The sequence below is a fragment of the Streptomyces sp. Inha503 genome (genome assembly GCF_047215865.1).
GTDB classification, from domain to species: Bacteria; Actinomycetota; Actinomycetes; order Streptomycetales; family Streptomycetaceae; genus Streptomyces; species Streptomyces lycopersici.
Map to the genome: position 1 here is coordinate 6848764 of NZ_CP178360.1, position 57671 is coordinate 6906434.

Consider the following 57671-nt stretch of genomic DNA (forward strand, 5'->3'; position numbering starts at 1 on the left):
CCGGAGCCGACCGTGCGCGAGCATCTGTCCGTCGGACAGGCTCTGCGCCGGTCGATGGCCGTGCGCGGTTGGCCGGACGCTGATCGGTGGGCCGCCCAGGCGCTCTGCGTGGCCCCGACCTTGGTGGGCGGGTCGGACCGGCGGGGAGGACCGGATCTGGGACCGACGGGGTCGAAGAAGGCATGGGCCCGGATCGGGGTCGACGGCGGCACCGTGGCCGACGACGTGCCCGGCCCGGACTTCGTCTGGGCCCCCGGGACGGGGCGAGACGGGATGGTGAGGATCACGACCGAGCAGGCCGCGCTCCTCCAGGGCTTCCCGCCTGATTGGAGATTCGCCGGAAAGAAGACGGCCCGCTATCGCCAGACAGGGCATGCCTCCCCACCGCCGGTGGGCGAGGCGCTCGGCTTGGCGATCACGGCCGCACTGGGGGCATCCTCGGCCCCTGGCGCCGGCTACACTTCAACCCCATGAACACCCCGGGAACACACGCTCATCATCTCGACGGTGTCCGCATCCTGGACCTCTTCGCGGGACCCGGTGGGCTCGATGTGGCAGCGCACTTCCTGGGCTTCAAGAGCATCGGGATCGAGTGGGACCGAAACGCGTGCGAGACGCGCTACGCGGCGGGACTGCCGACGATTCACGCCGATGTGAGCGTCATGCGCGAGAAGCGGTTCCACGAGATCCCGACATCGGTCGACGTGCTCGCCGGCGGGCCGCCCTGTCAGTCCTTCTCCGTCGCGGGCAGCGGTGTGGGGCGGCGAGCGTTGGACACCGTGGAGGAATTCATCCACCGCCTGGTGGACGGGGAGGACGAGGCGAAGATTGACGAGGAGTTGCACGCCCTCGGCGACCCGCGCACCGCCTTGGTCCTGGAGCCCCTTCGTTGGCTTCTCAAGGCCATCGAGACGGAGGGCCGCGACCCTTACAAGACGATCGTCCTGGAGCAGGTCCCAGCGGTCCTGCCCCTCTGGGAGGTCTACGCCAGGCTGCTGCGGGGCGGAGAGGGCCGGCTGAGGGGCGTCAAGTACGAGGCGGAGTGCTGGGAGCTGAAGACCGAGGAGTTCGGAGTACCCCAAACGCGCACGCGTGCCGTGCTCGTCGCCCGGCGCCCCGGGGACGGGGCCATCAAGCCGCTCGAACCGACTCATCTCCCCTTCGATCTGCATCGGGGGAAACGCAATGCCGTGCAGACGGACATGCTCCCCACCGAATCCGAGATTCCCGAGCGCGCGCAATGGCTCTCCATGGCGGAGGCCCTCGACGCGGCGAGCCGGCTGAAGGACTCATCCGTGGACGTGTCCCGGCTCCGGACACGAGGTGAGCTGACGTTCTTCGTCGTCTCGAACTACGGCTCCGGGGGCGACCCGAAGAACCGGGGGCGGCGCCTGTCGTCCGAACCTGCCTTCACGGTGACCGGAAAAATCTCCCGGAACAAGGTCTACACGGACGACGCGGCCTACAAGGCCGACCGATACGACCGTTTCACCATCCCGGAGGCCGGCGTTCTTCAGACCTTCCCGCACAACTTCCCGTGGTCCGGGAACGACCAGGCCCAGCAGGTCGGCAACGCGGTGCCGCCGCGGCTGGGCATGTACGTGCTCAGCAGGGCCCTGCGCGGGGACGTCCCTTCGGGGGAGGAGTCGGCGGCCGCAAGGGTCTGGCCGAGTGTGCCCCGCGCCACCACGGACGAACTGCGTCGCATCGGGTGCGGGGATCAGAGCCAATGTCCCCCGGATTCACACAAGGTCACTCGCTCCCGCCCGACGTCCGCCCCCTGACCTGCGCGTCCGCGAACAGTTCCGCGAAATGGTCGACCAGTTTCTCCACCGCCTGGCGGGAAGCCCGTTCCTCCTCCGGGCCCTCGGGCAGGTGGTTCCGAGGTGACGGGAGGGCCGACCCGGCTCCCGCGATCCAGTCGCGCAGCGCCTCCCCGTCCCGTTCCACGTCCGGAGCGACGACGTCGTACATCAGCGTCGCGGCAGCGGCGTTGACCGCGGAGGTGAGGGCGTTCACTTCCCGGCCGGTGCGCACGGTTCCTCGCTCCAACAGCTTGACAAGGGCCAGAGCGGTAGGGCGGTGATCGATGACGTCCAGCCGCAGAGCCGAGTTCAGCATGTCCTGATTGCCGCAGGCCACGACGGCGGGTCGGTAGTCCGGGCCGTCGCGGAAGAGTTCGGCGGCCCACCAGAGCCGGGCGAACGTCTGCTTGGAGTGCGGGCCGACGAACCTGTCGCGCGCCACACGGCCGTGCGCATCGTGCGCCTTCGGTTCTGACAGGTGACGCCAGACGACGTAGTCCGGAGCCACTCCAAGGGCCATGAACGTCCAAAAGCCCTTCTCGGCCGCTTCCCGGCGAGTCAACCGAAGAGTCTCGTGCAGCCGCGGCGCCAGCCACGCATCCGCCGCCGTGGGGCGCTCGTCCCGGAACGTGGCCATGGCGTCGTCGATCAGGTCGCGCACCCGGTCCAGTCGTAGCCGCCCATCGTCGTCGGGCAACGCCTCGGCAGCCTTGTTCAGTGCGATGGAAGGAACGTCTTCGCGCCCTTCCAGCAGTCCTGCGGAGATGTACTCGGCGGCCTGGATGTCGGAGATCAGAGCAAGCCGTTCCGGCAGGTACTCGGGACGCAAAGTCACGCGTTGGTCTCCTGGTCGAGTCGTTCGATGTCGCGGAAGGCGTCGGCCAACGCCTGGGGGGCCTCGGCGCGACGAGCGGCCGCATATTGAATACGCGGTTGCAGGTCCGCCCAGCCCCCCTCGCCGGTACGACGGGTGTGCACTTCGCGGAGGGCGTCGTCCTCCGGCCGGCCGGGGACGATGTCCGGGAGCATCTCGCGGAGCACCGCACCTCGCCAGTCGGGCGGGAAGAGCGGAGTACCGTCGTCCTCGACCTCCAGGTCACCGATGGCGGTATGGAAGACCGCGGCCCACACGTCGGAGCGCATCTGGGCCAGCAGCACCTCGCGCAGGATGCTCTTCATCGTCGAGCCCTGGCTTTCCACCAGGGCTACCAGGCCCTCGAAATCCGAGTTCAGACGGACGGCGGGCATCCGCCCCGCGGTGTCCAGGACCCAGGGTGCGCCCTGGAAACTCCGCAGCCGATCGCCGCCTCGGGCGAAACTGACCTTGCTGACGTCGAGTTCTCGGTCCCTGAGCGGCGCGTCGGCCGTCAGGTCGATCTTCCACTCCTGGTCCTGGTCGGTCGAGCCGATGATCCGCCCCTCGACCCCTCCGACTGTGGCCACCATGTGCACGGCGAGGGATGCGCGGTCCAGATGGTCCTCCCGGTCGAGTTCGATCTCCCCGGTCCAATCCTTGCCCCCTTGCGAATCGGGGAACAACCGGGCAACCGTCCGTGCGTTGGTGGCCCCCTCCGTCAGAACGGCGACAACGGCGACATCGGACCATTCGCCTTTGGCCTCGATCTCACGAGCCGGCACGGTCGCTGTCAGGACGAGTCGCGCGCTCTGCCAGTCGTGGCGCTCGGCCATGCCGAGTGCCACGACCCGCTCGACCACCGAGCATCCTTTGGCGTCCAACTGTTCCCGGGCGTCGCCCGGGCCGCGCAGCCGTACAGCCGTGACGCGTGCAGTCACCGCACCATTCGGTCGGGGGTAGGGGTAAACCCTCACGCTCCACCTCCCTTGCTCTCCTGTAGCACGACCTCGAGACCGGTCAGTGCGGCCCGCACCGGATGCGTGGAGACATCAGTGACGCCTCGAAAGACGGCACGGCGGACTCCTGGCGGGAAGTGCAGGACACCATCGGACAGTTCACAGTCCTTGACGGCTACGAGCTCGGCCCACTTGACCACCGGGCGAGGACCTGACCGGACGTCCAGTTTGGCGACGGGGCTCATCCGCCAGGGCTGGACTCCGCCGGGCGACACCTTGACCTCGGCAGTGATCTGCCACGCGCCCGACGGCGCGACCACGGCCTCCAGATCGTGCAGCTTTGGAGGCGTCACCGTTCCCCGGACCTTGCCACCGGGCTTGCCCGTGATCTTGAGCCCCTTGCCGATCTTGCTCGTGCCGCTCGACTTCTTGTCCTTGGGGATCGCCACGAGATCGTGGACGGCCCTGTTCGTCGCCGTCGTCAACGCCGCGATCCGACGGTGGGCCGACGGCGAGTAGCGCATGCGCAACTCCTCGGTCTGACCCCACTTGTTGTGCTCCGGCGGCTCGGAGGATCGAAGGAACTCCTCGGCCTCGGCCGCGAACGGCGCGTCTTCCCCCGCCGCACGACCTACGAGCAGAACTGCCTGGAACGGGTTGGTCGACGGGGGGAGGCCGGGCACCCAGCTGGTCCTGACCGTCATACGATTTCCGCGCATGGCGGTCACCCGGTTGATCTTTCCGTCCGCGTCAGTGGCATCGGTGATCAGCAGCACTGCCCGATGCTCGCCCGCCGTATCGGTGACGCCGTCCCTTGCCGGAACGTTCAAGGGCACGGTGATGCGAGCCACCTGCCCCGCCTCGGTGAGACGATCCACGGTGGTTCCGCTCAGAAACGCCTGAAGAGCCCGCGAGCGCGCGGGTTGGTGCTCATGCGGCTCTACCCGCTCCTCCGCCAGGAGCTCCACGCCATTGCGCAGTGTCCGCACCGACGCCTCCAGCAGCGGCCGGTGCTCGCCCCCCGCTGTCATCGCGGCCCAGAAGTTGCGGCCCAGGGCGCTGAGCAACCTCTGGTGCATGCGCTCCAGGCTGTCCTCGTCGTCGACATCGTCCTCCTCACCCTGCCCGGTTCCGGCGGCGAGGCTGGCCACGTCATGCGCGCCGACGATCAGGAAGGACGTGCCCGGTTCATCCCCCTCTCGGGTGAGGTACAGGTTCTCGACGGTCTCCTCGTCGGCCCACCAGGAACGGACGACCTCCGTGTTGTCCGCCTCGGGGTCCGGTCGACCCAGCCAAGCGGGACCGGCGAACCGCTTGCCCTCCACCTCCCGCCAGGGCAGATCGAGTCGGCCGATCACCCGCCGCGCGGTGCGTCCTTCGTGCGGCTCGGAGAGCGTGGAGTTCATGAGGACGAGCCCCAGCCGGCTGGTCGCCCAGAGCGTGGCCTTCCCCAAGCCGTACGAACCGCCTGCCGACACATCCGATTTGAGGCTGTCGAGCTGACGCCGCACCACGGCGGCGAATCGGCCGTCCTCGTAATCGTCACCGGTGAGGCCATTGGCGTTGTAGTCGTCGACCCGGAGAAGGACCAGACGATCCCACTCGGTCACCTCCCGCAGGCCGGCGTTGATCACGCGTCCGACCTTCTGGTCCTGTGCGGCGGCCGCCTCGTAGTGCGAGCGGAGGCCGTCCCAGCGGATGGCCGCGAGGAACCGGGCGAGGGTGTCGCCGGTCAGTTCGTGCAGGGTGTACCGGACCCTGACCGGGCGGTTGTTTCTCCTGTCACGCTCGTCCAGGCTGTTCTGCGTCGCCTCACGGGCCAGAACCTCCAAGTCGGCCTCGAAGGCGAAGGCCGCCGCATTTCCGAATTCCCGGCCGCCGTCGTCGTGTCCGGGGCGGTGGTACCACACGGCCGGCGTTTCCACGGGATCGTGTCGCCGCTCCGACCCCACCTCGACGCCCCGTACTGAGTCGTCCTCGGCTCCCAGGATCTCGCGCACCGTGGTCATGAGCTCCGGGTGAGGACCGGAGCGGTCGTCGAGCCACGCGTCGACGGCCGCTCGCGTCACCCCCAACCGGTCGGCCAACTGACTTGAGTCCATCCCCTTGTCCCGCATTCGCCCGGCCAGCCACCGATCGAACCCCGTTCCCTGCGAGCTCACCGTTCCCTCTCTCCTGTCGGAACCGTTCTCCGTCCTCGGTGTGCCGACGCTCTTGTTCGACAGCGGCTCACCGACCCCCGTGTTCTTCCGCCTTTCCGGGCTTCTGCGACGCGCGTTCGCTGCGGCGGCCTCCCGAGCGGCCCGTCGAGCAGCCTTGGCGCGCCGGCGTTCCGCTCCGGCGTTGTCGGGCTCCAGGCCCAGGAGGATCCTCAGATCCTTCAGCGCCTTGTTCTCGAGCTGTCGAATGCGTTCGCGCGTGACTTCGAAGTGCTCGCCGATCTGCTCCAGCGTCCAGGGCGTGCCGTCGACGAAGCCGAATCGCAGCAGGAGAATGTGCCGGAGTCTGTCCGTGAGGGAGCATGCGTCGAAGAACTGGAACAACTCCTGGCGCTCGAATGCGGACCACAGCGCCTGCTCCGGTCCCGGTACAGGTCGCAACGTGTCGACGGCCAACTCTCCGAGGGTCAGGTTCTCACCCACGGGTTGATCGAGCGACAGAATCGCCCGATGCCCCAACCGCAGGTACTCCTCCACCTTTGCGGGGTCGAGTCCGCATGCCAGGGCAAGGTCGTCCACGTTGGGTTTTGTGCCCTGGTCGAGGAATTCCCGTTCCTTCCTCCGAACCTTGTCCACGTCGGTCCAGACATGCACCGGGAGGCGAATGGCCGACCCTTCGTTCATCACGGCGCGACTCATGCGCTGCCGAATCCACCAGGTGGCATAGGTCGATAACTTGCATCCCATGGAGACGTCGAACTTCTCCACAGCGTGCATGAGCCCGATCATGCCGTGCTGTACGAGATCATCGTGCATGGGGCCGCCTGCCCACCCCAGGCCCTGAAGGATCTTGTGAACGAGACGCTGATTATGAAGGACCATCGCGGTGAAGGCCCGGTACGCCTCGCCGTCTCGTGGAAGCGTCGTCACGTAGCCGTCGGGCAACGGATCCGACGGGCCTGCCGTCCCCCGGAACAAGAGACAGAGCCCCACTTCCTCCTCGGCGCTCAGCAGCAGTCGGTGCGGGTTCACCCGCTTCCGGTCGGCCTGGAGCAGCTTCCGAGCGGTCCGCCGAGCCGCTTCCAGGTCGTTTACACGCACCGTCCCGCGAAGCGACTCGAGATCCGGATTTTCCTCTTCCGTCTCCGTCGCTTCCGAGTTGTCGGGTACCTCGTCGGGACCGGTATCGCCATCGAAGTTCGTGCTCTGGGGGAAGTCCGCTTCCTCTTCGCTGTCCTCCTCGGTCACCTCCGCCGCTATCACGGCCTCGTACAGGGCCTGGGTCTCCTGCACGTCGAGGCGCGCAGCCCTCATCACCTGCCGCAGAGCCGTACGGCGCTCGAGTCCTTCGGCCGTGAATCGCCGCACGAGGCGGATCAGCAGCGCCCGACCAGCGTCACTCGTCCCCCCGCCGGACACACCGCCCCCACTCCATCGCCATCACGCCCCCGCGATCTGTCTCCGTGCCTCCATAGTCCATCACTCATCGGGGCGCCGTTGCCAGCACTTCCTGGCAGGACACGCCCCCGGGAGAATCCACCGCTCGGTACTTTGAGAACGTATTGGCTTGACCATGGGGAGAGTTGATGCGGATCATTCCGAGCGAGATCTCGAACAGCACCAGGAGCCAGGCTGAGCGCAGCGTGTTCGCGGCGCTCAAGGCGATTCCCGACGACGAGAGCGTCGCGCTTCACACGGTTCATCTTCCGCGACACCACAAGAAGCGTGTCGGCGAGATCGACTTTGTTGTGATCACGCCTGACATCCTGCTCTTCATCGAGGTCAAGGGCGGTCGGGTCCATCAGCGCGACGGGAGGTGGTACTACGGCCCGCCCGGCCACGAGGACGGCCCCAAGGAGAGCCCTTTTGCGCAGGCCAGCGGAAGTATGCACGAGTTCGAGCGGGAGATCGGCGCCCGGGTCGGAAACCTGAGAGACCATGGTGTCCCCAGCGGATACCTGGTGGTCACCACAGACGTCGACATCCCGCGCATGACCGAGTTCGAGCCACAACAGTATCTCGGCGCCACCGCCTACGACGGCGGACGCGGTCTGGCACAGGGCATCGAACGAGCCACTCGCTTCTGGTTGGTGCAGAACAGGTGGGCCCGCACCCCCGTCTCTGTCTCCCTGCGCAAGAAGATGCTCGAAGCCATCCGGCCGGATTTCGACCGCGTCCCCAATTTGCAGTCGAGACTGACGCATCTCGACGTTACATTCGAACGTCTGACCAATGAACAGCTCGACAGGCTCGACGATCTGGAATCCAACGCACGCCTCATCTGGACCGGCGGAGCGGGCACCGGCAAGACGTTCCTGGCCGCCGAGGCGGCCCGTCGCAAGTCTGCCCACGGCAGCGTTCTGTTCACCTGTGCGAGTACCACACTGGCGACCTACATGAGCCGCGTTCTCACCGATGACGCGATCACGGTCCTGCCATTCGACCGCCTCGACGAGGTTCAGGGACGCGTCTTCGACCAACTGATCGTGGACGAGGCGCAGGATCTGATGACCTTGGAGAGCCTGGATATCCTGGAGGCTCTGGTCTCGGGTGGCCTCGCCGAGGGCCGGTGGATCCTCATGTTGGATCAGAACAACCAGGTTCTGAGTCCGGACACCTACGATCCCGACGCCTGGGCGTACGTGCGCACGCTGGGCCTCGAGTACGGGCCCATGAAGCGCAACTGCCGTAACACAGTGCAGATCGTCGAAGAGGTGCGCTCCTACACGGGCGCCAATCTGGGGGTCGCCTCCGCCGGTGAGGGCGAACCGGTCCGCTTCGCCGACGTGCACGACAGGCAAGGGGAAGCTCGTCTCCTCGACGACTATGTGAACGAACTCGTGCGGGAGGGCGTCTCACCGCGGGACATCACCCTGCTGTCCGCTTCCGGGGACTGGGAAACGAGTTCGGCCCGTCTGTCACAGCGAGCCTCCAAGATCGAGCGATTCACCGATGTAGTCGGGACCGACCGCACGAAGCACCGCCTCACCTGGTCGTCCGTCCCCGATTTCAAGGGACACGAGAACCATGTCGTCTGTCTGATCGATCTTGAACCCGAACACCTCGAGGGTCGCCTCGACGCGCTCTACGTGGCCTGGACCAGGGCTCGTGCCCAGCTCTGGGTCGCTCTCCGCCCCGGTACCCGCCCGGTACTGGCCGATCTGGGCGTTGCGGTACTGACGCGGAAGGGACACCGCAAGTGAAGGACGCGCAAGCACAGCTCTCCGACCACCGCGACGACTTCGTGCAGTACCTCCGTCGGCAATTGGTCGGGCCCGCAGTCGCCGAGGACGAAATCCTCGCCGATCCTCCGGACCGCCGCTATCTGATGGGGACGTTGTATCCGCGTGGAGCCTCCCTGCTGGAGCACTCACAGGACGACGGCGAGCAGGCATTCGACGAGCAAGCAGCCGGCAGCGGAGAGGAGGACGGTTTCGCCGACGACCCCGTGGCCGAGGCGAACGCATGGCTTCCGTCGTCACTGGGCTTCTCGTTCTTCACCAACGCACTCCGTTTGGAGGTGGTGTGTGAGGCCTCTCGCTACGCGACGCACCGCGAGGGCGGACGTCGTAGTTGGCGACGGCAACCGCGGCTTTCCACGAAAGAGACCGTCACCGCGGATCAGCGGGACCCGATCCCCGTTCTGGATGGGCACGGCCGTCTCCACACGAGGTGGCGTCGCTTCGGCACCGGGCACCTGGTCACCTGTGTTCTGGCCAACGCGCATGACGAAGAAGAGAGTACATACAAGGACCGGGACCTGATGCTCTTCCAAGCGGAGCTTCGGGCGACGACACTCGGCGGAAAAGTGCTCGAGTATCCCAGCACCCGCCTCAACAGCCGCGACGAGGAGGAGCAGGAGCTTCGTGTCCAGTACCGGCACATCGTGACCCGAGCCGTGGGGCACGGATGCGCGGCCGAGTGGGACACCGATGCCGACCCGGTCACCACCGTCCGAGCGGAGGTCATGCCCCAGCAGGTGGTAGAACACATCAAACCCGACGGCCCCAAAAACCTGCCGGTGCTCAACCTGGCGCATCTGGCCCGGACCGATATCGCGGTGGAAGACCTCCGGGCGGAACTGATGGCCTTCGTCCTGGGCTATCGCACGTGGTTCGAGACCCAGCGATCCCAGGCGGACGACTTGCAGCCATGGGCTGCCGTTCCCGCCGTACGAATCCTCGGGCGCATCGAGACCGCAGTCGAGCGCATGGAGGCGGGGGTGAACGCCCTCACCGCTTCGACCACCGGGGGTGACAAGGCACGAGAGGCCTTCCGCCTGGCCAATCGGGCCATGGCGCTCCAGATGCTCCACAGCCGCCCGGAACTGGCGGGCAGCCGTCGCCGCAGGAACAGCGACGTACTCGAACTGTCCGAGCCCGATGGCGACTATGCGTGGCACCCGTTCCAGCTCGCGTACTTCCTGCTCGTGGTCGAGGGTCTGATGAACCCGGAGCACGAGGATCGGAAGACGGTCGACCTCATCTGGTTCCCCACGGGGGGCGGCAAGACGGAGGCATACCTGCTCACGGCCTGCTTCGAGATCCTTTGGCGCCGGTTGCGGTTCGGCGCGATCGGGGGCGGCACCGCCGTTTTGAGCCGATATACGCTGAGCCTGCTGACCACACAGCAGTTCCAGCGCACGGCGACGGCCATCTGTGCCCTCGAGTACATCAGGAGGGGGCACGACGGGCCGCTGTCCCACGATCTCGGGCAGGAGCCCATCTCCATCGGTCTCTGGGTGGGCAAGGAGACAACGCCGAACAAGATCTCCGCCGCGCAGGAAGAACTCGGGATCCTGAAGCAGATGAATGAGCCCGACGATCGCTTCCTGCTGGAACGTTGTCCCTGGTGCGGTACCGAGATGGTCCCGGAACGACAGGGCCAGGACCGGGACTTCGGTATTCGGGCGGACGGGGTAACCACCTCGTTCTTCTGCCCGCGCGACACCTGCGTCTTCCACGAGCAACTTCCGGTGTCCGTCGTGGACGAACAGATCTACAAGGAACCTCCGACGTTCGTTCTCGGCACCGTTGACAAGTTCGCACGGCTGGCGTGGGAGCGGGAAGCCGGGAACCTCTTCGGCAGGGGCGGCAAACGCGCCCCCTCGCTGGTGATCCAGGATGAGCTGCACCTGCTGGCCGGCCCACTGGGCACGACGGTAGGTCTGTACGAATCGGCCATCCTCGAGCTGTGCTCCTGGGACGGCACCGTGCCGAAGGTCATCGCGTCGACGGCGACGATTCGACGCTCCCAGGACCAGGTCCGCAGCCTCTACGGTCGCCCCACTCAGCTCTTCCCCCCGGCGGGGATCGACGCTGGCAGCTCTTACTTCGCCTCACCCGACAAGGACAAGCCGGGGCGTTTGTACGTGGGCGTCATGGCACAGGGGCATACCGCCTCGACCTCGACCGTTCATGTGGGTGCCGCCGTGTTGCAGGCCCCGAAGGAGATCTGTGACGACGACACGCTCCGCGATGCGTACTGGACAGCGGTCGCCTATCACAACAGCCTGCGAGAACTCGGTCGAACGGTCACGATCGCGCGAGACGACATTCCCGCGCGTCTCGAGCACCTGACGAAGGACGACACACGACGGCGCAGGTTGAACGACGACGCGGTGGTCGAACTGACCAGCAACATCCCGCGTGCCGCTCAGCCACGTCTCCTCGAGCGCCTGGGCAAGAGCTTCAAGGATCGTGGCAGTGTCTCCTTCCTCGCCACGACCAACATGCTCTCCGTGGGCGTCGACGTTCCACGGCTCGGCCTCATGCTCATGAACGGGCAGCCCAAGACGACATCGGAATACATCCAGGCCACCAGCCGCGTCGGCCGTCGTCATGTACCGGGACTGATCGTCACGCTCTTCCGCTCGACCAAACCACGCGACCGGTCCCACTACGAGTCTTTCGGTGTCTACCACCGCTCGCTCTATCGGCATGTGGAACCGACCAGCGTCACACCATGGTCCTTGCCATCGCGCAAACGAGCCCTGCATGCCGTGCTCATCATCCTGGTGCGCCATGGAATCGGCCTCGACGCGGAGGACAAGGCCGGGGACATCCTCGGGCGCACAGTCGAAGTCGATCGGATCCGCGACCTCGTGGTGAGCCACGTGCGGCGGGCTGACCCGGGCGAGGCCGACGCCGCGACCGCGCAGCTGGACTTGCTGATCGGAGAATGGCGGCAGGAGGCCGAGATCGCGCGTAACCAGGGCAGCCGTCTCTACTACCAACCCCAGGGACGGACGCACGGATCACTCCTCACCGACTTCGGCAAGCAGGACGGCCTGTGGGAGACGGCTCAGTCGATGCGCAACGTCGACCGTGAGTGCCTCGTGGCCGTGAAAGGGGCGTGAGAGCGGTGAAGGATATTCGGCGAAAGGTCCGCAGGTCACAGACCATCGTCCCCTTCGGCGTGGGCGGGATTCTCGACCTCCGGGGCGAATCATTCGTAGCCGCCGATGTTCGAGGCTGGGCACGTAACGCCGAGCGGGTGGAATCACCACGCCTCGCGAAGAAATTGCGGGTTGCTGAATTCCGTTCAGCCCCTGTCATCCCCTCGGGAAAGGCAGCCTACACAACCCGTAACGGACCATTGTACGTACGGTTCCCCAAGTGGCTCTTCTGCCCTCAGTGCAGGGAAATGCAGTTCTGGCGTCTGGAACGCGAGCGTGAGCTACGGAACAAGCAACCGACCTGTGGACGTTGCCCGGGGAAGCCTCAGCTGGCTCCGATGCGCTTCATCCAGGTATGCCGGGCAGGCCATATGGCCGACATCGACTGGCGTCGATGGGCTCACTCCAGGGGCGAAGGGCCTGCTCAACGTCAATGCCAGGTTCGCCGGCTTCGGTTCGTCGCCACTCCCCGGTCCTCCGGGCTGGAAGCCCTGCGCGTGGTCTGTGACGCGTGCCGGGCCGGACGCAGCCTGGCGGGAATCAGCCAGAAGAACATCCTCAAGCAAACGGGCCTACAGTGCCTCGGAAGCCACCCCTGGCAATTCGAAACCGATGAGGCCGACCCTTGCGAGGAAACACCGCAAGCAGTGCAGCGCGGGGCCTCCAACGTGTACTTCCCGATCACGCACTCGGCTCTCGACATCCCAGCACCGGCGGGTCTGCCCGAGAATGACGAACTGATCCAGCGGGTGGTCAATCACCCGCATTGGCCGAACTTCGCGAGCGCGGGTGACAGTCCTATCTCCGATGCCTACCGAAAGGTGCTCGCCCACGAGTGCGAGGTTTCGGAGGAATTCGTGGAGTCTGTTCGACGACGCCACACCGCCGAGGAGGCGTCGACACATTCCATGACCGATGCGGACGACGACCTCAGTATCGCGGAATGGGCAGCCTTTTCCGCTCCGGAATCCGTTGCCGATTCGGAGACGTTCTCCGTGCGCCGGAGCCATCTCGGTGTCGACCACGAAGACCCTGAATCCATGCAGGAGCTGGCTGCCAGTGTCTCCGCGGTCGTCATCGCGGACCGGGTGCGTGAGGTGCGTGCGCTCGAAGGGTTCACGCGGTACGAGCCGAACTCCGGCGATGAGGAAGAAGGCGAAGGCGGACGCGTCGTGTCGGTCAACACGCAGGCCCGGGCCCAATGGCTGCCTGCCATAGAGACCTACGGTGAAGGAATCTTCATCGCTGTCGACGAGGAACAGGTGAGCGCCTGGGAGAGCATTCCGTCGGTGGGCGATTGGACACGACGCATCGAGCGCAACTTGAATGCCTCGTACAAGGCCGACCGCCTGAGGGGCAAATCAGGCCCGGTACTTCTCCCACGATTCGTGATGCTGCACACTCTGGCCCATCAATTCATCCGCCAACTCTCTTACGACAGCGGGTACAACGCAGCCTCGCTCAGGGAACGGGTCTACGCCCGAAGTCACCCCTCGGGCAGCGAGCATCCGCCTCAAGCCGGCGTGTTCATCTACACGGCCGCCGGGGACGCGGAAGGGACGCTGGGCGGGCTCGTCCGCCAGGGGCAACCGCCGAATCTTGTGGAGACATTGATCCGACTGCTCGAATCGGCTCAGTGGTGCTCGCAGGACCCTTTGTGTGCGGATTCGACGGGCCGGTCTCTGGCAAATTTGAACCGCGCCGCCTGCCATGCGTGCACGCTTCTGCCCGAAACCTGCTGCGAGATCGACAACTCCCTTTTGGACAGGACGCTGTTGATCGGCGAGGGCGAGGTCCCTGGATTCTTTCGGGGAGTCGTCCAGGCCGCGTTCGAGGAGTCGGCCGGAGCCGTCGACCTTCCATGAAGATCCCTTCCCTCCTGGACCTCGAGGTCGAGCAGCAGGCGGTCCTCGATCTTCCGTTCCACGGAAGCCACGTCATCACCGGGACACCTGGCGCCGGAAAGACCGTGATGGCCATCTACCGCGCCTGGGCATTGGCGACCGCCGGTCGCGAGGTTGCCCTCATCACACGCTCCAATCTGCTGCATCAGTACCTCGCTCAAATGGCGCCGGACCTTACGGAGGCGCTCAATGTCACCACCTACCATCTGTGGATCAGGGATTTCTGGCGCCGGCGTTTCCAGATCGATCCGCCACACATCGACGAGGATGGTTGGATCTACGACTGGATCGAGATGCAACGGGACTGTATTGAGCAGAGGGTCGTGTCGACCGCACACCTGGTGATCGACGAAGGCCAGAAGCTGCCCGTCGATTTCTATCGCTTGTGCCAAATCCTTGGAGTTGGCGTCACCGTGTGTGCGGACGAAAACCAGCGGATCGGTGATGGTCAAAGCACTCTTTCCGAAATATGTCGGGCCATCGCCGCTCAGGATGATCCACTCGTGCTGCGCGAGAACCGCCGAAACACTCGGGAGATCGCGAGGCTGGCATCCGAGTTTTACGAGAAGGCCGGGAGTGAGATGATCTTGCCGACGCGTGTGGGCCGTACGCCCACTGTGCTGAAAGTTCCCTCGCTGAGGCATCTCTTGACCGGAGTTTCCCAGTACTTCAATGCGCATCCGGAACGAAGCATCGGAATCATCTGTAGGTCGACCCATACGGTGAGGGATATCCAGAACGAACTCACATACCTCAAGCATGCAAAGTACACCCAGGCCTATGCATACGATGATCGATACCGGAACACCATGGACTTCTCGGTGCAGCCGATCCGGATCGTGAGCACGGCCAGTATGAAAGGCTTGGAGTTCGACAGCGTCTTCGTACCGGACCTGGACGCGTACACAGAGGACCCGACCAGTGTGGAGGCTCGTCTTCGTTTCTTTGTCCTGTGTACTCGCGCCCGCGAGGATCTTTACTTCGCTCACCGCGGCTCCGAAGAGCCTGCCATCCTGTCGAGCGTCCCGGAGTCCTTGTTGGTCCGACAGCCCGGTTGACCGAGCGGATCGCCAACGTGGGTGCCCATACGGGCACCCACGCCTCAGGGAGTGAGTGCCCGCAGGTGCGTGAGGCTCAGTGGAGGGCGCTGAGCTTTTGCCAGGAGGGGTAGGGGAGGTTCCAGTCGCCGAAGCCGTTGCCGGTGGAGACCGTGGCGCGGGTGGAGCCGGTGATTTGGACGATGTCGCCTCGGGTGGCGCGGTTGTAGAACCACTTGCCGTCGGCGAGGGACATGCCGACGCAGCCGTGGCTCTGGTTGGACTGGCCGAAGTAGCCGAGGCCCTCGTTCCAGGGGGCGGCGTGGGCGTAGGTGCCCGAGGTGGTGAGGTGGACGGCCCAGGGGACGTCCTTGTTGTAGGGGTCGGCTATGCCGACGGACTCGCTGGTCATGTTGACCATGGGGGCCTTGTCGAGGACGACCATGGTGCCGTTCCAGGTGGGGTAGGAGGGCTGGCCGGCGGATATGGGGATGGTCTTCTGCTTCTGGCCGTCTTCGTAGACGGTCATCGTGTGGTTCTTGATGTCGACCTTGGAGATCCGGGGGGTGCCGATGGTGAAGGTGGTCGAGACATCGCGGCGGAGGTAGCGGGAGTCGCCGGTGTTCACGCCGCTGAGGCGGGCGCGGAGGGTGACCTTGGTGCCCTTGTGCCAGTAGGTCTTGGGGCGCCAGTCGACGCGCTCGATGCCGGTGAGGGGGTCCTTGACCCAGCCCCAGGAGCCTTCGACCTTCGGGCTGGTGGAGATGGAGAGGCTGCGCTCCACCGCTGCCTTGTTCGGCACCGGGTGGTCGAAGGCCAGGGAGACCGGCTGGCCCACGCCGACGGTGGTGTCCTTGGACGGGGTGACGGTGACGCCGTTGATCTGCTGGGCGGCGCGGGTGCGGAAGGTGGAGTGCTGGACGGCGGTCTTGCCTACGGCGTTGGTGGCCGTGGCCTCGACGGTGTAAGTCGTGCCAGGGGTCATGGTGCGGTTGGAGCGCCAGCTGGTCTTGGAGTGGGAGAGGGCGCCGGTCACCGTGACGGCCTGGGAGCCGGCGCCGTCGGGGGCGATGCGGACCTTGGTGAGGGTGCCGTGGGAGGCGGTCACCTTGACCGGGGCGTCGGGGGCTATCGCCGCCGAGTCGCTGCCCGGGGTGATGGTGATCCGGGCGGGCTTGGCGTCGGCCGGGTCCACCGAGGCGGATTTCGACGCCGACTGGCATCCGGCGAGCAGGGCGACGGCGATGGCGGGCACCGTGAGGGTGCGCAGGGAGCGTATGGAGAGCACGGAGGACCTCTTGCGGGAGTCGTGAGCGGTGGTGGTGGGTGGGGAGGAGCGGGTCAGCAACGCCTCTTCACCTCCTCGGGGTTGGCGCGGTACGGGCCGGGGGAGGCGGTGGCGGTGGGATCGAGGCGCCACAGCGAGACCGATATGCAGTAGGCGGAGGGGCCGTCGGTGTAGTCGCCGGACGGGCTGCCGATGCCTCCGGCCTGCAAGACCCCGACCCGGGTGCCCGAGCGCATCAGGACGACCTGGGCGTCATGCGGTGCGCGGGGCGAGTGCCAGCCGTACGTCATGGTGGTCGGCTCGTCGGCCGGGAGCTTGGGTGACGAGGTGGTGCCCAGCGCCTTGGGGCGGGCGCATCGGTCTTTCAGCGTCTCCTCGAGGGAGGCGAAGACCTTCGCGGCCTCGCCGTCGCTCGCATAGGCGTTGATGGTGTGACGCGCCTGCTCCGCCTTGCGGCCCTGGTAGTCGCGGGTGCGCTGGGCGAGGGGGCGGGGACCGTCGAGGCGACAGCTGGGGGAGAGGTCGAGCAGCGGTGCCCGGCCGTTGCCGGTGGAGCTGTCGGTGGAGCTGGTGGAGTCGGCCGTCTTCCAGCGCATCATCGCGTCGAACGGCAGCGCCGAGGGGCGAAGGAGGGCGCTCGCGGGGATCGGCGCCCCCGGGACGCGGTCCGTTCGCGGGGCGGGCGGGGCCGCCGGGAGCGTACGGGCGGAGTCGTCGCCCGGCAGCAGCCGCCAGGAGCCCGCGGTCACGGCGGCCACCGCCAGGACGGCCGCGGCGGCGATCGCGGTGCGCTGCCGTGCGCGGCGCCGATGGCCCCGCGCACGCACGGCCTCCGGGCCCGCCAGACGTATGGAGGGCTCGACATCGCGAGCGATATCGCGCAGGCGCTCGTCCAGATCAGCCATGGGAGGGCACCTCCTTGGGGTGGCAGACGGGCGGATGGGGAGCCGGTGCTGGTGTCGCTGGCGGTGTCGGTGCCTCGGTGTCTGCATCGGCTTCGGGGTCGGCGAGATGGGAGCCGAGGGCCTTGCGGGCACGGCTCAGCCGGGTGCGCACGGCGCCGGGCGAGACGCCCGTCTCCCGGGCCACCTGCTCAATGGGCAGATCGAGAAGGTGGTGCAGGACCACGGCCGTACGCTGCTCGGGCTTCAGCCCGCGCAGGGCATCGACCAGCGCCACCCGGTCCGGGGCGAGATCGGGGAGATCGGGGGGTGGGCCATGGCGGAAGTGGGCCCGCATGCGGTTACGGGCACGGCGCCAGGAGCTGACGGCGAGGCGCAGGGCGACGGTGCGCACCCACGGCGTGGGATCACCCTCGGCGGTCAGCCGGTCCCAGCGCTGCCACGCCCGGGCATACGCCTCCTGCACCGCGTCCTCGGCCTCGGCGAGGTCGCCCGTCGCCGCATAGACCGCGGCCACGAGCCGCTTCGCCGTAACCGTATAGAACTGGTCGAAATCGGATGGTGTGGATGAAGGTGATGGTGCTGACATGAATCCCCCGCGCCCCCGCGTGCTCCCCGCTTCTATGTAGGAACACGTCCGAAAGGGGCGGGAGGTTACAGACGACTTTCGGGGCCGCCGGATCCCTACGGCACGGGGGAGGTGTGGGGCGGCGCCGAGTTCGTGGGCGGGAGCGGGCTCCGCGGTAGCTGCGCGGCCTGCGATGGCCGCGGTATCTGCGGTAGTTGTGGGGTGTGCGGTGGCCGCGGGGTCTGCGGTGGTTGCTGGGTGTGCGGTGGTTGCGGCGTTCGCGGTGGCCGCGGGCCGTGCGGGGGAGGGGCGCCCCATGGTGCGTAGGTCGGGTGGGGCCCGTACTGCGCCTGAGCGCCGGAGCCGGAGCCGGAGCCGGGCCCGGTGCCAGAGCCGGATCCGGGGTCGTGGCCGGGCCCGGTGCCGGATCCGGGGCTCCCGTCGCCGGTGCTGGACCCGGCGCCATGGCCGTGGTCGGACCCGGAGATTCCGTAGCCGTAGCCGGACGCGGGGTCGCCATAGCCGTAGCCGGACCCGGGGCTGCCGTAGCCGTAGCCCTGACCGCTTCCGTAGCCGTATGCGTACCCGCCGCCGTACGGCCCCGCGGGCCAGAACGGTGCGGGCATCGTGCCCGGGGCCGGCCGGGGTACCCGGCGGGGCCGGGGGAGCGGCACCGACAGCGCCGCGTGGGCCAGGGCGGGCTGGGCCGTCTCCCGCCGCTCCCACAGCCGGTCCAGCAGTTCCTTCTCGCGCGCGGTGAAGTCCGGCCCCGCCGTACCCCGGTACGCACGCCGCCGCAGCAGGGCCAGCGAGGTCGCGAAGGCGGTGTACTCGCCGACCGTACGGGCCGCCACCGCGCCGTGGGTGCGGCGGGCGAGGTCGCGGGCGATCCCGCGGGCGCGCATCGAGGACAGCGCGAGCGGTTCGGGCGGGGTGAGCCAGCCGGCCGTCTGGTAGGCGGTGAGCTGCTCCCGTATCGCGCGCAGTTCCTTGGTGCGGGACCAGATCGTCAGCCAGGTCAGCAACCCGAACACCGGGACCATGAACAGGGCGTAGACGATGAGGAAGCCGTAACCGCCGAGGGTCGCCGAGCCGTTCCAGACGCCGTGCAGGACCATCGCCGTCAGCAGCATCGCGATCGGTATGAGGACGCGGCGGACGCGCTGGTGCCGCGCCGCCGCGGCGGCTATGCCGAAGCCCACACCCGTCATCGACGTGAACAGGGGGTGCGCGAAGGGGGACATCACGGCGCGGATGAAGAAGGTCGCGGCCGTGGTCGACCGGATGCCGGAGTAGCCGAGCGTCTGGTCGCTGACGAAGGCCGAGCCGAGATAGAGGATGTTCTCGGTGAAGGCGAAACCGGTGGCGGTGATTCCGGCGACGACGACCCCGTCGACCAGTCCGTTGAAGTCACGGCGGCGGAAGAGGAAGAGCAGCAGGACGGCGGCCGCCTTGGCGCTCTCCTCCACGAACGGCGCGATGAAGGTGGCGCCCCAGGCGTCGGCGTCGGCCTGGCCGGTCGGGGACGAGGAGTCCACGGTCGTCATGAGCCATTCGGTGGCGAAGCCGTTGGCTATCAGCGCGACCAGCGTCGCCGCGCACGCCCCCCAGGCGAAGGCGAACAAAAGGTTTCGCCAGGGCTTGGGGTCCACGCGGTCCAGCCACCGGAAGACCGCGATGATCAGCGGCACGGGGAGGACGGCGAGGCCGAGCCCCACCAGAAAGCCCTTGGTGCCCGTCTGCTCGCGCACCAGCGCCAGGATGACCAGGCCGGAGAGCGAGAGCAGACCGGTGAGTGCGGTGGCCCTGAGCGCCTTGTTGTGCCAGACGCGGGCGAGGCGGCCGCCCGGGCCCCACAGCCGCTGGCGGGGCGGTTGCGGCCAGCCCGCCGGTGCGGCGCCGGGGTGGAACCACGGGTGCTGGTCACCGTACGGAGAGCCGTAGGACGTGCCGTACGGGGCGTCGGCGTGCGGCGCTGACCGTGCCGCTTCGCGCGGGGCGTCCCCGTGCGGGGCGTCGTCCTGTGGAGTCCCGTGTAGGGCGTCGTCCTGCGGCGTCCCGTGCGGCACGCCGTGTGGTGCCTCGTGTGGTGCCTCGTGCCGCGCTCCTTGCGGCGCCTCGTACGGCGGCGTGGCCGGTCGTGGTTCGGGCGGCTCTTGCGGGGGCGGGGACTGATGCACTCAACCGACCCTAACGAAAGGGGGAGGGGGACTCAGGGGTTATGCCCATCCCCTTGGGGTCGTTATGTGTCGTTGCGGCGGAAGATCAGGTCACGGACGAGGTGTCCCTTGTCCAGCCCCTGGCCCTCGAACTTGGTGAGCGGCCGGAAGTCCGGGCGCGGGGTGTAGCCGCCGTCGGCCTGGGAGTTGTCGAAGGCCGGACTCGCGGACAGCACCTCCAGCATCTGCTCCGCGTACGGCTCCCAGTCGGTCGCGCAGTGCAGCAGCGCACCGGGCTTCAGCCGGGTGGCGGCGAGCTCGATGAACTCGGGCTGGATGAGGCGGCGCTTGTGGTGCCGCTTCTTGGGCCAGGGGTCGGGGAAGAAGACCCGCAGCCCGGAGAGCGAGGCGGGGGCCAGCATCTCGCGGAGCAGGATGATCGCGTCGCCGTTGGCGACCCGGACGTTGTCCAGGCCGTTCCGCTCCGCGAGCGCGAGCAGATTGCCCTGGCCGGGGGTGTGGACGTCGGCGGCGAGGATGCCCGTGCCGGGGTCGGCGGCGGCCATCTGCGCGGTGGCCTCCCCCATACCGAAGCCGATCTCCAGGACGACGGGGAGGTCCGGGCGCGGGCCCGCCTCTGTGGCGAACAACTCACCGAGGTCGATACGGCTCAGCCCGTCGATGTCCAGGCCCCACTGCGGCCACAGGCGGCGCAGCGCCTCGCCCTGGCCCGGGGTCACCCGGCCGCGGCGGGGGCGGAAGGAGCGGATGCGGCGCTCGTGGTGCGAGCCCGCAGGGTCGGCCGCGGGGCCGCCGGGGAACACCGGCTCGCTGCGGTCACGGGGGGCGGGCTGAGCGCGCTCCACGTGGGAATCGGGGGCGGTGGGCTTCTCGGACACAGTGCTTCGATTCTACGGGCGGGGGTGGGGTTGGAGGCGGGGGCGGCGGCATGGAGGCTCGGCCGCGCCGACCCGGTGGGGGTGGGTGGCCGGGCCCTGCCTGGGTCCTGCCCGTGCCTCGGCGGGTGGGCTCGGTCCGTACGGTGGTGGCTGGGTCCGGCCCGTGCTTCGGTGGCGGGGCCTGGCTCCCACCGTATGGCGGCGGCTGGGTCCGACTCGTACGGTGGCGGGGCTTGGCTCCCACCGTACGGTGGCGGTTGGGCTCGGCCCGTACGGCCGTGGCGGGTCCCGGCCCGCACCTCGGCGGTGGGCATGGCCCTTACGGTGGCGATGCCTGGCCAGTACGGGAGCAGGCTCGCAGGCCCCGGCCGTACCTCGGCACGTCCCCGCCCGTGCCTCGGCAACGGTCCCCCGGCCGTACGGTCGCGGCAGGCCCCCGTCCGTACCTCAGCAACGGTCCCCGGCCGTACGGCGGCGGTGGGCCGACCCCGGCTGTGTGGACCCCGGCTGGGTGGACCCTGGCCGGGTGGGCCCCGGTCTCTACCCCCTCAACCCCACTCGCCCCACCCGCCCCGTCACCCCGTCCGCAGGGTCTCCAGCACTCGGCGGGCGACCTCGCGGCCGATCGGCAGGGAGGCCGTGGCCGCGGGCGACGGGGCGTTGAGCACGTGGACGATTCGGGGCGACTGCGAGATGAGGAAGTCGTCCACCAGCGTGCCGTCCGGCAGCACCGCCTGTGCGCGCACGCCCGCCGGGGCCGCTATCAGGTCGTCGGCCGTCACATCCGGCAGCAGGCGGCGCACGGCGTCGGTGAAGGCGCGCTTGGACAGGGAACGCCGCAGCTCACCCGCCCCGTACCGCCAGTGGCGGCGGGCGATCCGCCAGGAGCCCGGATACGCCAGCGTGCCGACCAGCTCCTGCGGGCGCACCGTATGCCAGGCGTACCCCTCGCGGGCCAGGGCCGGCACCGCGTTGGGCCCGATGTGGACGCCGCCGTCGATGCCGCGGGTCAGATGGACGCCGAGGAACGGGAACGCCGGGTCGGGCACCGGGTACACCAGACCGTTCACCAGCGAGGCGCGGGAGGGCGCCAGCTCGTAGTACTCACCGCGGAAGGGCACGATCCGCATGCCCGGGTCGTCGCCCGCCAGCCGGGCGACGCGGTCGCAGTGCAGCCCCGCGCAGTTGACCAGGGCCCGCGCGCGCAGCACCGTGCCGTCCGCCGCGCGCACGGCGACCGCGGAGGGGCGCCGGCCTATGGTGCGCACCTGCGCCCCGTACCGCACCGAGGCGCCCGCGTCCTGGGCCAGCCTGGCCAGCCGGGCCGTCACCGCGCCGAAGTCGCAGACGCCCGTCGTGCCGACATGGATCGCGGCGAGGCCGCGCACCCAGGGTTCGTACTCCGCGATCTGGGCGGGGCCCAGCTCGCGCACCGGAATGCCGTTCTCCCTGCCGCGCTGGACGAGGCCGTGGAGCCTCGGCAGCTCGGAGCGCTCCGTGGCGACGATGAGCTTGCCGGTGACCTCGTGCGGGATGCCGTGCTCGGCGCAGAACTTCACCATCTCCGCGGCGCCGCGCACCGCGAACCGCGCCTTGAGCGACCCCGGCCGGTAGTAGATACCGCTGTGGATCACGCCACTGTTCCGCCCGGTCTGGTGGCGGGCCGGGCCCGCTTCCTTCTCGAGCACGGTCACGCGCGTGCCGGGCGCGGCGCGCGTGATCGCATACGCCGTCGACATGCCGACGATCCCGCCCCCGATCACCAGCACGTCGCAGTCCAACGCCGTCACGCCATGTCACCTCCCCACGCGCCACACCGTCCAGTCGCCCGACCGTCGATCCCTATCATGACCTGCGCCACTGACAACGGCCCGAAACCCATGTGAGGACTAGGGCCCGGGCTAGGTCGACCGGTCATGTGGATCGATTCACGCCGAATCGGCCATTCCGGGCGACGCGCCTCTGAATCGCTTATTCCGGGCTGCTCCCGTCCCGCCGCTCGCACCCGATCCCATGCGGCCCGCATCCGATCCCCTGCCGCTCACGCCGGGGTCACCAGCAGCGGCCGGGCCTGCTCGCGCAGCTCGGCGACGCGCGGCTCGTCGCGGTACGCCTCGAGGCGCCGCATCAGGTCGCGCACGTACTCCGTGGTGCGCGCGGACGAGATCCGGTTGGCGACCTCCACGGCACGGGCGCCCGCCGCACAGGCCGCGTCCAGGTTGCCGGACTCCAGTTCGGCGACGGCGGACACCACGAGCCGCAGCCCGTGCGACCGTACGAACTCCTCCGTCGGCCGGGCCAGCGCCTGCTCGGTGAAGCGCCGCACCTGGCGCGGCAGCCGGAGATCGCGATAGCACTCGGCGGCGTCGGCCGCGAACCGCTCATGGCTGTAGAAGTCGAGCCAGGACGGATCGGGGTCGCCCGCCCGCGAGCGCTCCAGCCAGCCCTCGGCGGACTTCAGGGCCGCCCCGCAGGCGGGCCCGTCCCCGGACTTGGCCTGGGCGCGCGCCTCCACGAGCCGGAAGAAGCTCATGGTGCGGGCGGTGGCCAGGCCGCGGTTGCGCTCCAGGGCGGCCTGGGCCAGGTCCACGCCCTCGTCGGCGAAGCCCCGGTAGGTGGCCTGGAGGCTCATCGACGCCAGCACATAGCCGCCCAGGGGGACGTCGGCCGCGGCACGGGCGAGGCGCAGCGCCTGGATGTAGTACCGCTGTGCGGCCTCCTGTTGGCCGGTGTCGAAGGCCATCCACCCGGCGAGCCGGGTCAGTTCGGCGGTGGCGCCGAAGAGGGAGCGGCCGACCTCGTCGCTGTACGAGCCGAGCAGCAGGGGCGCCGCGTCCACCCGGAGGCACTCGGGGACCATGGAGGAACGCCAGTCGCCGCCGCCGTACTTGGAGTCCCAGCGGCGCGCGTCCTCGGCGGCCTCGCGCAGCTTGGTGACGTCACTGTGGCCGACGCGCTGCGGCGGTATGGCGTCCGGCGCCGCCGCGCCCGTGGTGCTCGCGGCGGTGGTTCCGCCCTCGGCGTCCTTGGGTTCGCGGGCCACCGAACTGTCGGCGGGGGATATGAGCCAGCGCGAGGCCGGAGTGGCGTACGCGCTTACTGAGAAAGATCCGGCCAGGCTCTGCCAAATGCCGACGCCACCGCGCCGACCCGCGAGATCCAGCCGGTAGAGCTCGGTCGCGGAGCGGACGGCCTGGCCGATGTCGCGCGGGAAGGCAAGCCCGACCTCGGGGGCCGGATCGGCATCGGCCAGGCCGATTTCGTGGAGGGGGACGGGGCGGCCGAGTTTGCTCCCGATCGCAGCCGCAATGAGGTGTGGCGCGGCGCCTTGGGGCACCATGCCCTTGGACACCCAGCGCGCGACGGACGTCTTGTCGTAGCGAAGCGTCAGGCCACGCTGGGAGCCGAGGTCGTTGACTCTGCGCGCGAGCCCGGCATTGCTGATCCCAGCGAGGGCGAGAACGGTGCCGAGCTTTTCGTTCGGCCCGCGTGGCTCCCTGGACATGCGCACCCCTCGACAGCACCGACGGCCGCCCCGGCATAAGCGCGGGGCATTCGTAAACCCAGCGTAGTTCGCCGCATCCCGACCGTTAAGAGGTGGTGTCCCGGATGGCGAGATTCTTGTACGAACGGGCGTGCGGGGCGTGACGTGTGCTCCCGGTGTGTGTGGCTGTGCGCCCGTGTGTGCGCTCTGTCTCAGTCGCGGCGGGGACGTTTCGATGGGTCCTGCGTGGGTCGGCCCGCTGTACTGGATCCAGTGGGCTGGGGGACGCCGCCGCCTCATTCCCCGCGGGTGGCGGAACGGTCCGGGAGGCGAATGCCGCCTCCCGGACTGTCGTGTCGGGAGGCGCGAGAGGCGGAGGTTAAGTCCTTACAGGTCGTCCGCAAGACCAACGAGAGCGCCACGGCAACTTGGCTGAATATCGCCCCTCACGGCCGGGCTCCCGCGTCGGGCCGGGGAGGGGGAGGCCCGACGCGGGAAGCCCTCCTACGCGTAGAACGCGCCCGGATTCGGCGTGGATTCCGCCCAGTTCTCCCCCGGAGCGGTGAGCCACCTAGCACATGCCGCGGATGTCGCCGCGCGCGATGGCCGTCGCGGCACGGAGCGGTAACGCCCCCGTGTGGTCTGCGGATTGGCGCTCGGGCGGCGCTCTTTCCGTGCGCCCCTTCGTGCGCCTTTTGTGCGCCGTTCCGCACACTCATCGATGCCCTTGCGCTCTTGTGCGCCCCAATCGTGGCAGCATGGGCCATGGCGGAACGGTGGGTCGCTACCGGCGGTGGTTCCCTCGACGGGCTCCTTACGGATGCCTTCGTGAGAGGCGCCAACCCCTGGGATCAACTCTGCGATTCCTGCGGTCATCTGTGGTCACAGGACATCCAGGAGATCCATGTTGTTGTCCGGTTCGATGCCGAAACCGTCAACATGCTGTGCATGATGGCACCTACTTCTTGGTTGCCCTGGATGCCCACAGCCTGTGGAGGCGGCGATGCGGTGGTTGGTGGGGTGGAGCAGTACCGCATCCGGCCCGGTCTCCTCGGAGGGCCGGGCGATCCAGCCGGTCGGTGCCCAACTCCTGTGGTCCGACCCCGATCCGCTGTGGGCGGTCGGCGACTGGCGTCCCGATGAAGTACGCGTCGTCCAGACCGACCCCTTCGCCCGCCTCGCCGTCTTCGGCTGCTGCGGCGCCTCCGACGAGGAGCTGCGGGTGGGGCTGTTCGCCGCCCGCGGCGGCGCCCTGCGCCATCTGACCGCCTGGCCCGGCAGCTACACGGCCGTGGCCCAGGTCGGCCGCCGCGTCACCATCGTCGGCGACCTCGCGGGCGCCCGGCCGGTATTCCACACCGACTGGGGCGGCGGCACCGCCTACGCCACGGCCGCGCTCCCGCTCGCCGACCTCATCGAGGCCCAGCTCGACGTCGGCCACCTCGGCGCGCTGCTCGCCTGTCCCGACTCCCCGGAGGCCATGGGCGACGGCACGCCCTATATGGGCGTCAGACGCGTGCCCCCGGGCCATGCGCTGATCCTGCGCGACGGCGCCCGCGACATCACCGGCTACGAGCCCACCGCGTCCCTCGCCGTCGCCGCGCCCCCGCTCGACCAGGACGAGGCCGTGGACGCGGTCCGGGACGCCCTCGTGGAGGCCGTACGGGCCCGGCTCACCGCCCCGCGCCACGCCCCCGAGACCGATGACCTCGACCCCGGTCCGGTGCCCGGCATGGGGCCCGCCGAGCGGCGGGCCGCCCGCGGCGCCCCGGCCCCCGGCATCGGCGCCGATCTGTCCGGAGGCAGCGCCTCCGCCACGCTCGCCCTGCTCGCCGCCGGTCTCCCCGGAATGCCCGGCACCCTCTTCGGACACGGCACCGAGGCGGGCGAGCGGCTCCTGGCCGTCACCTTCAACGACCTCGCCACGGCGGGCGGCGCCCGCACCCGCGAGGCCGAGCTCGAACGGGCCGGAGCCATCGCCGCCAATCCGCGGCTGCACCATGTGGTCGTCGCCGCGGGCGAGGACGCCCTGCCGTACGCGGGCCTCGACACCGGCGCCCTTACCGACGAGCCCGGCCCCTCCCTCGTCATCGCCGAACGCCACCGGCGCCGGCTCGCCGCGGGCAGCGCCGACCACTTCATCGGGCACGGCGCCCGCCAGGTGCTCGACGCCCACCCCGCACGCCTCGCGGACCTGCTGCTCGACCGCCGCAGACGCCATCTGCTGCGCCCCGCAACGGCGCTCGCCAAGGCCGACGGCCCCTCCGCGCAGTCCTTCTTCGTGCCCTTCACGGTCTACCGGGCCGCCCGGCGGCTGGCCCGCACCTCCTACCGCGACGGCGTCCAGGAGGCCGCCGCGCGCCTTATGGAGCACCGCTTCATCGACGAGCAGGCGCTACACGGCCCCGGCGCCGTATCCGCCTCCCTCGCCGCCCTGACGTGGTGCCGCCCAGGGCCCGCCGCCCGCTGGCTCACCGGGGAGACGCTCGCCGAGGTGTCCGTACGGCTGGAGGAGGCGGCCGTGCGACCCGTGCTGCTGCGCCGCCCCGGTGAGCGCCGCGCCGACGCCGCCCTCGCCCGCTACGCGGCGGACCACCGCGTCTTCGAGCAGGCCGCCGAGATCCGCAGCCAGCGCCTGCACGCGCCCTTCCTCGACAACCAGGTCGTACGGGCCTGCCGTGCGCTCCCCGAGGCGCTTCGGGTGCAACCGGGGGCGCGCGCCGCCGTGCTGCGGTCGGTCCTCGCCGGAGCGGGCATCCGGGAGCTGCCCCCCGGCTGGGGAGCCACCTCCCACGCCTCCCACACCGCCGCCGTACGGACCGGCATGCGCACCTGGACGGGCGAGCTGATGACCCTCTTCGACGCGCCGCTGCTGGCCGACGCGGGCCTGATCGAGGCCCGTGTCGTCCGTAAGGCGCTCCGCGCCGCCGCACAGGGGGAGCGGCTGCCCCTGGACGGCCTGGCCGAGCTCGTCTCCACCGAAGTCTGGCTGCGGCGCCTGCTGGCCCGCCGCGGCACCTGCTGGACGGGCACGGCGGCGCCACGCCAGCGGGCGGTGGCGGGCGGAGTGGTGCCGCGGCCGAGCCTGTGACGGCTTCCGCACCGAGGCGGCACGAGGCCGCCTTGTGACACCTGGCCCCGGGGAGTCCTACGGGACATGGCCCCTGACGCCCAAGGAGCCGAGGTGCCTGCCCCTAGCGCTCAGGGAGCCGGGGTGTTCGCCCCGCGCGCTCGGGGAGCCAGGGTGTCTGCGGTGCGGGCTCAGGGAGCCAGGGTGTCTGCGGTGCGGGCTCAGGGAGCCGGGGCGATCGCCGGGCGCCGGAACTCGGCGTTCTCACGGGGAACGAGAGGCCGGCGTTCCTACCGGTGGTGGGAAGCCGGTGTCCTTACGGCGGGCGAAAACGAATGGACCCCTCCGCCGCCGCTCCGCACCATCTCCCCAGCGGCAATCCGCGACCTAGGAGAATGGCCCCTGTGCGGTATCTGATCCTCGGCACCACCGAAGCGCGCGATGACCATGGCGACCCGCTCCCTCTCGGCGGCCCCCGGATCCGCGCGCTGCTCGCCGCGCTCGCCGTAAGGGCCGCACGCACCGCCCCGGCCTCCGTCGAGGTCCTGATCGACGAGGTGTGGGCCGACGACCCTCCGCATGACGCGCCCGCCGCGCTCCAGGCGCTCGTCGGCCGGTTGCGCCGGGCCATCGGCAGGGACGCCGTGGTCTCCTCACCCGGCGGCTACCGGCTCGCGACCGCCGCGCCCCAGGACGACGTCGACCTGCTGCGCTTCGAGCGGCTGACACACGAGGGCATACGCGCTCTGGACGCCGACGACCTCGAGACGGCCGCCGCCACCCTCCGTAAGGCGCTTGCCCTGTGGCGCGGCCCGGCCCTCGCCGACCTGCCGGACCGGGACGCGGCCGCCGCCCGCCCCGAGGCGCTCCGGCTGACCGCGCTGCACCGCCGGATCGACGCGGACCTCGCGCTCGACCGCCCTACGGATGTCATACCGGAGCTGCGCGAGCTCGTCGCGGACCATCCGCTCGACGAAACGTTCCACGCCCAGCTGATCCGCGCGCTGCGGGCGGCCGGTCACTCCGCCGACGCCCTCGCGGCGTACGAGGACGTCCGCAGGATCCTCGCCGACCGCCTCGGCACCGACCCGGGAGCGGAGCTCAAGGAGCTCCACAGACGGCTGCTGACGACGGACGCCGAGTCGGCCCTCCAGGAGCCGCGTGGCGGAGGGCCCACCGGGCAGGCCGCCCCGTCGAGGGCCGACGCCCACGAGGGGCGCGGGGACGGGACCCGGGCGGACGGCACCGCGATCGACGGCCGCAGGACGGCCAGGAACACGTTCGACGGCCGGGCCGGGGGCGGAGGAACCGACGGCGAGGCCGAAAGCCGCGTCGACGGCCGGGAGGCGGGCCCGCGCACCACCGTGCCGCGTCTGCCGCACGGCAACCTCAGAGCCCGCCTCACCAGCTTCGTCGGCCGCCAGAAGGAGATCGGCGACATCCTCCGCGACCTGGAGGGCGCCCGGCTGGTCACCCTCACCGGCCCCGGCGGCTCCGGCAAGACCCGCCTCTCCGAGGAGGCCGCCGGGGCCGTGACGGACGGCTACCCCGACGGCGTCTGGATCGCCGAACTCGCCCCGCTCGACCAGCCCTCCGCCGTCCCCGGCGCCGTCCTGAGCGCGGTCGGCCGCCGCGCGACCATGCTGCTCGCCTCCGGTCTGGAAAGCCGCACCACGGGCGCGGACGGCGGGGATCCGACGAGCCGCCTCGTCGAGTACTGCGCCGACCGCCGGCTGCTGCTCCTGCTCGACAACTGCGAGCACGTCATCGACACCGCGGCACGGCTCACCGAGACCCTGCTCGCGCACTGCCCGGGGGTAACCGTGCTCGCCACCAGCCGGGAGCCGCTGGGGGTGCCTGGCGAGACCGTAAGGCCGGTGGAACCGCTGCCGCCCGCCCCCGCCCACCAGCTGTTCGCCGAGCGCGCCGCCACCGTACGGCCCGGCTTCGACCCGGCGGCGGACCCGGACACGGCGGCCGCGGTCGCGGAGATCTGCCGCCGCCTGGACGGTCTGCCGCTGGCGATCGAGCTGGCCGCGGCGCGGCTGCGGCTGCTGACCCCACGCCAGATCGCCGACCGGCTGGACGACCGCTTCCGCCTGCTGACCAGCGGCAGCAGAACCGCGCTGCCCCGCCAGCAGACCCTGCGGGCCGTCGTCGAGTGGTCCTGGGACCTGCTCGACGAGCGCGAGCGCACCATGCTGCGCCGTGCCTCGGTCTTCGCGGGCGGGTGGACCCTGTCCGCGGCCGAGGCGGTGTGCGCGGACGCCCCGCCCGGCGCGAGCACCCTTACGGACGGCACGGATCACACGGATCAAACGGACGGTGCGGACAGCACGGATCGCACGCGCGGTACGGATCGCACGCGCGGCATGGATCGCACGCGCGGCACGGAGCACACGCGCGGCATGGACACCGATGGCGTCATCGAGGACGGCGTCGGCATTCGTGACGCCCTTACGGACGCGACGGCGGGCACGCCGACACTGGGCGACACCGTCGCGTACGCCGAGACGCGCGCCCCCACGCGCTCTCATACGCGCCCCCAGGCCAGGATCGCGCCCGCCGAGGTGCTGGAACTGCTCGGGGCGCTGGTCGACAAGTCGCTGCTGATCGTCGATCATCCGTCGCACGGTTCGGCGGCGGAGTCCTCCGGCCCGGCGGGCGGCGAACCCCGCTACCGGATGCTGGAGACCATCAACGAGTACGTCGGCGAGCGCGCCACCGAGGACGCCACGGCCCGCGCCGACAACAAGGCCGCCATGGCCCGTCACACCGCCCACTTCCGGGACTTCATCCGCACCGCCGAGCCCCGTCTGCGCTCCGCCGGCCAACTGCCCTGGCTGCGCCTCGTCGAGACCGACCTCGACAACATCCGGGCAGCCCTGCACCGCTCCCTGACCACCGCGGATCAGGGCACCGTCTTCGCGCTCATCCGCGACCTGGCATGGTTCTGGTGGCTGCGCAACTACCGGGACGAGGGCGCCGCATGGGTCGGCCGTGCCCTGGCCCTGGAGAGCCCCCACGGCACGGACGGCGAGGCGGACCGGGCACCGGGCGGCGGCCATCCCCTCGACCAGTTCCCGCTGATCCCGGCCCGGGTACCGGACGGCGAGGACGGCGTCGACGAGGAAGCCACCCGGTACTGGCAGTTCATGGATCTGCGCCTGCTGCTCTTCTTCCTGCTCGCCGAGCAGGGCACCGGTCCGGATCTGAGCGACCCCGAGCTCCGGGACGCTGCCATACGTATGCGGGACGCGTACGCGAGCCATCCAGGGCCCCGCAGCGCGCGCTTCCCGGGTCTGCTGTGGCCCTTCGCGGCCTTCGTCATCCAGGGCTTCAGCGGCGAGGTGCTGCCGCTCATGGACCAGACCGTGGCCCACTGCCGGGCCCATGGCGACGACTGGGCGCTCGGCGTCTCGCTGATGTACCGCACCCATCTCGCCATCGACATGCCGGGCGGCGTCGAGAACGTCGACGACGACCTGGCCGAGCTGCTCGAGCTGGCCGCCCGCGTCGGCGACCGCTGGGTGCTCGCCCAGGCGGAGGGCGCGCGCAGCGAGATCGCCACTCATCGCGGCCGGTTCGCGGAGGCCAGGGCCGCTTATGAGAAGGCGACGCGACTCGCGCGGGAGCTCGGCGCCCACACCGAGGTGCCGTTCCTCTGCACCCGCCTCGCCGATCTCGCCCTCCACGAGAGGGACGTGGAGGGGGCGCTGAAGCTGGTGGAGCGCTCGGAGGAGGCGGCGGACCGCTGCGGCACCCAGGACGTTCGGGCCTTCAACCTCGTCGTGCGCAGCGAGGCCGAGCTGGTACGCGGTGATCTGGCGCGGGCCAGGACGTATTGCGACGCCGCGCGGCACCTCGCGATGCATGGCGCCTCGCCGCGGCAGTTCTGGGTCGTGGCCAACGGTCTGGACGCCCGTATCACCGGCCTGGAGGGCGATCTGGTCGGCGGACTCCGCAAGCTGCGGAGCACTCTGCGCGAGGGTTTCGCGGTGAACTCCATGGAGCTTCTGCTGGCCCATCAAGCGGAGTCGGCGGCCGAGCTCCTGGCGGGATGCGGACACGAGCGGCTCGCCGCGCGGCTGCTGGGCGCGGCCGACGGCTGGCGCGGTCGGCTGCCGCGCTCACCGCTGGTGGCCGGGGACGTCGGCGCGACCGCGGCGCGCGTGAGCGAGGCGCTGGGCCAGGACGCGGTGGAGAAGCTGCGCTCCGAGAGCACGGCCCTGACCCCCGAGGAGGCCCTCCGTCTGCTCGACGAGGCGCTGAGCTCTCTCGACGTCGCCGATGCCGATGCCACTGGTGACGGTGCCGCTGGTGACGGTGCCGCTGTCTCCGACGCCGCCGATGAGTAGGCCGACCCCGCCGCAACCGTCGCCCCGGCCGCAACCGCCAACCGGGGCGCCGCCGCCGACGTGGCACCCAAAGCCGCCGACCGGAGCGCCGCACCGCCGCCCGCCCACTGATACGGGCAGGAGCAGCAGACGCGACGTCCCGGCCGACCGTCACATGTCGTCACTCATACGGAGGAGGCGAGATGCGCCGCTCACCCCCTGAAACCGACGCGCGAAGACGAGAACGTGTCTCGCTCCGGGGCCGACGGCATCACCCCATGGGGCGTGACCGCAGCCCGTCCAGCAGGATGTCCAGCAGCCGCGCCGAGGCCGCCGCCTGCTGTGCCGCGTCCGGCAGCGAGGGCGCCGCCGTGGCGATCACCAGCAGCACATCGGCGACCGTGACATCCGGGCGAAGCTCACCCGCGGCCCGTGCCCGCTCCACCAGCTGCCCGACGACCTCCAGCAGCGCCGCGGCGCCCGCGTCGTCCGGCTCGTTCTCAGCGACCATCGGCCGCTCGACCAGCCGGAGCTCCGGCTGAGCCGGTGCCGCTAACGCCGCCTGCCGCTGCTGCGGCAGCCGGATCTCGGTTTCCACGTCGACCCCGACCCGCAGCACCTGCGGCGGAAGCAGCCGGCCCGCACCGGACGCCACCGAAGTACGCAGGAACCGGGCCAGCGCCGACCACGGCTCGTTCTCCTGACCCAGCGCCGCTCGCGCCTGATCGGTCAGCCTTGCCGTCTCCTCCTCGGCTATCCGGCGCACCAGCACGTCCTTACTGGGGAACCGCCGATAGACGGTGCCCACACCTACCCGCGCCCGGCGCGCCACGTCTTCCATCGGAGCCCCGTACCCCAGCTCACCGAAGACCTCGCGCGCCGCCCGCAGGACGTGCTCCAGATTGCGCTGCGCGTCCACGCGCAGCGGTGTGTTCCGTCCGCCGTTTCCGTCCGACGACGCGACGGCTGCGGACCATGACGAACCCTGAAGGTGCATAAGTGATCCCCCGGTAATGATGTCTCCCCCCGGAGACTCCCCGCCCAGACTGTCGAGGCAGTCACAACCCCGACGAAGTACGAACATAGTTGAGCGCAGGTCAAGAAAGAAGAGGGTAGCTCGGGACAGAACGCCCCCCGATCAGAGCAGCAGACCACCTCTTTCCGGCTATCCGCCCGCTTGCCCCCACCTATCCCGGGGCTGACCTGCGGACATTTCGTACGTGTAACCGATTCCCCGACTCGGGGCCGAGCGAGCCGTCCGGTCACACAATTCGTCGGGCCTGTGGACAAACCGCGGTCGCGCGTGCCTCATGGGAGGGTGAAGGAACCAGCGCGCATTCTCGTTGTCGGTGGTGGCTACGTCGGGATGTACGCCGCGCTGCGCCTCCAGCGAAAGCTGAAGCGGGAGCTGAGGCACGGCGGGGTGCAGGTGATCGTGGTCGACCCCGAGCCGTATATGACCTACCAGCCGTTCCTGCCCGAGGCGGCGGCCGGATCGATCTCGCCCCGCCATGTGGTGGTGCCGTTGCGGCGGGTCCTGCCCGACTGCACGGTCGTCATCGGCGAGGCCACCGCGATCCACCACGGCAAACGCACCGCGACCGTGAGAACCCTCGCCACGGAGGAAGAGGGCACCGGCACGGTCGACATCCACTACGACGAGCTGGTGCTGGCCCCCGGATCCGTGTCCCGCGCCCTCCCGGTCCCCGGCCTCGCCGAGTTCGGCATCGGCTTCAAGACCGTCGAGGAGGCCATCGGCCTGCGCAACCACGTCCTCGAACAGCTGGACATCGCCTCCTCGACCCGGGACCCGGACGTCCGCGACGCGGCGCTGACCTTCGTCTTCGTCGGCGGCGGATACGCGGGCGTCGAGGCGCTCGGCGAGCTGGAGGACATGGCCCGGTACGCCGTCCGCTACTACCACAACATCGCCCCCGAAGACCTGAAGTGGATCCTCGTCGAGGCCACCGACCGGATCCTTCCGGAGGTCGGCGAGGAGATGGGCAAGTACGCCGTACGGGAGCTGCGCGGCCGCAATATCGACGTGCGGCTGGAGACCCGCCTGGACTCCTGCGTCGACCGGATCGCCGCACTGAGTGACGGCTCGCGCTTCCCCACCCGCACGCTCGTGTGGACCGCGGGCGTCAAACCGCACCCGATCCTCGCCTCCACCGATCTGCCCCTGAACGAGCGCGGCCGGCTCAAATGCACCGCGGCCCTCCAGGTTGACGGCGTGGAGCACGCCTGGTCGGCCGGGGACGCCGCGTCGGTGCCCGACCTGACGGCCGACCGGCCCGGCGCGGAGTGCGCCCCCAACGCACAGCACGCCGTGCGCCAGGCCAAGGTCCTCGCCGAGAACGTGGCCGCCGCGCTCGTGGGCCAGCCGCTCACGGACTACGAGCACAAGTACGCGGGCTCCGTGGCCTCCCTGGGGCTCCACAGAGGAGTCGCACACGTCTACGGGCGCAAGTTGAAGGGCTACCCGGCGTGGTTCATGCACCGCGTCTACCACCTCAGCCGGGTGCCGACGTTCAACCGTAAGGCACGCGTGCTGGCCGAATGGATTCTGTCGGGGCTGTTCAAACGCGAGATCGTCTCGCTGGGGTCGCTGGAGAACCCGCGGGCCGAGTTCAAGCTCGCCGCGGACACCGGTCGCCATCCCGGAGCCAGTTGAGCCGATCGGGGCGGAGCCGGGAACTCCCCTCCCACGATCGGCGTCTCACGGATGTCAGTCCGGTCGGCCACACTGGTCGTGTGACCATGGGTGGGCTCGTATCTGCAAAGAGTGACAATCGCGAGGATTCGGAAGTTTGCTGCATTCCCCTGGGGGTCGTCCCCCGTACCCGCACCCATCTCCCCGATCCCGCGCCGGCGCGCAGCTCAGCCACCACCCCACGAGGTAATCCGCAGTGAACTTCACGCGCTGGAGCGCCCGGCTCCCCCGAACCCAGCGACGCATCGCCGCCCGGGCAGACCGCGGTGGGCGGCGGCCGAAGCCCGCGGCCGCCGCTGGCGGCGGCTCCGTCCCGGCGGCCCGGGGCGAGAGCGCCGACCCGTCGGGGAGCGGTGAGCCTCCCGCCGTCCCCTCCGACGCCGCGCCGCCCGCCGCCGTCCCGTCCCTTGACGGGCTGTCCGCCCATGACCTGCTCGGCCAGGTGCCGGCGCTGGTCGCGGTGGTCTACGGCCCCGAGCACCGCATCGCCTACCTCAACGACACCTATGTCGAGCTCTTCGGCTCCCGGACCCCCGGCACACCCGCCGGCCAGGCCCTGCCCGAGCTGAGAGAGCTGGGGCTGCTGCCGCTCATGGACCAGGTCCTGCGCAGCGGCAAGCCCCGTACGGTCAAGTCCCGGCAGGTGCCCGCGGGCGGCCCGGCGACCACGCCCGGGCCGCGGCGGGAGGGCGCGGCCCCCGGCCCCGGCCGGTCCCGCCACGGCTACTACACCTTCACCTGCTCCCCGATCGAGATGGCCGCGCCGAGGGGCGTCGCCCCCGCGCGGCCGGTGGACGAGCGGACGGGGGAGGGGGCCGTGGACGGAACGCCGGTGGACGGAACGCAGGTGGACGGGACACCGGTGGACGGCTCGGTCCGGGAAGACGTCGTCCGTAAGGCCGTCGCCGTGCCGGAGGCGGTCGCCACCGAGACCGCCTCCGGCACCGACACCGTCACCGAGCCGATCCGTGGCGTGCTCGTCTTCGGCGCCGACGTCACCGACCAGGTGGAATCCGCGGAGCGGCTGCGCGCCAGCGAGCGCCTTCAGCGCGAGGCGGCCGTCACGCTCCAGCGCAGCCTCCTCCCCCAGGGGCTGGAGCAGCCCGACGATCTGCGGGTGGCCGCCACCTACCAGCCCGGCGGCACCGACGCGGCGGTGGGCGGCGACTGGTACGACGTCATCACCCTGGGCGCCGGCCGCACCGCCCTCGTCATCGGCGACGTCATGGGCCGCGGTGTGCGGGCGGCCGCCGTCATGGGCCAGCTGCGCACCGCCGTCCGCGCCTACGCCCGTCTCGACCTCCCGCCGCACGAGGTGCTGCAACTCCTCGACGGCCTGGCCGCCGAGATCGACCCCCACCAGATCGCCACGTGCGTCTACGCCGTCCACGACCCCAACGAGAACCGCCTCGTCTATGCCTCCGCGGGCCATCTGCCGATCCTGGTCCGCGACCCGGACGGCACCGTGCGCCGCGCCTCCGAGCCCACCGGACCGCCCCTTGGCACCGGCGGCTGGCTGCACACCACCGGCTCGGTCCCGCTCGGCCCCGGGGCCAGCGCGGTCCTCTACACCGACGGTCTGGTGGAGCGGCGCGACAAGGACATCTACGACGGAGTGGCCGCGCTCGAGCGCGTCTTCGCGGGCGCGACCGGCTCGCCCCAGGTGATGTGCGACCGCCTCATCAGGGCCCTGGGCATCACCGCGGAGCACGACGACGATGTGGCGGTGCTGGTCCTCCAGCACCCGGCCCGTACGGGGCATGACGCGGAGCTCTTCCACAACGCCGCGCTGGAGCTCCTCGGCGGGGTGGAAGCCGCACCGCGCGCCCGGGCCTTCGCCTCCGGGGTCCTCGCCAGCTGGCGCTTCCCCATGGAGCTGCGCGATCTGGGCGTGCTCGCCGCCAGCGAGCTCGTCGCCAACTCCCTTCAGCACGGCACACCGCCCATGCGGCTCCGGCTGCGCCGCACCGACCGCCGCCTGATCATCGAGGTGACGGACGGCGATGAGCATCTGCCGCGCCGCCGCCGGGCCGAACCGGTGGACGAGGCCGGACGCGGTATCTCGATCGTCGCGACCATCGCCTCGGCCTGGGGCTCACGCCGCACACCGGGCGGCGGCAAGGCGGTGTGGTGCGAGTTCGCCCTGCCGGTGGGCTAGCTCCACGGAGCCCGGCAGCACGGGCCCGAGCGGGGACACGACTGCCCCGACCGACACATCGCCCCGGCGCGGCGGAGCCGACTGGCTCCTTCGCCGCGCCGGGGCGATGGCGGAGTGGACGGGCGGCTCAGGCCGCGGTGGTCACCTCGTCCGACGAGGCCGCCCGCGGCGCGGGCACCGCGGCCCCGGTGACGGCCCGCAGCGGATTGTCCTGCTCGGCCGTGAGCCGCCTGCCGAGCATCAGCGCGAGCGCGGTGATGCCGAGCGAGCAGACGACCAGCGTCACGATGTACGCCCCATACAGCCCGGCGCCCGCCATCAGCCCGCCGACCGCCGGGCCCACCGCCAGGGCAAGCTGCTTGACCAGGGCGAACGCCGAGTTGTACTGACCGAGTGCCGACGACGGTGCCAGATCGGCGACCAGCGGTGCGACGGTCGGCGACAGCATCGCCTCACCGAGCCCGAAGAGCGCGTACGCCGAGATGATCGCGGTGACGCCGACGGCCTGGCTCCCGGGTATCAGCCCGGCGGTCCCGGCGGCGCACCACGCCACCGTCCAGACCAGCCCGACCAGTGCCATCACCCGACTGCGCCGCCGCCGCTCGACCATCTTGAGCACGACGAACTGCGCCAGCACGATCGCCGCCGTGTTCGCTGCCAGGGCGATGCCCAGCATCGACGGCGATATCCGGGCGACGTCCACCGCGAACGCCGACAGCCCGGACTCGAACTGGCCGTAGCAGGCGAAGAACATCACGAAGCCCAGCACGCACAGCTGCACCATGGCTCGGTGGCCGAGCAGGGCACGCCAGCTACCGGAGCCGCCGAGCCGCTCATCGACGGTCGGCACCGGGTCGTCGAACACTGGCGTTCGCTTCAGCCTTACGGTTGCCACCGCCGCGCCGAGCACCAGGAACATCACCGCGTCGATCGCGAAGAGCCGCACAAAGCTCGAGGCGGCGGAGGTGTCCACGAGCAGCCCGCCGAGCAGCCCGCCGACGCCCAGGCCCAGATTGCCGAGGAAGAACTGGGTGGCGAAGGCCCGCGACCGGGTGATCGGCGTCGAACACCAGACGATCAGCGTGGCCAGCGCCGGCTGTACGGCCGCTATGCCCGCGCCCAGCACTCCGGCCGCGGCGATCACCAACGGCTCGCTCGCGGCCAGCCCGAGCCCCATCGATCCGACGGCGGCGGCGACCGCGCCCGCGACGACAACGGACAGCGGCCCTCGCCGGTCGATCACCCGACCGATGAAGGGCAGCACGGCAAGCGCGGCCACGGCGAACGTCGCGAGCACCATGCCCGCGGTATTCGCACCGAGGTCCCGCACCTGCGCCACATAGACGAAGAGGAACGGGACCGTGAAGCCGTTGCCGAACGCGCTCAGCGCGTTGCCCAGCTGGATACGGCGCAGCGCTGCGCCCATCGCGGTGGTCACACTCACCTACCTAGGTCGAGGAGGGTCAAAGGACAGCGGGCCTGACCTGCGGGTCAGCCCGGAGGATCGATGCCTGAAGACTTCGAAGCTAAACTTCAATACTTAAGAGTACAGAGCGAAGTACTTCAGCGCCAACGAGTTTCGTGTCATACTCTTCACATGGCGGAGACCCCCGACCCGGACGACCTGCTGAGCCTCGAAGAGCAGATCGCGGCCTACCAGCGCGAGTTCCAGGGCCTGGACCCTCAGGTGGAGCAGGTCGTCAGCGCGCTCAGTCGGCTCACCCGGCGAATGAACGTCGCCTACGGCCGCCAGTCGGCCACGCTGGGGATCAGCAACTCCGAGTGGGAAGTCCTCAAGGTGCTCGTCCTCTCCGGGGCTCCCTACCGCCTGGGCCCCGGCGACCTGGCCAAAAGACTGGGCCTCACCCCTGCCGCCATGACCCACCGCATCGATCGCATGGTGAACGAGGGTCTGGTCACTCGTGAGCGTGATGCGGACAATCGTGTCCGCGTCATCGTCGAGCTGACCCCGGACGGCCGGGAGAAGTGGGTCGAGGCGATGCGCCAGGCCACGGTCTTCGAAGCGGACCTTCTCCAGGACCTCTCCAGCGAGGAGCGCGGAGCCCTCGGCGAGATGCTGACCCGCGTGCTGCGCCGGGTGGAGGAGGACCAGCCCGACGCCGAGGGACGGCTGAGCGACCTCGACTGAGGCATTTGGCCTAGCCGAGGTTGACACCGGTACAGGCGATCCGTAATGTACTCCGAGCTGCCACGGAGCCGTACGGTTCTTCTGGTCAGCACTCCAGCCGCACCGGCGGCAAACCACTACTGCACGGCCCCTCATCGGGATGGATTTCGGCATGCCGGAATTCGGACCGGGGAACTCGATTATGAGCATCCGGGGGAATCCGCTAAAGTAGTGGACACGCCGGAAGGTGCGAAAGACCCCGCTCCAGCAGGGGGCCGGAAACGGAATTCGGATCGGAAACGACCGGAAATCGGGTCTGGTAAGGTTGGAAACACCGAAGGGAAGCGCCCGGAGAAGCCGGTGAAACGGTTTCGAAGGAAGCGTCCGTTCCTTGAGAACTCAACAGCGTGCCAAAAGTCAACGCCAGATATGTTGATACCCCGTCCACTCGTGGACGAGGTTCCTTTGAAGAAAAACACAGCGAGGACGCTGTGGACGGGCCGGGTTATTCCTCCGGTTCCGTTCCGCTCTCGTGATGTGTTGCCGGGATAGCCCGGAAGCATTCACGGAGAGTTTGATCCTGGCTCAGGACGAACGCTGGCGGCGTGCTTAACACATGCAAGTCGAACGATGAACCGGTTTCGGCCGGGGATTAGTGGCGAACGGGTGAGTAACACGTGGGCAATCTGCCCTGCACTCTGGGACAAGCCCTGGAAACGGGGTCTAATACCGGATATGACTGCCGACCGCATGGTCTGGTGGTGGAAAGCTCCGGCGGTGCAGGATGAGCCCGCGGCCTATCAGCTTGTTGGTGGGGTGATGGCCTACCAAGGCGACGACGGGTAGCCGGCCTGAGAGGGCGACCGGCCACACTGGGACTGAGACACGGCCCAGACTCCTACGGGAGGCAGCAGTGGGGAATATTGCACAATGGGCGCAAGCCTGATGCAGCGACGCCGCGTGAGGGATGACGGCCTTCGGGTTGTAAACCTCTTTCAGCAGGGAAGAAGCGCAAGTGACGGTACCTGCAGAAGAAGCGCCGGCTAACTACGTGCCAGCAGCCGCGGTAATACGTAGGGCGCAAGCGTTGTCCGGAATTATTGGGCGTAAAGAGCTCGTAGGCGGCTTGTCGCGTCGGATGTGAAAGCCCGGGGCTTAACCCCGGGTCTGCATTCGATACGGGCAGGCTAGAGTTCGGTAGGGGAGATCGGAATTCCTGGTGTAGCGGTGAAATGCGCAGATATCAGGAGGAACACCGGTGGCGAAGGCGGATCTCTGGGCCGATACTGACGCTGAGGAGCGAAAGCGTGGGGAGCGAACAGGATTAGATACCCTGGTAGTCCACGCCGTAAACGTTGGGAACTAGGTGTGGGCGACATTCCACGTTGTCCGTGCCGCAGCTAACGCATTAAGTTCCCCGCCTGGGGAGTACGGCCGCAAGGCTAAAACTCAAAGGAATTGACGGGGGCCCGCACAAGCGGCGGAGCATGTGGCTTAATTCGACGCAACGCGAAGAACCTTACCAAGGCTTGACATACACCGGAAAACTCTGGAGACAGGGTCCCCCTTGTGGTCGGTGTACAGGTGGTGCATGGCTGTCGTCAGCTCGTGTCGTGAGATGTTGGGTTAAGTCCCGCAACGAGCGCAACCCTTGTTCTGTGTTGCCAGCATGCCTTTCGGGGTGATGGGGACTCACAGGAGACTGCCGGGGTCAACTCGGAGGAAGGTGGGGACGACGTCAAGTCATCATGCCCCTTATGTCTTGGGCTGCACACGTGCTACAATGGCCGGTACAATGAGCTGCGAAGCCGTGAGGTGGAGCGAATCTCAAAAAGCCGGTCTCAGTTCGGATTGGGGTCTGCAACTCGACCCCATGAAGTCGGAGTCGCTAGTAATCGCAGATCAGCATTGCTGCGGTGAATACGTTCCCGGGCCTTGTACACACCGCCCGTCACGTCACGAAAGTCGGTAACACCCGAAGCCGGTGGCCCAACCCTTGTGGAGGGAGCCGTCGAAGGTGGGACTGGCGATTGGGACGAAGTCGTAACAAGGTAGCCGTACCGGAAGGTGCGGCTGGATCACCTCCTTTCTAAGGAGCGCATAGCCGACTGTAGGCAAGTGTCCTGCACGGTTGCTCATGGGTGGAACGTTGACTACTCGGCATGGTTTCGGATGCTTTGTCTGTTAGTACTGCTTCGGCGTGGAACACAGAGCAAGGCGGACAGGCGATGTCGGGCACGCTGTTGGGTGTCTGAAGGTACGGGCAGGAATGCTTGTTTCTTCGGTGCCGGTCCCGGTGTACTGCGCCTGTGGGTGTGGGTGACGGGGTACGGGTCGTTGTTTGAGAACTGCACAGTGGACGCGAGCATCTGTGGCCAAGTTTTTAAGGGCGCACGGTGGATGCCTTGGCACCAGGAACCGATGAAGGACGTGGGAGGCCGCGATAGGCCCCGGGGAGCTGTCAACCGAGCTGTGATCCGGGGGTGTCCGAATGGGGAAACCCGGCAGTCGTCATGGGCTGTCACCCATACCTGAACACATAGGGTATGTGGAGGGAACGCGGGGAAGTGAAACATCTCAGTACCCGCAGGAAGAGAAAACAACCGTGATTCCGGGAGTAGTGGCGAGCGAAACTGGATGAGGCTAAACCGTATGTGTGTGATACCCGGCAGGGGTTGCGCATGCGGGGTTGTGGGTTCGTACTTCAGTCGTCTGCCGGCGGCTGGGTGAGTCAGAAATTGTTGATGTAGGCGAAGGGCATGCGAAAGGCCCGGCGTAGAGGGTAAGACCCCCGTAGCTGAAATGTCAGCAACTTGCTTGTGCGATACCCAAGTAGCACGGGGCCCGAGAAATCCCGTGTGAATCTGGCGGGACCACCCGCTAAGCCTAAATATTCCCTGGTGACCGATAGCGGATAGTACCGTGAGGGAATGGTGAAAAGTACCGCGGGAGCGGAGTGAAATAGTACCTGAAACCGTGTGCCTACAAGCCGTGGGAGCGTCGCCGTGTTCTTCGGAGCACGGTCGTGACTGCGTGCCTTTTGAAGAATGAGCCTGCGAGTTTGCGGTGTGTTGCGAGGTTAACCCGTGTGGGGAAGCCGTAGCGAAAGCGAGTCCGAATAGGGCGGTTGAGTAGCGCGCTCAAGACCCGAAGCGGAGTGATCTAGCCATGGGCAGGTTGAAGCGGAGGTAAGACTTCGTGGAGGACCGAACCCACCAGGGTTGAAAACCTGGGGGATGACCTGTGGTTAGGGGTGAAAGGCCAATCAAACTCCGTGATAGCTGGTTCTCCCCGAAATGCATTTAGGTGCAGCGTCGTGTGTTTCTTGCCGGAGGTAGAGCACTGGATAGGCGATGGGCCCTACCGGGTTACTGACCTTAGCCAAACTCCGAATGCCGGTAAGTGAGAGCGCGGCAGTGAGACTGTGGGGGATAAGCTCCATGGTCGAGAGGGAAACAGCCCAGAGCATCGACTAAGGCCCCTAAGCGTACGCTAAGTGGGAAAGGATGTGGAGTCGCAGAGACAACCAGGAGGTTGGCTTAGAAGCAGCCATCCTTGAAAGAGTGCGTAATAGCTCACTGGTCAAGTGATTCCGCGCCGACAATGTAGCGGGGCTCAAGCGTACCGCCGAAGTCGTGTCATTGCAGCATGTGGTCTAACGGCCGTTGTGATGGGTAGGGGAGCGTCGTGTGCCGGGTGAAGCAGCCGTGTAAGCGAGTTGTGGATGGTTCACGAGTGAGAATGCAGGCATGAGTAGCGATACACACGTGGGAAACGTGTGCGCCGATTGACTAAGGGTTCCTGGGTCAAGCTGATCTGCCCAGGGTAAGTCGGGACCTAAGGCGAGGCCGACAGGCGTAGTCGATGGACAACCGGTTGATATTCCGGTACCCGCTTTGAAACGCCCAGTATCGAATCCTCTGATGCTAAGTCCGTGAAGCCGCCCTGATCTCTTCGGAGTTGAGGGGAGTGGTGGAGCCGACGGTCCAAGGTGGTAGTAGGTAAGTGATGGGGTGACGCAGGAAGGTAGTCCAGCCCGGGCGGTGGTTGTCCCGGGGTAAGGGTGTAGGACGCTGGGTAGGTAAATCCGTCCAGTATGTGTCTGAGACCTGATGCCGAGCCGATTGTGGTGAAGTGGATGATCCTATGCTGTCGAGAAAAGCCTCTAGCGAGTTTCATGGCGGCCCGTACCCTAAACCGACTCAGGTGGTCAGGTAGAGAATACCGAGGCGTTCGGGTGAACTATGGTTAAGGAACTCGGCAAAATGCCCCCGTAACTTCGGGAGAAGGGGGGCCATTGCTGGTGATGGGACTTGCTCCTTGAGCTGGTGGTGGCCGCAGAGACCAGCGAGAAGCGACTGTTTACTAAAAACACAGGTCCGTGCGAAGCCGTAAGGCGATGTATACGGACTGACGCCTGCCCGGTGCTGGAACGTTAAGGGGACCGGTTAGCTCTGTTTCGATGGGGCGAGGCTGAGAACTTAAGCGCCAGTAAACGGCGGTGGTAACTATAACCATCCTAAGGTAGCGAAATTCCTTGTCGGGTAAGTTCCGACCTGCACGAATGGCGTAACGACTTCTCGACTGTCTCAACCATAGGCCCGGTGAAATTGCATTACGAGTAAAGATGCTCGTTTCGCGCAGCAGGACGGAAAGACCCCGGGACCTTTACTACAGCTTGATATTGGTGTTCGGTTCGGCTTGTGTAGGATAGGTGGGAGACTGTGATCTCTGGACGCCAGTTCAGGGGGAGTCGTTGTTGAAATACCACTCTGGTCGTGCTGGATGTCTAACCTGGGTCCGTGATCCGGATCAGGGACAGTGTCTGGTGGGTAGTTTAACTGGGGCGGTTGCCTCCTAAAGGGTAACGGAGGCGCCCAAAGGTTCCCTCAGCCTGGTTGGCAATCAGGTGTTGAGTGTAAGTGCACAAGGGAGCTTGACTGTGAGACCGACGGGTCGAGCAGGGACGAAAGTCGGGACTAGTGATCCGGCGGTGGCTTGTGGAAGCGCCGTCGCTCAACGGATAAAAGGTACCCCGGGGATAACAGGCTGATCTTCCCCAAGAGTCCATATCGACGGGATGGTTTGGCACCTCGATGTCGGCTCGTCGCATCCTGGGGCTGGAGTCGGTCCCAAGGGTTGGGCTGTTCGCCCATTAAAGCGGTACGCGAGCTGGGTTTAGAACGTCGTGAGACAGTTCGGTCCCTATCCGCTGTGCGCGTAGGAGTCTTGAGAAGGGCTGTCCCTAGTACGAGAGGACCGGGACGGACGAACCTCTGGTGTGCCAGTTGTTCTGCCAAGGGCATGGCTGGTTGGCTACGTTCGGGAGGGATAACCGCTGAAAGCATCTAAGCGGGAAGCCTGCTTCGAGATGAGGGCTCCCACCCACTTGATGGGTTAAGGCTCCCAGTAGACGACTGGGTTGATAGGCCAGATATGGAAGCCGGGTGACCGGTGGAGTTGACTGGTACTAATAGGCCGAGGGCTTGTCCTCAGGTGCTCGCGTCCACTGTGTTGGTTCTGAAGCAACGAACCGTCCGACCCCCATCCACCCGTGTGTGGGTGGGTCCGGTTTGAATCTTCATAGTGTTTCGGTGGTCATTGCGTTAGGGAAACGCCCGGTTACATTCCGAACCCGGAAGCTAAGCCTTTCAGCGCCGATGGTACTGCAGGGGGGACCCTGTGGGAGAGTAGGACGCCGCCGAACAAATTTTAGCCTCGGTCCCGAGCATATGTGCTCGGGACCGAGGCTTTTTTGCGTTCATCTCCCATTTCCGTCCCAGCCGTGCACGAAAGAGACATACCAGTGGGCACGATCGGACGATGCGGCCGGTGGCTCGTGACCCGAGGCTTGGGCCATGAGGGAAAGAAATACGGCCATCAGCCGAATCGTGGGCTGGCTGACGCCTTTGTCTGGGACCAGGCGTCTCTCCCGCGGTTAGGTTCGGGTGCCGTTAACGGACGTGTCATGAGCCCCAAACGGGGTGTGGATCTTTGATGGAGTGCCTGCCCGGCCTGTCGTGCTCACGGCATGATCTTCGGTCATGGGTCAACAGCCAGTAGGGATGGACGAGCTGGTCGAGCACTGGACCGTGCTGGACGATGAGGCGGAGCTCGTGGCGGGCAAGCGCGCGGCACGGACGCTTCCTGCGCGGCCGGGGCGATTTCCCGGACGAGGTGGTCTCCTTCGTGGCCCGGCAGATGAAGGTGCCGGCCGGAGAGTTCGACTCCTACCAGTGGTCCGGCAGCACGATCGAGTACCGTCGCGCCCAGATACGTGACCACCTGGGGTTTCGGGTCTGCTCGGTGCAGGACGCGGAGAAGCTCACCGAGTGGCTGGCGGCGAACGTCGCGCACGCCGAGCGCAACGAGGACCGGGTGCGCGAGGAGCTTCTCAAGCACTGCCGCACCGAGTGCATCGAACCGCCGACGCCGGATCGCATCTCGCGGATGGTGCGGTCCGCGCTGCACACGGCGGAGGAGACCTAGTTCGCGCGTATCGCCGCGAGGCTGACGCCGCAGGTGCAGGCCCAGGCACTCGCCCTGGTCGCGGAAGCGGAGGACGCCGGCGAGACGGAGCCGTCCGAGGTGGACAGTGGAGACGACGAGGAGTCGGTGCTGTCCCTGATCCGCGCGATGCCGGGGAACGTGAGCCTGGAGTCGATGCTGCGCGAGATCCGCAAGCTGCGGTCCATCCGGGCGATCGGTCTGCCGGCGACGCTGTTCGCGGACGTGGCGCCGAAGGTGCTGTCCTCCTGGCGGCAGCGGGCCGCCGTGGAATCGCCGTCCCATCTGCGGTGACGGGATCCGCAGGACGCGGTGACGCTGCTGTCCGCGCTGCTGGTGGAGAGGGAGCGGGAGGTCACCGACTCGCTGGTGGACCTGCTGATCGCCACGGTGCACCGGATCGGCGCCCGGGCGGAGCAGAAGGTGACCAAGGAGCTGATCAACGCGTTCAAGCGGGTGACGGGCAAGGAGAACATCCTGTTCGCCATCGCCGAGGCGTCGCTCGGCGCGCCGGAGGAGCAGGTCCGCGAGGTGGTCTTCCCGGCCGTGGCCGGCGGGGAGCAGACGCTGCGGGAGCTGGTGCACGAGTACAGGACCAAGGGGCCTGTGTACCGGCGCACGGTGCAGACCACGCTGAAGGCGTCGTACACCAACCACTAGCGCCGGGGCCTGATCGAGCTGCTCAGCGTCCTGGAGTTCCGCTCGAACAACACCGCGCACCAGCCGGTGATCGACGCATTGGCCCTGGTGCAGCGGTACGCCAAGGCCGGAACACCACCTACTACCCGTTGGGCGAGACGGCTCCGGAACACCGGGGCACATCCGGGCAGTGGGCGGATCTGGTGCACCGGCCGGACAAGCGCGGCCGGGCCCGGATCGTGCGCATGGTGTACGAGGTCGTCACCTTCCAGGCGCTGCGCGAGCAGCTGCGCTGCAAGGAGGTGTGGGTGAAGGGCTCCGGCCGGTGGCGAAACCCGGACGAGGACCTGTCCAAGGACTTCGAGGCCCGCCGAGTCGAGCACTACCGCGAGTTGCGCAAGCCACTCGATCCCGCGGCGTTCACCACCAGTCTGCGCGAGGAGATGACGACGGCCCTGGCCGAGTTGGATGCGGCGATACCTGACCTGGACTGGGTGGAGATCAAGGAGCGCAAGGCCGGGGCGATCAAGTTCACCGCCCCGGAAGCCCAAGAGGAGCCCCGCAACCTGCGCCGCATCAAGGCCGAGGTGTCCCGCCGCTGGAACGGGGTCCCGTTGATCGACATGCTCAAGGAGGCGGTGCTGCGTACCGGCTGCCTGGAGCGGGTCTCCTCGGTGACCGGCCGGCGGGATCTGCCGATGGAGGTCCTCGCCGAGCGTCTGGTCCTGGCGATCTACGGATACGGCACCAACACGGGCATCAAGTCCGTCGCGGGCGGCATCCTCGGGCACACCGAGGAGGAGATCCGCTACGTCCGCCGCCGCTATCTGACTCCGGACGCGGCCCGGCAGATCGCCGTCGAGATCGCGAACGCCACGTTCGCGGCCCGGGATACCGGGCTGTGGGGTGCCGGCTCGACCGCGGTGGCCTCGGACTCCACGCACTTCCGCTCGTGGGATCAGAACCTGTTCACCGAGTGGCACTCCCGCTACGGCGGCCGCGGCATCCTGGTGTACTGGCACGTCGAGCGTGGTTCGGTGGTGGTGCACTCGCAGACGCTGCGGGCGTCCGCTTCGGAGGTCGCGGCGATGGTGGAGGGCGCCATCCGGCACGGCACGACGATGAGCGTCGAGGGCAACTATGTGGACAGCCATGGCCAGTCGGAGATCGGGTTCGGCATCACGCGACTCTTGAACGTGGACCTGCTGCCGCGGATCAAGCAGATCAACCGGGTGAAGCTGTACCGGCCGACGACCGGGGAGCCGGACGGGTACCCGAATCTGGCCGCGGCGATGACGCGGCCGATCCGCTGGGACGTCATCGAGAACAATTACGACCAGGTCATCAAGTACGTGACCGCGATCCGTACCGGCACCGCCTCGACCGAGGCGATCCTCTCGCGCTTCACCCGCTCCGCCTCCCACCCTGCCTATCAGGCGATGCTGGAGATCGGCCGCGCTCAGCGCACCTGCTTCGTCGCCCGTTACCTGAGAATCCGCGAGTTGCAGCGGGAGATCGAGGAGGGCCTGAACGTGGTGGAGGCGTGGAACGCCGCGAACGTGGTGATCTACTACGGCAAGGGCGGGGAGATCTCCTCCAACCGGCGCGAGGAGGTCGAGATGGCCGCGCTGTGCCTACGGATCTTGCAGGCGGCCCTGGTCTATGTGAATACGCTCATGCTCCAGGCCGTTCTCGCCGAACCCGAGTGGAACACCCTGCTCAAGCCGGCGGACCGGCGCGGCCTGACCCCGCTGTTCTGGCAGCACGTCCGCCCCTACGGCGAGGTGCGTCTCGACATGCGTGCCCGCCTGCACATCGACGGCGCCCATCGGGGCGGGGCGTCCTGATGGGCGCGCTGTGGTCAGGGGGTAGGCGGCTCGGTCTTCGCGTAGGCGGCCTCGATGTCCGCGCTGGTCCCGGCGAACTGGTACTTCTCCCATGCGGACTGCCGTGAGACCCCCAGGGGCTTGGCGATCTGCTGCCACGATTCGCCCAGGTGCCGGGCCTTGGCCACCACCACAGTGATCTGAGGGTCGAGCTCCGCCTGAAGCTCGTGGATGGCATCCAATGCGGCCAGCGGGCGTTCCTGGATCAACGCGAAGATCTGGGACAGCAGATCGTCCGTCGACTCTCGTACGTGCAGCGGCAACATCGTCTTCGTGACCTCGGCGATGTGCGTCTCCCAGTCGGCCTTGACCACGGCCGCGGCCGCTACCGGGCCGGCCTCCAGCGACCGCGCCGGCCCGAACCAGGTGCACTGGCACTCAGCGCGCACCTGCTTCGGCTCCCCTTGCTGGACCGGGAAGGCCACCAGGCCCGTGTCCTGCCAGGAGTCCCACTCCTGCCAGCGATGCCCGTTCGGTTCCGGACGGTATCGGTCGTCGCTGGCCGAGCGTCGTGTGGTCCACTGGCTCGGACTGGTCACGCGCTGTGGCGAGGTGTTCGGTTGGTGATCCAGGTGGCGAGTGCCTGGGTCAGACCGGCGATGTCGTCGCCGACCCAGCCGATGTAACCATCGGGACGGACAAGGGCGGCACCGGCGGGGATTTCGAGTGCCGGGTCGGCCCGGATGATCAAGGGGCCATGCGGGCTGTCGGGCAGCTCGGGCCGGAGCTGGTCGGAAAACAGCAGGACGACCGCGCGGCCAGGGTGCAAGAGCTCAGCGAGCCGCCGCGGGCCGGCATCGGTGGCGAGGGTGGTCTCGGGTGCTCGGGCACCCAGCAGCGGATGGTCGGGCCCGGGTAGCTCGTAGCGCAGCGCCAAACCAGACATCAGCCCGGACAGCCGCGCGACCACGTCAGGGAGTTCGGCGAGGTCGAGCATGAGACCGCGCAGAGCGCTGGACTCGGGTGCGGTGGGGTTCATGATGGCCCGCTGAGCCAGGGTCAGTTGCAGCGACTGCGCGGCGGCGGGGTGTCGTTCGGCATGGTAGCTGTCGAGCAGCCCGGCGGGGGCGTCGCCGCGCAGTTCGGTGGCCAGCTTCCAGCCGAGGTTGGTCGCATCCTGGATACCGAGGTTGACTCCTTGGCCGCCGATCGGGGCGTGGACGTGTGCGGCGTCGCCGGCGAACAGGATCCGGCCGTGGCGGTACTGCTCGATCTGGCGGGTGGCGTCGCTGAACCGGGACCCCGCTAGCACCGCGCGCACCTGCACCCGGTCGCCGTGGGTGGCCCGCAACGCTTGAGCGACTTCCTCATGAATCACCGGGCCTTCGTCGGTCTCGGCGAGATCGGCGCCGGTGCGACCGAACATCATGCGGAACCGGTCGTCCTCGATCGGGTGCAGCAGCGTCCAGCGGTCGCCGGCGTGGTGGACGCGGTCAGAGAAATGCTGCCCCGGAGGTGGGGTGTCCCCGGTGAGGTCCAGGTCAACCACGGTGGAGCGACTGGTGGCGGGGTGCCCTGGGAACGCGACGTCGCTCAGGCGACGCACGGCGGAGTGCGCGCCGTCACAGCCGACCAGATGGCGGGCCCGCCAGCGACGATGCTCGGTCCTGATCTCGACACTGTCTTCGTCCTGGGCGACGCCGAGGATTTCGTGACCACGCTCGACCAGCGTGCCGTTCCCGGTCAGCAGGCGTTCGAGGTGGCGTTCGATGCGGCCTTGCCCAATGGCCAAGCTGGCTGGGTAGGGCGCACGCGGTGTAGTCAAGCCGCAGGGCAGCCCGGCGAAGTGCCCCACGCGCGACAGAGTCCGGGTCGCCGGGTCGGAGATCTCATCGAGCAGACCCCGCATGTCCAGCACTTCCGCGGTGCGCGGTTGGATGTTGCCGGCCCGGGACTGGGGGGTTGGGGTGTTCGGCCTTCTCCACCACGATCGCCCTCGCGCCGGCCAGGGTTGGCTCGAAGGCCAGCATCAACCCGGTCGGACCGGCCCCCACGACCAGAACGTCGGCGTCGATCTCCCCGTACGGGTCTGTCATCGCGAGGGTGTCGGAGTGGTGGTGTCGTCGTTGTCGGTGTGCGAGGCGTGGTGCGGTCTATGTGTGGTGTCGCGGGGTTCCTGAGGTCCGGGGCTGCGCCGGGCTCGGCGGCGGCGGAGTGCGACTTGCAGTGCAACCAGCGCGATGACCAGCACGATGGTGCCGGTGAGGCCGAGGTAACTGTGAAACAGGAGCGGGGCGAGGAACATGACACTCTCCTTCAGACGTGAACGGGGGCCTGCTGTTGCAGTTGCCGGTATCGCGGCGCCAACGCCAGCAGGTCCTGCCCGCGTGCGAACGGCAGCCGATCCATGCCAATCCCCTCTCCTTGCCGACGCCGAGAGCCCGCTCAAGGTCCCGGTGCGGTGCCATTTCTAACCGAACGATGTACACTTGTTAATGTACACTGTGGAGGATACTAGAGGAAGTACGGTGGTGCAAGGTGAGTAAGGAAAGGCCGAAGGCAACGCGGCGGCTGGGCCGCGAAGAGCGCCGAGCCCAGCTCGTGGCGGCGGCGGCCCGCTCGTTCCTGCAGGCCGGTTTCGCGGCCACCAGCCTGGACGACGTCGCCGCCGCCGCGGGGGTCACCAAAGCGATCATCTACCGGCACTTCGAGTCCAAGCACGACCTCTACCTCGCGGTCCTGCTCGACACCCGCCGACGCATCCGCGACCACGTGCGCGACCCGCAGCTCGACGCCGACACCGTGGTAGAACTCGCCCTGGCTGCCCGCGAGGCCCCGGACGGTTTCCGGCTGCTGTACCGCCACGCCCGCCGGGAACCGGACTTCGCCGACTACGTCGACGAACTGGACACCAACGCCATGCACACTGCCGAGACCCGATTGCGTGAACGCATCCCCGACCCGGCCCGACGCCGATGGATCGCCACCCTCGTGGCGACCGTCATCTTCGATGCCATCCTGACCTGGCTCGACACCGATCAGCCCGTCGAACCCGACGAACTTGCCCGCACCCTGCAGGCGACCGTGCGGGCACTCACCACCGCCCAGGCCCCCTCGACTGAAACCGCGACGTCATGACGATGACAGGGGCGGCGACGGCGACGCTGTCGGCCCCGGCTGCGGCCAGTGGGACAGCGATCCGCCCGGTGCCCACGCCGATCTCCACCCCCCGGCGCCCGGTGATCGCGGCGAGCAGCTGAGTGGTTTGCGCGGCGGCCACGTCGTTTCGCGACGGCCATCGTGACTAGATCAAGACAATCGGCCCTTATCCCCGGCGGGCAGCGTTCCGATCTCCACGGATCGGCTGCGCCGTCGAGGAGCCGATGTCCTGGCCGCCCGTCTCAGTAGACGATCCCTTCCGTACGCGCGGTGCCGTGGCGCTCGCGCGGATCCACGAACGCGACATCCGTCGAGGCCAGAGTGAAGAACCTGGCCAGTTCCTCCCGGCCGATCTCCGGGAACCGGCGCAGCGACCCCGGCTCCTCATCGGTGAACACCTGAGCAACCACCAGCGCCTCCCCGCAGGCTCTGACAAGCCCAGCTCAGGAGCCTACCCAGGCATATCCGCCCGATCTTTCCCGAGTACTACGGCGACCCCGTGGGGCGGGGCGCATCCGTTCAACTCCGGGGGCGGAATGGGTCGATTGAGCCCCCGTAGTCCGATCCAATGGCGAGAGTCGGGCAAATGAGAGCAACTCGAGCGGCTATTCCATTCGGGCCCGGTCCGTACCTGCGCCTCCCCTTTTCGCCCCCATAGGGTGGTGGGTACGCCGGACCGTCACAGCCCGGACGGCCCGAGGGGGAAACAACTATGGACCGGGACCGCTCCCCGTTCGACATCGCGGGCGCCGCCTCCGAGCAGATCCGCGCCCTCAACCACAGCACGCTCGACGGCCAGGGCTATGACCACCCGGCCCGGGTCACCGAGACCATCGGCACCCTCAGCGCCCTGGCCTCGCGGCTACAGCTGTCCATCAGCCAGCTCGACACCGGCTACGCCGAACTCCTCGACTCCGGCCGGCACTACCTCTACGACCCGGAGGGCGAGACCGTCACCGAACATTCCACCCAGGTGCACGACCAGTTCCGCACCGCCCACCAGGCCGCCGAGCACCTGCACGAGGCGCTGTCCGCCGTACAGAACCTGACCGCCCTTCTCGGATACCGGGAGTCCAAATGACCGGTGAGCCCACACCCACCCCGGCGCAGGAGAAGCGCCTTGCCGCCACGATCGCGGCGCACCCGATGCTGGACAGCGTCGGCGCCCTCGCCGCGCTGCTCGCCCAGCTCCCGCCCAAGATGGCGCTGACGCTGGACGAGCACGTCCGCGCCGATCCCGCCGAGGAGGACCAGGTCTACACCGTCACCCCGCGCCTGGTCGGCATGGTCTCCGGCATCGGGACGGAAGAGGCGCACATGACGCCGGGCCTGGAACTGGGCACCGTGTACATCCCCGCCGACGGCGCCGAGGACATCCAGGCCGCCGCGGCCGTGCGCCGGGACCTGCCGCCGTACGACACCCTCGCCCGCGCCGAGGACCGCATCGACACCGGCGACCTCAACGACGGGCTCAAAGACCTCTCGACCGTGCTGCACGGCATCGGCCTCCTGCTGGAGGAGGTCGCCCCGAAGTGGCTGGAGCGCGGCGACGAGGCCGCCGAGTCGCTTCGCGTCGAGGCCGGCCGGATCGCGAACGCCGCCGATCGCGTCCGCCAGCTCGCCGCGAGCGTCGAGGTTCCCGAGTGACCGACCGGGTCTACCTGCGGCACTCCACGGACAAGCAGACCAACGCCCGCCAGCTGCACGCGCTCGCCGAACTACTCCAGGCCGGCGCCCCGAAATACGAGGACCCGGCCACCTCCTCGCGCATCTACGCGATCCGCCGCCCGGGCTTCCGCGAACTACTCGACGCCGCGGCGATCGGCGACACGGTGCGGATCGCGGACGCGGCCCGCCTGTTCCGCTCGACCAAGGACGTCATCCAGATCCGAGAGGTGCTGCAGCGACGCGGGCTGCACCTGCGGATCGCCACGGGCGCCTGGTCCGGCTTCGACCTCGCCGCCGACGACCCGCAGACCAAGCTGTTCGTGACGATGCTCGCCGGGGTCCTGGAGTTCCAGCGGGACATGATCAGCGAGAACACCAAGGAGGGTGTCGCGGCCGCCGAGGCAGCCGGCAAGACCCTCGGGCGCCCGTCCGCTCTCAGCGAGGCAGCCGCGGCCGCGGTCGTGAAGGCGTTCACCGAAGACGGCACCGCGATCAAGGCGCTCGCCCGGCAACACCGCGTCGACCCGAGGACGATCCGCCGCGTGCTCGATGCCGCCGGCGCCCGCGCCGTTCCCGACGACCCCGCCGCGCTCCCGGACGATGCCGACGAAGTGCAGCCCGATCCCAGCGAGCGAACGGTCGTCCTCGACGTGCCCGGTCTCCTTGCCAAGCACCTGCAGAAGACTTCGGATCCGGCACTGCGGGCCGCACTGCAGGCCGGCCGGACCATCCGCCGAGGCCAGGGCCACTCGGTGCGTGTCACCGCCCAGCTCGCGGTGCACCAGGCCGCGCTGCAGCAGTGCGCGTCCCTCGCCAATGGCGCCACCCCGGCCGGGCGAAAGGCATACCGCGCGTACGCCGACCGGGTCGAGGACGCTCTGACCGGGCGGTAGCCGTCAGCCCGCCGACTTGGGGCTCATGACACGTTCGTTAACGGCACCCGAGGTTGGGGCGATGTCGCAGCGTCCCGCGAAGGCGCGTGAGGCGCGGGAGCGCCTGGCCGGGCTCACCGACCGGGAGGGCGCGGTGGCCCGTGCCCTCGCCCGCGGGCTGTCCAACGCCGAGATCGGCCGCGAGTTCCGGCTGAGCGAGACCACCGTAAAGGCGCACATCAGCCGCTCCCTGACCAAGCTCGGCCTCACCAACCGCGTCCAGCTGGCGATCCTCGTCCATGACGCGGGCCTGGCCGACGAGGGCGCGCCCGGGGAGGTGACCGGAGGACCGGCGGGGCGTGCGGGCCGTCAGTGCGACTCCTGGCCCACCAGGGAGCGGTGCGGCCAGCGGGCTCGGGCCTGTTCCTGGGAGCGCATCAGGGCCAGTGTGGGCAGGCCCCGGTCCGCGCCCTGGGCGAGGAGGTCGGGGAGTGCCGGGAGCGGGGCCACGGCGGCGACGTCGTCCAGGACGAGGGTCAGTGGTGGGTCGAGCCGACCGGAGGATGACCGTTCGGCCATGCGCCGGCCGTGCTCGACCACGTGTGAGGCGAGTGCGGTCAACAGCGGCATCGCACCCGGCTGGGTTCGGGGGTCCTCGATGGATTCGCCCATCAGATAGAGCGTTCCCCCTTCGGCGACGAATGACTCCAGTGCGAGCGTGTCGGCGCGTCCCGGATTGCAGGCGTCCCGGATGTGGATCGAGGAGAGCGCGCCGAGGGCACGGGCGGTCAGTTCCTGGGCCATGTCGCGGCGTTCGCGGTGGGCGGTGAGCGTGGCCTCCAGCTCACCGGCCGCGCCGCCCGCCGCCTTGGGATGCGTACGGAGGATCTTCACGGGCTCGTGGGCCGCGCTGCCCTGCGCCCAGCGGTGCACATGGCGGAACGGCCGGCCGTCCACCGCGGCGGCGTGCAGCCAGCAGCGGAGCATCGTCTCCGCGGCCTCGGCCAGGGGCCGGTCCATGGCGTGCATGGGCCGTACGGGGGCGAGGAGGGCGGTGGCGCGGGCGGCCGCGACATCGCGGGAGCCGCAGTCCGCCGCCGGGTTCCAGCGCAGCCGGGCGGGGGTGTCGAGCAGATGGGACGGGTCGAAGACCTGGGTGGGGCCGAGCTTGGCGCGGGCGTCCTTGGTCGTTGCCCAGAGCTTGGGATCGCTGGTGACGACGAGGACGGGGCCGACGGCCTCCAGGACGGTGTGGGCCGCGGACTCCCCGCGCTGGGCGCCGAAGAGGACGCGGGACCGGGCCAGCTCCCCGTCGGGGAGAGCGGCCGACGTCAGCGGGCCGCTGCGGGGGGTGGGGAGCGGCTGTGGTGCGGATGCCGGGTCGAGCGGGGCGTACGGGTCGTCCTGGGCCGGGGGAGTGGTGGCGCTCCCGGCGGGGGTGACCTGTGCGTCGGCTCTCTGCTCGGCGATGTACGGGTGCGGTTCGGGGCCCGTTCCGGTGGGCGCTTCGGCGGCGACGGCCTCGGTCGGGTGGCGGTGACCCGCGGCGGGTGCGATGACGCCGTCGCCGGGGACCGCCTCGGCCGGGGCGGGTGTGGGAAGCCCGCTGGGGTGGTTTGGAGCGGCGGTCCCGGGCGAACCCTCAGAGGCTCTGGCGGGGCTGGCGGGGCTGGCGGGGGCGGCTCCTGGGGCCGCTGAGGCGCTTGCAGGGCCGGGGACGGGTGGAGGCGGCGCCTTGACGCCAGGGGTCGTCTCCACGCCCGTACCGTTGACGGGCGTGGGCTCGGTGCCGTCCCTGGCGGTCCTCTTGTCCGTGAGGCCGAGCCGCTTCGCCTCCGCCGCCTCCGCGAGGGCGGTCGCGCGGGCGGCGCGGCGCTGGGCGCGGACCGTCCGGTAGCGGGCCAGTGTGCCCATCACGAAGATCGTCAGGACGATCAGCACCATCAGCTCACTGATGAAGATGCCCCAGAACAGCCCGTACCCCGACAGTTGGTCCTTCGGGGTGTCGGGCCAGGCCGCCGCCAGGTCCGTGGGCTCTTGCAACAGATGGCGCAGCGCCACCGGTGCGCGCATGAAGGTCAGGTTGTCCGGCCAGGCGCCGCGGGCGAAGAGCCCGGCCAGCCCGGTCGCCGACCACATCAGGCCGAGCGTGCCCAGCAGGAGGGCGATGGCGCCGACCAGCAGGCCGTCCGGAATGCCGCGTTCCGCGGGCTCGCCGTGATTCTGTCCCGCTGCCATCTCACGCCACCGTGGATCCGTACGACGGCCCGCCGTAGGTGTCCGCCTCCGCCGCCTCGACCGCCGCGGCGGCGCGCTCCTCGGCCTCCGCCTCGACCGCCATCTGTACGGCCAGCGCGTCCTCCGTCATCGCCCGGTCGGTGTAGACGAGGGGCCGCTCGGCCTCGGTGATCAGGTGTTTGACGACCTGTACGTTGCCGTTGACGTCCCAGACCGCGATACCGGGCGACAGCGTGGGGATGATCTCGACGGCCCAGCGGGGCAGGCCCAGGACGCGGCCGGTGGCCCGTGCCTCGTCCGCCTTCTGGGCGTAGATCGTCCGGGTGGAGGCCATCTTGAGGATGGCCGCGGCTTCCCGCGCCGCCGCGCCGTCCACCACGTCGGAGAGGTGGTGGACGACGGCGACGAACGAAAGGCCGAGCCGTCGCCCGAACTTCAGCAGCCGTTGGAAGAGCTGGGCGACGAAGGGCGAGTTGATGATGTGCCACGCCTCCTCGACCAGGAAGATGCGCTTCTTACGGTCGGGACGGATCCAGGTGTGCTCCAGCCAGACGCCCACGATGGCCATCAGGATTGGCATCGCGATCGAGTTGCGATCGATATGGGACAGGTCGAAGACGATCAGGGGTGAGTCCAGATCGATTCCGGCCGTGGTGGGGCCGTCGAACATGCCGCGCAGATCACCGTCGACCAGTCGGTCCAGCACCAGGGCGACATCGAGGCCCCAGGCCCGTACGTCGTCTATATCGACGTTCATCGCCGCCGCCGACTCCTCCTCCGGGTGGCGCAGCTGCTCCACGATGTCGGTCAGCACCGGCTGGCGGTCGACGACGGTCTCGTTGACATAGGCGTGCGCGACCTTCAGGGCGAACCCGGAGCGCTCGTCGAGCCCGTGCCCCATCGCGACCTCGATGATCGTGCGGAGCAGGGCGAGCTGACCGGTCGTGGTGATCGCCGGGTCCAGGGGGTTCAGCCGGATACCGCCGTCCAGGGCCGCCATGGGGTCGAGCCGGATGGGCGTTATCCCCAGCTCCTGGGCGATGAGATTCCATTCGCCGACGCCGTCCTCGCCCTGGGCGTCCAGCACCACCACCTGGCGGTCGCGGAACCGCAGCTGGCGCAGGACGTAGGTCTTCTCCAGGGCCGACTTGCCGTTACCGGACTCACCGAGCACCAGCCAGTGGGGGGCCGGCAGCTGCTGGCCGTAGAGCTGGAAGGGGTCGTAGATATAGCCCTTGCCGGAGTAGACCTCACGGCCGATGACCACACCGGAGTCGCCGAGGCCGGGGGCCGCGGTGGGGAGATAGACCGCCTGGGCCTGGCCGGTGGAGGTGCGTACGGGCAGCCGAGTCGTCTCCACCTTTCCGAAGAGAAAGCTGGTGAACGCATCGGTGATGGCGCTCATCGGATCGGCCACGGCGGAGCCCCTATCGTCCCTGTCGTCCCAGTCGTGTCTATCAGCTCTATGGGCTGTATCGGATCGGTCTGCTCTGTCTGCTCTATCGGCGGATGCCGGTCGCGAACGGCAGCGTGTTCACAAAGGCCCGGTGGTGCTCGCGGTCACACCACTCCAGCTTGAGGTAGCTCTTCCCCGCCGAGGCGCGGATGGTCCGCTTGTCGCGCGCGAGGGCCTCCGGCGACCGGGAGGACACGGTGATGTACCCGACGAGGTTGACGCCCGCGGCACCGCTGGCGAGGTCCTCGCCGCGCTGGTCGAGCCGGCCGTGGGCGGCGATGTCGCGCGGGTCCACGGTGCGGTTCATCTTCGCGGCGCGGCTGGCCTCGGCCTCGTCGTTGGTCTTCTCGGTGAGCATCCGCTCGATGGCGACCTCGGTGGGCTCGAGGTCCATACAGACGGCGACCGTACGGATGACATCGGGCGTGTGGACGAGCAGCGGGGCGAGGAAGTTGACCCCGACGGGCGTCATGGGCCACTCCTTCA

General features: G+C 68.8%; 39 protein-coding genes, 3 rRNA genes and 2 pseudogenes (2 of these 44 only partly in view). 23 read left to right on the top strand and 21 right to left on the bottom strand.

The genetic code is table 11. From position 1 onward, the window contains the following. Together ACJX2R_RS28715 and ACJX2R_RS28720 are read left to right on the top strand one after the other, a co-directional pair. Positions 1-474, top strand: partial view of a DNA cytosine methyltransferase gene (locus ACJX2R_RS28715; RefSeq protein WP_413102511.1) — the final stretch only. Its footprint begins 534 nt before the window's first position; only the last 474 of its 1008 coding nucleotides appear in the window; the start codon falls outside the window, past its left edge; its stop codon occupies positions 472-474. After that, positions 471-1784 carry a DNA cytosine methyltransferase gene (locus tag ACJX2R_RS28720; protein ID WP_413102512.1) on the top strand — a complete coding sequence of 438 codons (1314 nt, stop codon included), beginning with the start codon at positions 471-473 and terminating at the stop codon, positions 1782-1784. The genes ACJX2R_RS28715 and ACJX2R_RS28720 overlap by 4 nt, the downstream gene beginning before the upstream one ends. Here the strand turns inward: ACJX2R_RS28720 and ACJX2R_RS28725 are convergent. The 3 genes from ACJX2R_RS28725 to ACJX2R_RS28735 all read right to left on the bottom strand — a co-directional run bounded on the left by ACJX2R_RS28725 (position 1753) and on the right by ACJX2R_RS28735 (position 7195). Continuing rightward, the gene (locus tag ACJX2R_RS28725; RefSeq protein ID WP_413102513.1) at positions 1753-2640 is read right to left on the bottom strand and encodes a DUF6339 family protein; all 888 of its coding nucleotides are present in this window, start codon (positions 2638-2640) and stop codon (positions 1753-1755) included. The genes ACJX2R_RS28720 and ACJX2R_RS28725 overlap by 32 nt on opposite strands. Then, positions 2637-3521: a hypothetical protein gene (locus ACJX2R_RS28730; protein ID WP_413102514.1), complete on the bottom strand. Its 885-nt coding sequence runs from the start codon at positions 3519-3521 to the stop codon at positions 2637-2639. Before ACJX2R_RS28730 ends, ACJX2R_RS28725 begins: the two co-directional genes overlap by 4 nt. Before the next feature lie 110 nt (positions 3522-3631). After that, positions 3632-7195: a sigma-70 family RNA polymerase sigma factor gene (locus ACJX2R_RS28735; protein ID WP_413102515.1), complete on the bottom strand. Its 3564-nt coding sequence runs from the start codon at positions 7193-7195 to the stop codon at positions 3632-3634. Positions 7196-7362: 167 nt separating this feature from the next. On the opposite strand from ACJX2R_RS28735, the gene ACJX2R_RS28740 reads away from it, so the two are divergent. Genes ACJX2R_RS28740 through ACJX2R_RS28755 form a run of 4 tightly spaced genes read left to right on the top strand, consistent with a single transcriptional unit; the run spans position 7363 to position 15135 of the window. Beyond that, positions 7363-8979 (top strand): NERD domain-containing protein, encoded by a 1617-nt coding sequence (locus ACJX2R_RS28740; RefSeq protein ID WP_413102516.1) that lies wholly within the window; start codon positions 7363-7365, stop codon positions 8977-8979. Next, positions 8976-12134 carry a helicase-related protein gene (locus tag ACJX2R_RS28745; RefSeq protein ID WP_413102517.1) on the top strand — a complete coding sequence of 1053 codons (3159 nt, stop codon included), beginning with the start codon at positions 8976-8978 and terminating at the stop codon, positions 12132-12134. The genes ACJX2R_RS28740 and ACJX2R_RS28745 overlap by 4 nt, the downstream gene beginning before the upstream one ends. Before the next feature lie 5 nt (positions 12135-12139). Continuing rightward, entirely contained in the window at positions 12140-14038 is a 1899-nt protein-coding gene (drmB, locus tag ACJX2R_RS28750; RefSeq protein WP_413102518.1) for a DrmB family protein, read from the top strand. Beyond that, on the top strand, positions 14035-15135 hold the full coding sequence (locus ACJX2R_RS28755) for a DNA helicase (RefSeq protein WP_413102519.1): 1101 nt from the start codon (positions 14035-14037) through the stop codon (positions 15133-15135). The genes drmB and ACJX2R_RS28755 overlap by 4 nt, the downstream gene beginning before the upstream one ends. 76 nt (positions 15136-15211) lie before the next feature. Here ACJX2R_RS28755 and ACJX2R_RS28760 read toward each other — a convergent pair whose 3' ends face one another. The 7 genes from ACJX2R_RS28760 to ACJX2R_RS28790 form a co-directional block, all read right to left on the bottom strand. Beyond that, positions 15212-16462 (bottom strand): L,D-transpeptidase, encoded by a 1251-nt coding sequence (locus ACJX2R_RS28760; protein WP_413102520.1) that lies wholly within the window; start codon positions 16460-16462, stop codon positions 15212-15214. Then, positions 16456-17307, bottom strand: coding sequence for a hypothetical protein (locus ACJX2R_RS28765; RefSeq protein ID WP_413102521.1), 852 nt, complete (start codon positions 17305-17307; stop codon positions 16456-16458). Before ACJX2R_RS28765 ends, ACJX2R_RS28760 begins: the two co-directional genes overlap by 7 nt. Continuing rightward, a complete protein-coding gene (locus ACJX2R_RS28770) occupies positions 17300-17893 on the bottom strand; it encodes a SigE family RNA polymerase sigma factor (protein ID WP_413102522.1) in 594 nt (197 codons plus the stop codon). Before ACJX2R_RS28770 ends, ACJX2R_RS28765 begins: the two co-directional genes overlap by 8 nt. A gap of 95 nt (positions 17894-17988) precedes the next feature. Continuing rightward, entirely contained in the window at positions 17989-19941 is a 1953-nt protein-coding gene (locus ACJX2R_RS28775) for a PrsW family intramembrane metalloprotease (RefSeq protein WP_413102523.1), read from the bottom strand. Positions 19942-20114: 173 nt separating this feature from the next. Continuing rightward, complete coding sequence (gene trmB / locus ACJX2R_RS28780; RefSeq protein WP_413102524.1) at positions 20115-20930, bottom strand: tRNA (guanosine(46)-N7)-methyltransferase TrmB; 816 nt, start codon at positions 20928-20930, stop codon at positions 20115-20117. Between the two features lie 575 nt (positions 20931-21505). Continuing rightward, positions 21506-22720, bottom strand: coding sequence for an L-2-hydroxyglutarate oxidase (gene lhgO / locus ACJX2R_RS28785; protein WP_413102525.1), 1215 nt, complete (start codon positions 22718-22720; stop codon positions 21506-21508). Positions 22721-22971: 251 nt separating this feature from the next. Then, positions 22972-24435 carry an MFS transporter gene (locus ACJX2R_RS28790; protein WP_413102526.1) on the bottom strand — a complete coding sequence of 488 codons (1464 nt, stop codon included), beginning with the start codon at positions 24433-24435 and terminating at the stop codon, positions 22972-22974. A 982-nt stretch (positions 24436-25417) separates the two neighbouring features. On the opposite strand from ACJX2R_RS28790, the gene ACJX2R_RS28795 reads away from it, so the two are divergent. Together ACJX2R_RS28795 and ACJX2R_RS28800 are read left to right on the top strand one after the other, a co-directional pair. Then, on the top strand, positions 25418-27505 hold the full coding sequence (locus ACJX2R_RS28795) for an asparagine synthase-related protein (RefSeq protein WP_413102527.1): 2088 nt from the start codon (positions 25418-25420) through the stop codon (positions 27503-27505). Positions 27506-27879: 374 nt separating this feature from the next. After that, positions 27880-31842 carry an AfsR/SARP family transcriptional regulator gene (locus ACJX2R_RS28800; RefSeq protein ID WP_413102528.1) on the top strand — a complete coding sequence of 1321 codons (3963 nt, stop codon included), beginning with the start codon at positions 27880-27882 and terminating at the stop codon, positions 31840-31842. A gap of 250 nt (positions 31843-32092) precedes the next feature. On the opposite strand, the gene ACJX2R_RS28805 is transcribed toward ACJX2R_RS28800, so the two are convergent. Next, positions 32093-32818, bottom strand: coding sequence for a TetR/AcrR family transcriptional regulator (locus ACJX2R_RS28805; RefSeq protein ID WP_413102529.1), 726 nt, complete (start codon positions 32816-32818; stop codon positions 32093-32095). Between the two features lie 321 nt (positions 32819-33139). Between ACJX2R_RS28805 and ACJX2R_RS28810 the strand changes: the two genes are divergently transcribed. Then, a complete protein-coding gene (locus ACJX2R_RS28810) occupies positions 33140-34495 on the top strand; it encodes an NAD(P)/FAD-dependent oxidoreductase (protein ID WP_262703420.1) in 1356 nt (451 codons plus the stop codon). A gap of 235 nt (positions 34496-34730) precedes the next feature. Then, positions 34731-36692 (top strand): SpoIIE family protein phosphatase, encoded by a 1962-nt coding sequence (locus tag ACJX2R_RS28815; RefSeq protein ID WP_413102530.1) that lies wholly within the window; start codon positions 34731-34733, stop codon positions 36690-36692. Positions 36693-36819: 127 nt separating this feature from the next. Here ACJX2R_RS28815 and ACJX2R_RS28820 read toward each other — a convergent pair whose 3' ends face one another. Then, positions 36820-38130 carry an MFS transporter gene (locus ACJX2R_RS28820; protein ID WP_413105965.1) on the bottom strand — a complete coding sequence of 437 codons (1311 nt, stop codon included), beginning with the start codon at positions 38128-38130 and terminating at the stop codon, positions 36820-36822. A gap of 159 nt (positions 38131-38289) precedes the next feature. Here ACJX2R_RS28820 and ACJX2R_RS28825 point away from each other — a divergent pair, with 159 nt between their 5' ends. From ACJX2R_RS28825 to ACJX2R_RS28860, 8 genes are all read left to right on the top strand, one after another. Continuing rightward, positions 38290-38841, top strand: coding sequence for a MarR family winged helix-turn-helix transcriptional regulator (locus ACJX2R_RS28825; RefSeq protein ID WP_256654897.1), 552 nt, complete (start codon positions 38290-38292; stop codon positions 38839-38841). 541 nt (positions 38842-39382) lie between these two features. Beyond that, positions 39383-40909: ribosomal RNA gene (locus tag ACJX2R_RS28830) — 16S ribosomal RNA — on the top strand. Between the two features lie 284 nt (positions 40910-41193). Further along, positions 41194-44314 (top strand): 23S ribosomal RNA (locus ACJX2R_RS28835). A gap of 96 nt (positions 44315-44410) precedes the next feature. Further along, a 5S ribosomal RNA gene (gene rrf / locus ACJX2R_RS28840) occupies positions 44411-44527 on the top strand. The 16S, 23S and 5S rRNA genes sit together here, the layout of an rRNA operon. A gap of 395 nt (positions 44528-44922) precedes the next feature. Further along, positions 44923-45309, top strand: coding sequence for a DUF4158 domain-containing protein (locus ACJX2R_RS28845; protein ID WP_413102531.1), 387 nt, complete (start codon positions 44923-44925; stop codon positions 45307-45309). Positions 45310-45342: 33 nt separating this feature from the next. Beyond that, entirely contained in the window at positions 45343-45621 is a 279-nt protein-coding gene (locus ACJX2R_RS28850) for a hypothetical protein (RefSeq protein WP_413102532.1), read from the top strand. Between the two features lie 18 nt (positions 45622-45639). Next, complete coding sequence (locus tag ACJX2R_RS28855; protein WP_413102533.1) at positions 45640-45987, top strand: hypothetical protein; 348 nt, start codon at positions 45640-45642, stop codon at positions 45985-45987. 128 nt (positions 45988-46115) lie between these two features. After that, positions 46116-47813, top strand: coding sequence for a transposase (locus ACJX2R_RS28860; RefSeq protein ID WP_413102534.1), 1698 nt, complete (start codon positions 46116-46118; stop codon positions 47811-47813). Positions 47814-47827: 14 nt separating this feature from the next. On the opposite strand, the gene ACJX2R_RS28865 is transcribed toward ACJX2R_RS28860, so the two are convergent. From ACJX2R_RS28865 to ACJX2R_RS28885, 5 genes and pseudogenes are all read right to left on the bottom strand, one after another. Then, on the bottom strand, positions 47828-48391 hold the full coding sequence (locus ACJX2R_RS28865; RefSeq protein ID WP_413102535.1) for a hypothetical protein: 564 nt from the start codon (positions 48389-48391) through the stop codon (positions 47828-47830). After that, positions 48388-48831, bottom strand: coding sequence for a hypothetical protein (locus tag ACJX2R_RS28870; protein ID WP_413105966.1), 444 nt, complete (start codon positions 48829-48831; stop codon positions 48388-48390). The genes ACJX2R_RS28865 and ACJX2R_RS28870 overlap by 4 nt, the downstream gene beginning before the upstream one ends. A 36-nt stretch (positions 48832-48867) precedes the next feature. Next, positions 48868-49743 (bottom strand): annotated as a pseudogene (locus ACJX2R_RS28875) (FAD-dependent monooxygenase); the annotation flags it as partial. Beyond that, positions 49682-49888: an FAD-dependent monooxygenase gene (locus ACJX2R_RS28880; protein WP_413102536.1), complete on the bottom strand. Its 207-nt coding sequence runs from the start codon at positions 49886-49888 to the stop codon at positions 49682-49684. The pseudogene ACJX2R_RS28875 and the gene ACJX2R_RS28880, both read right to left, overlap by 62 nt. Next, entirely contained in the window at positions 49885-50097 is a 213-nt protein-coding gene (locus ACJX2R_RS28885; RefSeq protein ID WP_413102537.1) for a hypothetical protein, read from the bottom strand. Before ACJX2R_RS28885 ends, ACJX2R_RS28880 begins: the two co-directional genes overlap by 4 nt. 296 nt (positions 50098-50393) lie before the next feature. Here ACJX2R_RS28885 and ACJX2R_RS28890 point away from each other — a divergent pair, with 296 nt between their 5' ends. Further along, positions 50394-50930, top strand: a complete 537-nt coding sequence (locus tag ACJX2R_RS28890) for a TetR/AcrR family transcriptional regulator (protein WP_413102538.1) — start codon at positions 50394-50396, stop codon at positions 50928-50930. A 263-nt stretch (positions 50931-51193) separates the two neighbouring features. Here the strand turns inward: ACJX2R_RS28890 and ACJX2R_RS28895 are convergent, their stop codons facing one another. Beyond that, positions 51194-51361, bottom strand: a complete 168-nt coding sequence (locus tag ACJX2R_RS28895) for a hypothetical protein (RefSeq protein ID WP_413102539.1) — start codon at positions 51359-51361, stop codon at positions 51194-51196. 302 nt (positions 51362-51663) lie between these two features. Here ACJX2R_RS28895 and ACJX2R_RS28900 point away from each other — a divergent pair, with 302 nt between their 5' ends. From ACJX2R_RS28900 to ACJX2R_RS28915, 4 genes and pseudogenes are all read left to right on the top strand, one after another. Beyond that, on the top strand, positions 51664-52032 hold the full coding sequence (locus tag ACJX2R_RS28900; protein ID WP_413102540.1) for a hypothetical protein: 369 nt from the start codon (positions 51664-51666) through the stop codon (positions 52030-52032). Next, positions 52029-52598 carry a hypothetical protein gene (locus ACJX2R_RS28905; protein ID WP_413102541.1) on the top strand — a complete coding sequence of 190 codons (570 nt, stop codon included), beginning with the start codon at positions 52029-52031 and terminating at the stop codon, positions 52596-52598. The genes ACJX2R_RS28900 and ACJX2R_RS28905 overlap by 4 nt, the downstream gene beginning before the upstream one ends. Further along, positions 52595-53512 carry a recombinase family protein gene (locus tag ACJX2R_RS28910; RefSeq protein WP_413102542.1) on the top strand — a complete coding sequence of 306 codons (918 nt, stop codon included), beginning with the start codon at positions 52595-52597 and terminating at the stop codon, positions 53510-53512. The genes ACJX2R_RS28905 and ACJX2R_RS28910 overlap by 4 nt, the downstream gene beginning before the upstream one ends. A 61-nt stretch (positions 53513-53573) precedes the next feature. Next, positions 53574-53774: pseudogene (locus tag ACJX2R_RS28915) on the top strand (response regulator transcription factor); the annotation flags it as partial. An 86-nt stretch (positions 53775-53860) separates the two neighbouring features. Here ACJX2R_RS28915 and ACJX2R_RS28920 read toward each other — a convergent pair. The 3 genes from ACJX2R_RS28920 to ACJX2R_RS28930 form a co-directional block, all read right to left on the bottom strand. Next, on the bottom strand, positions 53861-55729 hold the full coding sequence (locus ACJX2R_RS28920; RefSeq protein ID WP_413102543.1) for a hypothetical protein: 1869 nt from the start codon (positions 55727-55729) through the stop codon (positions 53861-53863). Between the two features lies 1 nt (position 55730). Then, complete coding sequence (locus tag ACJX2R_RS28925; protein ID WP_037955082.1) at positions 55731-57134, bottom strand: ATP-binding protein; 1404 nt, start codon at positions 57132-57134, stop codon at positions 55731-55733. 94 nt (positions 57135-57228) lie between these two features. After that, a protein-coding gene (locus ACJX2R_RS28930; protein ID WP_413105967.1) for an SCO6880 family protein crosses the window boundary here: on the bottom strand, positions 57229-57671 show its 3' portion. The gene runs 1114 nt beyond the window's last position; the window shows 443 of its 1557 coding nt (coding positions 1115-1557); the start codon falls outside the window, past its right edge; its stop codon occupies positions 57229-57231.

Coding starts and splice junctions, on each gene's coding strand:
- ACJX2R_RS28720 (WP_413102512.1), top strand. CDS start 471: ATGAACACCCCGGGAACACACGCTCATCATCTCGACGGTGTCCGCATC.
- ACJX2R_RS28740 (WP_413102516.1), top strand. CDS start 7,363: ATGCGGATCATTCCGAGCGAGATCTCGAACAGCACCAGGAGCCAGGCT.
- ACJX2R_RS28755 (WP_413102519.1), top strand. CDS start 14,035: ATGAAGATCCCTTCCCTCCTGGACCTCGAGGTCGAGCAGCAGGCGGTC.
- ACJX2R_RS28765 (WP_413102521.1), bottom strand. CDS start 17,307: ATGGCTGATCTGGACGAGCGCCTGCGCGATATCGCTCGCGATGTCGAG.
- ACJX2R_RS28770 (WP_413102522.1), bottom strand. CDS start 17,893: ATGTCAGCACCATCACCTTCATCCACACCATCCGATTTCGACCAGTTC.
- ACJX2R_RS28790 (WP_413102526.1), bottom strand. CDS start 24,435: ATGTCCAGGGAGCCACGCGGGCCGAACGAAAAGCTCGGCACCGTTCTC.
- ACJX2R_RS28795 (WP_413102527.1), top strand. CDS start 25,418: ATGCGGTGGTTGGTGGGGTGGAGCAGTACCGCATCCGGCCCGGTCTCC.
- ACJX2R_RS28800 (WP_413102528.1), top strand. CDS start 27,880: ATGGCCCCTGTGCGGTATCTGATCCTCGGCACCACCGAAGCGCGCGAT.
- ACJX2R_RS28805 (WP_413102529.1), bottom strand. CDS start 32,818: ATGCACCTTCAGGGTTCGTCATGGTCCGCAGCCGTCGCGTCGTCGGAC.
- ACJX2R_RS28825 (WP_256654897.1), top strand. CDS start 38,290: ATGGCGGAGACCCCCGACCCGGACGACCTGCTGAGCCTCGAAGAGCAG.
- ACJX2R_RS28845 (WP_413102531.1), top strand. CDS start 44,923: ATGAGGCGGAGCTCGTGGCGGGCAAGCGCGCGGCACGGACGCTTCCTG.
- ACJX2R_RS28870 (WP_413105966.1), bottom strand. CDS start 48,831: ATGAACCCCACCGCACCCGAGTCCAGCGCTCTGCGCGGTCTCATGCTC.
- ACJX2R_RS28880 (WP_413102536.1), bottom strand. CDS start 49,888: ATGACAGACCCGTACGGGGAGATCGACGCCGACGTTCTGGTCGTGGGG.
- ACJX2R_RS28885 (WP_413102537.1), bottom strand. CDS start 50,097: ATGTTCCTCGCCCCGCTCCTGTTTCACAGTTACCTCGGCCTCACCGGC.
- ACJX2R_RS28900 (WP_413102540.1), top strand. CDS start 51,664: ATGGACCGGGACCGCTCCCCGTTCGACATCGCGGGCGCCGCCTCCGAG.
- ACJX2R_RS28905 (WP_413102541.1), top strand. CDS start 52,029: ATGACCGGTGAGCCCACACCCACCCCGGCGCAGGAGAAGCGCCTTGCC.
- ACJX2R_RS28920 (WP_413102543.1), bottom strand. CDS start 55,729: ATGGCAGCGGGACAGAATCACGGCGAGCCCGCGGAACGCGGCATTCCG.
- ACJX2R_RS28925 (WP_037955082.1), bottom strand. CDS start 57,134: ATGAGCGCCATCACCGATGCGTTCACCAGCTTTCTCTTCGGAAAGGTG.